Here is a 57,671-nt window from a genome sequence, read left to right on the forward strand (position 1 = left end):
GCAGGGGCCGCACCACGCGGCGTACACCTTGCCACCCGACGCGGCGACGGCCGTCGCGGTGCGCCCGGCACCGAAGTCGTGGACGCTCGTCCACTCGTCGCCGCTGCGGATGGCGTAGCCGTGGGTCTGCACCCAGACGTGACGGCCGCCCGCGATCCAGGTCGAGCTGTTCTTCATGTCCGTCGCGAGCGGGGCGATGAAGCGGGCCTCGCTCGTGGCGTTGTCGGCCGGGGCGACGTTGTACGACGTGACCTTGCTGGGGTCGGTGACCCAACCGCCGTCGTTGACCGCGCAGTTCTGGGTGACCTGGACGGAGAGGTAGACGTACTCCTCGGCGATGTTGCAGCCGTCGACCGGGTCGGTGAGGGTGTCACCGCCGTCACCGCCGAAGTTGGAGCCCATCACCTTGTCGTTGCTGCGCAGAATCGACTGCCCGTTGTCCTGCAGGCCGCCGGTGACGGAGACTCCCCCGTTCGTCCGGTCCTTGCCGATGCCCACCGAGTAGTACTGGAGGGTGTCGATGGTGCCGTCGTTGAGGGACGTCCAGTCGGTGGCGTGGCCGGAGGAGTCCTGGGAACCGCTGACCGGGCGTTTGTAGGCGCCGCCGTCGTTGCCGACGTAGACGTAACTCTTGCCGTGGTAGATGCCGATGGCCACGCCGTGCTGGTCGGAGTGGGTGGTCTGGTTGCAGTCGCCGGTCTGCTTCGCCGGGTCGATGCTCCAGCAGGAGAAGCCGAAGTTCCAGTACGGGCCGACGGTCGACCAGTTGCTGCCGCCGTCCTTGGTCTCGTAGACCTCTTCGAGCCCGGCGTACACGTGCTCCGCGTTCGCCGGGTCGACCGTCAGGAACTGGTTGTACCAGGCCTGCACGCCCGGCATGTAACCGCTGGAGGTCAGCGCCGACCCGTCGGCCGCCAGTTGCTGGTAGTCGGCGATCTTCGTCCAAGGTCCGGCGGGAGAGCCGGACTTGGAGACGTAGAAGCCCTCCAGACCGCTGTCCGGGTTGGTGTTGAGCTGCTCCGGCGACTGGTCGATGGCGTAGTAGCGGGAGCCGTCGGCGGACCGGGCGAAGGTGACGTCGCCGATGTTGTCCGCGTCGGACGGCAGGTCGCCCAGGCCGCTGGTGATCCGCGTCCAGGTGCCGTCCGAGCCTTTGGAGTAGAAACCGTTGTAGTCGTCACCGCTGCGCCAGCCGACCGCGAGGACCACCTTGGCGGGGTTCTTCGGGTCGATCGCGATGTCGTTGGTGATGTTCTTGTACGGGGCCGAGGGGTCGTCGGCCAGCAAACCGCCCGGCAGGTAGTCGGGGTTGGGCGCGTATTCCAGCTTCCAGGCGCCGCCGAGGGTCTTCGTGGAGTGGCTCCAGACACCCTCGCTGGTCGCCGCCCACACCTTGCCGCCACCGAACCGCAGTTGGTGGATGGTGGTGCTCTCCAGCTCGTCACCGCCGACCCTGCTGCGGGAGGAGAACGTGCCGTGGTGCGGGTCGCTCAGCACGTACACCCCGCTGCCGAGGTAGGCGTCCGCGTTGGTGTTCGCCTCGCCGGTGCCCAGCCACAGCCGCCCGGACCCGTCCAGCGCGAGCGCGCCGGTCGACTGGGAGGACAGCTTGTCGCTGATGGGCTGCCAGTGCCCTCCGCCGGACCGGGACCGCCATACGCCACCGCCCGCGCTGCCGGCGTAGACATACCCCTGACCGTCGGCGGCCATCGCGGCCATCCGCCCGGTGACATTGCCCGAACCGCCGCTGGAGTTGGAGTCGTAGTCGCGGTAGCGCGCGTCGTCGGAGTTGTACGGCAGATCGGTGACGTTCCGCCAACTTCCTCCGGTCGACGACAGGTTGGCAAGACTCGTCCAGGCGGCGCCGTACGCGCCGGGGGCGACGACACCGGGCGAGGTGCGGGCCTCGGCGTACTGGTCGGCGCCCTCCGCTATCTCGTCGGCTTCGTTGCCGTCGTCGCCGCCGTCGTCGTCCGCCGTCACCTTGGGGGTGACAGCGCCCACCGACTGCGTGCGCTCGGCGGCGAGTTGCTTGAGGGTACGGGCCCCGAAGGGGCTGCTGCCGCCCCGACCGGGCGCCGCACCCGCGGGTATCGCGACCAGAGCGGCGGAAGCGGTGATGGCACAGATCGTGAGCCATCGTCTCTTGCGGGTTGTTGCGGACACCAGTTCCTCCCGAACGAGCTTCGACAAAGCCGTCGCGGGAGACCCGACCACGCACACGGGACGACGTCCGGCGCTTGGCCAATCTTTGAGGAGAACCTGTCATTCATTGCTTGCGTGCGGGGTGCGGGGTGCGGGCCGTGCGGCACCCGAGGTCGCGCCAAGAGCTGCGCGCGTCCGGCGTCATCATCGAAGAGGGTTTGGCCGCCACTCTGACCACGGCGCGTCGGGAACCACCCGCCCAAGCCAACTCCCACGGAGCAGCCCAAGTCCGCGTCGCATCTGTGCCCGTGGGCATCGCACGGACCGATACACAAGGGCAACTCGTTCTTGTACTAGAGTTACTCCCCGCTGCGCACCTTCCCGGAGGGTACGTCGGCGGCGTTCAGGTGCCGATCCTCGACCGTGATTGACGAATGGTTTCCGCTGCGTATTGCACGCGGTGTGACTGCGGATGCCCGGTAGGGCTGTCCCTGCCATTCCCAGCTCACGCTCAGGAGTGGATACCGTGAACCCCGTTGAGTACAAAACTGCACGTCGTGACCGGCTTCGCGAGATTCTGGTCAACGTCGCAATGGGAGTCGTCATCAATCTCATGGTGGCGGCTCTGACCGCGGCAGCGCACCTGGTCTTCTGACACAGGTAGGTGGCGGGCCCGGAGAGCCCGCCACTCCACATCCCATGACAGCCCGTCAGAACAGACGCAGCTCATTCGGATCCGAGCCCGTGTCCTGGCGCCTCTTCCGGGGGCGCCTCCCTCGTCGAGGCCGAGGCAGATGGGGTATGCGCGCCACTTCAGGCAAGTTCTCCCACGTAGGGCGCAACCCGTGGATCTGAGCCTGGCCGACGAGTTCCTTCAGGTAGACCCGGGTCTCCTCGTCCGTCGAGTAGAGCACTGTCGCACGGCTCGCTCGGGTGGCCAACACGTGGTAGGCATGCCGGATAAGCCGGGCGAATTGCTGGTCGTCGACGCTGCCGGACTTCACCTTGGGGTCGAACGACCCGGGTACGGCAACACGCTTGACGCCCGCTTCCTTATCTTCCCGCTCCTTGCCCCGGCGAAATGTCCATCGGCCGTCCCGGCGCACCATGTCGTCGCCCATGATCACGCCACACCAGTCCCACTCGAGCCCCTGCGCCGTATACACACAGCCGATCTGGTCGAGGCCGTTCTCGTGGACGGACCAGATCTTGGAAGGTGGCGCCTCGTTCTCGCAGAAGGAGTCGCTGTACGCGTTCCACGGCCTGTGCCAGTCACCGATCCGTACGTCGGCCTCAAGGCGTCTCTCCTTGCCCAGCGGCTTGGTCCAAGGCCAGCAGTAGCCGGCGACCATCCGAGCAGACGCACCCGCCCGAGCCTCGCTTCGAATGATCTGTTCGAGTTCCTCAGGACTGTCCGCGACCTCGACGTGCATGAGTCCATCCGGCGTCCATCGCTCCGGCTCCTCGTCCGAGACCCCGAGCATGGCGCGTACCCAGCGGATGTAGGCGTCGCTACCGCCACAGCGAAACTGCTCTCGAAGCGGGTACTCGACAAGAGCTGCGCCGTACCGCCGTGCGGCATCTTTCAGCAGACCGACAGAGCCGACCTCGTGGGGTCGTACGGACTGCCCTTCGTCGAGGAAGAACACCGTAAGCCGGGACGCGTCGAGAAGCTCGTCCACCTGGGCTTTCGTACCCTGGTTTTCGGGCTTCCAGAAGCGATTGGTCGACCGTGCCCGCAGACGGTGGGCTTCGTCGCAGATCAACACGTCCAGGGGCGGATCCGGCGGGGTGACGAAGTTGCTGAAGTAGGTGAAAGTCTCTCTGAACTCCCGGTCGCCGTAACCGACATGCTCCTGAATGGCACCATTGAATGCTCTGCTGCCGCTCGCGTACTTGACCACCCGCCCTTCGGCTTCCAGTTCCGCCTTGATCTGAAGACCGATGGCGCTCTTCCCGGTGCCGGCACCGCCCGTGACCAGAAAGATCGCACGCCGCTCGTCAGGTACGAGCGCGGGCCGCTGAGGATCCGGAAGGATCTTGGAAGCCCTGTCCAAAATATGGTCGGCGACCGTCCTCTGCTGGCCACGCAAGGTGAAGACCGTGTCTTCTCCGCGAGAGCGGATCATGGCGTCGAGGAGAGGTGTGTTGCGCAGCCCCAGGTTCCGCAGCAATATCTCAGCCGCCGAGGCAGCACCGTCGTGCGCGAAATGCGCCCGGAGGTCCGACATCAGCTGCTCGCGCCGGTCATTCGTATAGACGTGGGCGTAGGCACCGGTCGGCGCATCCACATCGAGCAACGGTCGCACCGAGGCGTCAGTGGCGTTGTGCAGGTAGGCGAAGCCGCCGCATTCGAATTTCAGTCCGTGCAGCGGTCCCTTGTCACTCGTGAACGCCTGGTAGTACTCCCGCAGTTGCAGAGCCGGGTGCTTCTTCCTTCCCAGGCCCGGTACGTGAACCAGTTCCGCAGTGGCTCGCTCCACCCTGGTCACCATCGACCAGCGTTTCAACTCGACAAGTTGGACGGACAGCCCTCTCCCTTCTGGATGATTACCGACAAGAACCACATCGATGAGCCGGGGTTCACCAGGGCGGTCGGTCTCATCGAGCGTGGCAGCGCACTCGACGATCATCTCCACGTTTCCCCGGTCTGCGGCGACCAGGTCTTCGGCAAGGCTCACGAGGCTCTCAGCCCAAGCGGAACGTTCCGTCAGCGACGCTTCGGCCCCACGGAAGTGCCGCCACCTGGCGGCCAGATGCGGAACCATACGGCGTCTTGAGTTCAGGGTCAGCAGATCCTGCGCTGCCAATTTCAGCAGGAGCATGGACACGAGGTGGTTCCCCCAGGGCACGAGTGATTCGTGCGGGTGGGGGCATGTCCTCGCAGGAAGCCCGTCGAGCCGCAATCGGTGACTGTGATCTTAAGGAAGCGGCCGTCCACCGCGGACCGCGGCGCCACTCTCGGCGCAAAGCACAGCCAAGATGGCCGGATCATGTGTTCGATGACGGAGGACTGGCCCGGCCGCCATCACGACTGCCCGCCCGAACGGGCCCCACGAGTCTTCACCGCTTGTTGCCTGACTTCGGATCCGTGCAACGTGACCGTTCCGACCATGTCGCTGGCCGGCGGCACTGCCTTCGTGAATGCCAGCGAGCTGGGCACCCCGTTTCGCCGGACCCGCGCGCCACGGTGCGTGGCGACCGGGCAGGACATCAGCGACCGGTGTAGAGAAACCGCATGTAGCGCGTGTACGACAGCCCACGGTGCCGGAGCTTGGCGGCTTCCCTCGATGCGCTCAACGTTCCATGCAGCATACTGTTCTGTTGGAGCGCGACCGTACGTCGGCCGAACTCCTGACGCTGTTGCCGGGCCCGGTCTCCGGCAAGCGTGTTCTCCCGGGAGAGCCGTTCCTGGCCGTCCTCCAAATTCTTCCGCGCCAATTTGCGCGAGGCCTCGGTCCCGGACTCCACAGCCTTTCGCTGGTCGGCTAGTTGGGCCCGACGGCGGGTGCTGTCCCTCTCGATCGGCTGTCGTTCCGCGGCGCTGAGGAGGGCGGGTTGCTGGGCCACGGCGGACGCGTGCAGGTCTCTACGCCAGGTGTCGAGGGCGATGGCCTTGGCCTCGCCGATCCCCTGAACGTTGACGTGGCGGCCGTTGCTCAGCACCAGTACGGCGCCGATGCTGTTGTACGAGCTGTTCTGGACAGACTGGTAGCCGGTGAAATCGGCTGCTGTCCGGATGCCCTCCGCGGCGAGACGGGCGGCAAGCTTCGCGCCGATGCCGGACGGTGGGGACTGCGCGATCAGTCGACGGCTGAGCCGGTCCCGGACATAGGCGGACTGCTTGTCGGCGAGCGCTTTGGCCAAGCCCTTGCGGAGTTCCTCCGCAAGTCCGTTGATCTTCTTGTCGATCTCGCGCTGCTTACGGACCTTGCGCTGCTCGGCCTCCTTGAGTTCGGCGTGGTACTGCGCCGTGAGCTTGTCCTGAGCCTGTGGATAGGCGTTGGTCCGCTTCAGCTCCGCCGCGTCGAACTTCGCCTTGTCCTTGCGTAGCTTCTCGGCTGCCTTGGCAGGGTCCTCAAGCTTGGCCAATTCGTCCGTCAGCCCTGCCAGGACGGCCCGTGACCGAGCCCTCTCCACGCGGCGGCTCCAAGCGAAGGTGACTGCCACAGCGGCGACAATGACGGGCGCCACGGCTGCGATGAGGGGCTGTGGGAATCCGACCACAATCATCAAGGCGGTCGCGGCCAACAACAGCGGCCAGAGCACGGCTGTGGCGACGTCCAACGGCGTCCGGCCGCTGAAGCTGTCCGGTGAAGTGGTGGAGGGCGTGGACGATGCCGGGGCGGTCTGCGGGGGAACGTGCCCTGTCATCCAGCCGGGCAGTCCGCCCGTGCCCGGAGCAACTGCCGTGGGGGTAGCCGACGCTGAAGCGCTCGTCGTCGCAGCGGTCCGCTGCTTGGGGATCGCGTTGGCGAGCGGGGGAAGCAGATCCAGCGGCTGGAAGGCCAAGGACCTCACCTGGTCGGCAAGGCCACTCACCGTCGGGTCGGGATGGGCGAGCAGCGTCTGGAGCCCGGTGGAGCCGCCCGGATTCTTGAAGTCTTCCTCGGTGAGCAGCAAGAACTCACCACTGGGCTCGTGCAGGCGATGCCACAGCGCCGGGTCGGCGGCGGTCGCCTTGAGCGACATGAAGATGACCCAGGCGGAGAACCGGTCGAGCGCCGCCCCGAAGTCATCGTTTCCGCGCAGGGGCGACTGGTAGTTGCGGTGGCCGCGCTCGGTGCCGCCTAGGCCCGACAGCGCCGGCACGTACATGCCGTCGTAGTCGACCAGGCGCAGGGTGTCATCGCTCGCGACAAGCAGGTTGCCGTGCTGGAGGTCACCGTGGGCGATCTCGTGCTGCGACAGATCGCGGGTCAGCGCCTCGAAACGGTCGGCCAGGCGGTCGACGGCGAACCGGTCGGTGTGGTTGTCGTCGAGCCAGGAGGACAGAGTGACAGCGTCGATCCACTCCATCTTCAGGACCGGGTAGCGCTCCCGGCCGACGCCGATCGCGTCAGGAAGGTACTCGAAGCCGACCTTCCAGGGCTGGGAGAGCTCGGCCGCGTCCAGTTGCCTAAGTCGGCTGCTGATGGCCTGGTAACGGCGTTCCTGGTCAGGGACGTGGCGGGTGAAGCATTTGACCGCGTACCGCCGACCCGACGCGGCCGAGGTGAGCGAGAACACGCTCGCGAAGGCGCCGGAGATGGCGCGGGGCAGGCCGAGCTTGGTCAGTTCCGGCCGTGCGCCCTTGAGTTCGGGATGCTCGAAGCACAACTGCGTGTGCTGCAAGGCCTCCGCGTAGTCGGCACCGCTGGGGAACTGCCTCTGCTGACCGGTGGGCGAACCCACGTTCACCGTCCTTCGAAATCGATCCGTACGACGGCCACGTCGTCGTTGCGCAGTTGCCGGCTGTCCCGGAGCCCGTTCAGCCAGTCCACGAACCCGCTCAGGTCGTCGGGCCCGGAGAACTCCAGCAACTGGCTGACCGCGACGTCTTGGTCAGGGGCCCTGAGGAGAACGGCCAGAGCAGTACCGCCGACTCACCTGGTGCGGAGGATCCGGCACCCGACCCGGACATCGACTCCGCGACCGCATCGACGGTCATAGCGGAGGTGCTTCCAGGGGTCGCCATGGTCTTCGGTGAGGTCCCGGCGGAACTCAAGCCAGATCTGCTCGACTTCGGGTTCGTGTCGGCCGCCGACCGCAAGCAGATCTCCACGGTCCTCGCCTCGATCGGAAACACGGCGACCGTCGTCGGCAACCTCGGAACCGCCTTCGCCAGCGCGCAGGGGCTCTACAGGATCAGCAGCGCAACACAGGCCCTCCTGAAGGCTGGCGCAACACTCGCGGTCAAGGACGGCGCGAACCTCGGAACAGTGATGCTTCGGGGCCGCATCATCGCTCAGTCCCGTTTCATCCCCGTGAATGCGGTGAGCGCGGCGCGGAACTCGGCCTCGATCGGACCGGCGCTGGCCATGGTCGCCCTTCAGATGCAACTGAGTGAGGTCGAGGGCCTTGTCAGAACCAACATCGCGCTGACCAGTCAGGTACTCGCGACTCTCCGCCACGGACAGTGGGCAGAGCTGACGGCGCTCGTCGCCACCGTCGATCACGTAGTCGTCCAGGCGCGAGAGGTCGGCTCGGTCCCGACGTCCCTGTGGGACACCGTCGCAGGCAAGAAAGCGGACCTGCGTACGCAGCGTGACCTGTACCGACTGAACGTCGGCAATCACATCCGGCAGATCCATCAGCTCGCCGGACATGCCCGCCGTGAATATCTCGAGACGAACGCCGAGGCGATCCTCTTTGACGCGAACGCCCTCCTGTCCTCCGTCAAGGCATGGACCGGATATCAGGCGCTCCACGCCGCGCGAGCGAGAGCCGCCGGCCCCGAGGACGCGGGCGAGGCCCGGCTCGTCGACTCCATCGCACGCGACACCCGCACGGAGCTCGACGCCGCTCTGGCCGAAACGACGAGCCTCGTCGACGCGTTGACGCGGGAACTGCGGATCATCGCCGAGCTCCCCGGACCCGATGTATGGCCCCTGCTGGGGAAACGGAAGGACGTGAAGGCAGCCCGCGGAATCTCCGCCCGCCTTCTGGAGGCGATCGAGCCTCTTGCCGATGCTCTCCATCCGCCGGCCCTTCCGCTCGAGGCTCCGGGCGTCGTCTGCGCACCCACATCGCTGGATCTCGAGCCGTACCTTCGCATCCTGCGATGGTTCCTCGAGGGCGGGGAGACCCTACGTGTCCTCGGCTTCCCCGAGCAGCTCGATGCCCCCGATCCAATTTCTGCGATTCTCGGCGGAGCGAAGGAGATGTTGGCGGCAGCGATGGACAAGGCTGCGGCAAAAACACTGGTCGCCGTCACGGATCGCCGCATCATCATGGCCAAGACGAACGCATTCCTCGAGCAAGGCGAGATCTTTCAAGACATCCCGATCGACCAGGTGCGATACGTCCGAGCGGCGACCACACCGGACGAGAGCACGCGCTTGGCGATCGACCTCATCACACGCGACGAGAACATCCGGTGGCTCTTCCACACCGACATCGACAACACTCACGTGGACGCGCTCGCCGCCGTGCTCGCCGAGTCGATGACGATCCCGGACCTTGAACGCGACGACCTTCGAAGGCGGCACCACGCCCCCATCGAGGCGGACAGGAACAGCGAGATCACCGACACGACGCAGTCTGCGAAACCGGATGGATCCGAGGTCACGACCGGCGATGCCGAGTAGGCCTCGAGCCGATCGGCGCGAATCACGAAGGCCCGGGCCAGGGACCGCCGTCACCTGTGGCAGCCACCGCACCTGCGGCCCGAGGTTCGTACGCGGCGCGTTCGGGGCACGCTAACGGCGTGTACGGCCCGGCGACCGATCAGGAGCAGCCGCCGCTCGGTTCAGACATTCGGCCACCACCCGAGAGTTCAGCCCGCTCACCTGGCGAAGGCGAGGTTGTGCATCCGAGCGATGCCGAGCATGGCGTGGTGAACGCCATCGCCTTTGAGCCGGCAGTCTCGGAGGATCTTCCAGGTCTTCATTCGCGCGAAGACGTGCTCGACGCGGGCGCGGACCTGCTTGTGGGACTTGTTGTGTGCTTCCTTCGATTCCGGAAGATCTTGGCCCTTCCGTCGGCGGTGGGGCATGACGAGCCCGGTGCCGGGATAGCCGCCGTCGGCGATCGTCGTGGTCCTGCCGACGGCGGCTTTGGCGCCGGATTCCGCCCATGCCTTGCCGTCGTTGCGGTTCCCGGCGAGAGGTCGGCCCACCACGACGACCAGGCAGGTGTCGGCGTCGATGACGACCCGGTGGTTGGTCGAGTACCGGTAGTTCTTGGACTGTTCCGCCACTGTCTGGTCCCGGGTCGGAACCGCCGACTTGGACACGCCGAAGAGCGGGGTGATCTGATGCATCGTCACGTTTGTTCGCCAGTAGGCCGCGACCAGCAGGGCCCAGTCCTCCAGCGGAAGCCTCCAGGGACGGCCCCTGCGGATCGCATCCGCTCCCTCACGCCGCAGTACAGTCACCAGCCGGCCGAACAGGCGAGGACTCAGCCCGGAGAACGGGGCTATCCAAGACGGCGCCGACGCCGTGATCACACCTGCCACGGAAAAGATCATCCCTCGACAACGCTGCCGCGGGGTAAGCGTCAGTCGCTCAGCAGCTCGTCCAGGCGCTGGACAGACCTCGGGGTGTCCATTTCGTCTGCCAGTGCCACCAGTCGAGCGTGGTACTGCCGGGTGATGGGCAAGGCGTCTTCATAGATCCACGAGCACATCGTGTCGAAGGCCAAGACCTCCTCACCATGCGAGAGCAGGTGGCGAACGTCCGTGATGACAGCCTCCGCGGTGAGCGGCGACTCCTCCAGAAGCTCAACCACACGTGCTCGATGCAACAGGCTCACGAGCTCTCCCCCTTGCCAGAACTCAACGGACCGATGAGATTCGGCATCCTCGCCTCCAGCCAGGGAGTTGTCGACTCACCCGCCCATAGCGGGACAACGCTTAGCCGTAATGCACTTCAACGTCGAGAGGCCCCTGTTGCCTGTCCTGCGGGCTCTGGCCGGACGGCGACAGAACTTCCTCCGACTACCCTCTGACCGGACCGTTCGACCCGGCCGGGCTTCTCGTCGGCATAGCTGACGTATTCGGCTCCGGCACACCATTCGCCATCGCCCGGCCTACTCCATCGCCTTCATGGCGCCGACCGCGTGATTCTCGGCCTGCCGCTCGGCACCGCCCTCGGCGTCCTTCAGGTCCTCGACGACCACTCCGCGGCGCATCTGCTCCTCGCCATCGGACTTTCCGCCGTCGCCACGGCGGCAGTCCTCACCACGCGGTACGGGCGACTGGTCGTGTCGTCGTTGCGGGGCGTCACCAGAAGGGCGTAACCGTCCGGCCCCAGGCCCAAGGAACGATCTCCACGAAGCCGGCACTCGACATTGACATCGACCGGCTGATCCGCAACACCTACAATGTGCTGCTCACGCGGGGCATGGTCGGTCCAGCGCCTGGACGACCTCCGGTCTCCCCAGCGTCTCGCCCTTCTCCATCTCGCCGAACAACGACCAGTCCCAGCACAGTCGTTCACCGAGCGCCCTCAGGTCGCCTCGCTCCCGGCGCGTAGCGTCCGCAACTCCTCGGCGAACCGCCGGCGTGGCTCCTGGCTGCGGCCGGTGACGACACGTCGCTGCGACACACGACCGCCTCCCCTCCAAGCGGCTGGCCCGTGGTCGACGCGAAGAAGGCATGGGGTCGGCTCCGTACGACGGGAAGCGCAGCTCCTCCACAACTCGGTGGGGCGACCATCCTGGCCGCATTCTCGTAACATTCGCACCTAGCAGACGAATTCACCCCGTATGGCCGGGGTGTGAAATCAGGCAGGTCCGCACGGACCAGCACCCCGACGCCTCCCACCGCGCGAGCTGTGACCCACACACATCGGGAGTGTCGTCGATCACTTGAAGCACGGCAGCGGGACGCAACAGGGCATGAGGCGGCAGGGTTGGAGCGTCCCAAGCGATCCCAAGTGAGCACCAGATGTCTGTTCCTGACGGGATCTCAACTGGTGTCACCACATGTCCCACGGATAGCGTTGCTTTACTCGCGCAACCCCCACCTCAACAGGAGTCCCAAGTGAACCGCCCCGCCCGGCTCGCCGTAGTCGCGCTCACCGCATCCACGGCCCTGCTGCTGACCGCCTGCAGCTCGGGAGGGGGCGACGGCTCCTCCTCGGACAAGATCAAGGGTGCTGACACCGGTGGTGAGAAGACCTCAGCGAGCGCGAGTGCTTCCGCTCGGGCGGGGCAGGACGGAGCCGGGCGACCGAAGATCACACTCTCCAAGGGCTTCCAGGCGAACTTCGAAGGCTGGACGAACAGCGATCCGAAGCTCCAGGCGATCCTGAACGACGGCCGGGAGGAACTGAGGTCGAAGTACGCGGCGATCATCAAGTCGAACCCGGACTCGGACGCAGTGGCGTTCTACAACTCTGGGACTTCCCTTGCCTCCGCCCGCGAGTGGATCAAAAGCTTCACCGACACCGACGACGGTCTGATCGGCAAGGTCACGGTCTACAACCCGCAGGTCCACATCAACGACAGCGGTTCGGGCGTGCTCTTCTACTGCGTCGACGAACGCAAGGCGTCCACGAAGAACCGCAAGACCGGCAAGGTCACGACCACCCCCGACAAGCCCGAGTCCGTGCTCCAGTACCGCGCGAGGCTGGACAAGACCTCACAGGGCGTCTGGAAGAACGTATCCCTGACGACCGTCGCCGGGGGCTGCAACTGATGCCGTCCACAGCGAGGGCCTGCGGCCTCGTCGTCGTATCCGTTTCCGCTCTGCTCCTCGCCTCCCCGTCGGCCTTCGCGATCGGCGACAAGAAGGGTCAGGCTCCCCCGCCTTCGGGTCCGACCGGCGATTCGTCCGGCAGCACACTGACGGCCAAGGCCACCCACACCGGCATCAAGGTCACGCAGGTGAGCGGTGGCGCCTCGGGGACCTCGCCCAAGGCCCTCGCCCCCGTGGACCCCAACTGGAAGCCCCCGGCGTGCTGGTACGAACCGGTGGCCACGCCGCAGGCACTCAAGGCGGCGGTGGCCCGCCTCAAGAAGAACCCCAACACGGACCTGGTGCCAGTCACGCCCACGCTGAGTTGGGGCGAGGACCTGATGGTGGACCACTACGAGAAGGGCAAGGCGGAGAACGGCAGCGGGGACGGCTACGAGAACTACAACCTCGGCAAGGACGGCATGTTCTGGCGTGGGGTGATCAATCAGGACAGGGCGAACGACCCGGAGTCGTACGACTGCGAGGACACCCTGTTCTGGCAGAACGCCAGGACACTCCCCGCCAACAAGCACGCCCCCACCCCTGACATCCTCGCCGCCTACGCCTACAACAAGATCAAGGTTCCGGAGACGGAGATCGAGGCGAAGCCGGCCACCAAGTCCACGGTCAACGTGCCGACTTGGGTATGGCTGGACAAGGGCACCTTCAAGCCGGTCAAGGTCCGCGCCGAGCTGGCGGCCGCGGGAGTGTGGGCGGAGACGACGGCGAAGCCGATCGCCCTCCACCTGAACGCGGGCACGGGCGACTCCGAGACCTACCCCGCCTCCGGTGACTGCGCGATCAACGACGACGGCTCCATCGGCACCCCGTACACCAAGGGCGACGCCGGCAGGACCCCGCCGTGCGGCATCACCTACCTGCGGGCCACGGACGGCAAGCCGTACCGGCTGAGCGCGTCCATCACCTGGCAGATCTCCTGGCGGGGCAGCGGCGGCGCCGCGGGCGACCTGCCGGACGGCACGTTCGGGACCACCCAGGACATGAACGTCCAGGAGATCCAGTCCGTCAACCGCTAGACGATCACACGGGGGAACAATGAGTGACATTCGCATCGACTTCGATGTGCTTGATCGGGTCCGCCGGGACATCAAGCACATCGGCGAGCTCATGGAGGGTCCTGGCAAGGAGATGGACGAGGTGGACGGCGACTCCATGGGCGTGAGCATGCTGGCCGCGCGCATGAACGACTTCGGGGACGAGTGGTCGTACGGGATCAAGCAGATCAAGAAGTTCTCCGGTGCGGCGGTCAAAGAACTCGACAAGATAAAGAGGGCTTTCGAGCAACTCGACGACAAGCTGGACGAAGAACTGCGGAAGTCACGGGAGAAGCACGCGTGAGCGACCTGTTCTCGTGGACGTCTCCGACGCAGACCTCACCGCTGAAAGACCGGTTCCCTGCCGTGGGATTCGTCCCCTGCCCGGGTGAACCCAACACCGCCAAGCACGTGGCGGGCATCGTGCAGCGCACCGCCAAGGCGCTGACCGAGATATCCGACGTCCTGCGCGGCACAGGCGAGGGGGACTGGGAAGGTCGCCACGCCGAGGCGTTCCGGGCGCAGTTCGACGACGACTTCCTGCCCAAGGTCGACAGGGCGAAACGATCATTCAGCAAGGCCGCCACGGCGCTGGACGACTGGGCCGACGCGATGCCGGGGTGGCAGCGCAAGGCAGAGGTCCTGGAGACACGGGCACAGGACGCCCAGGACGCGCTGCACGCCGCGAAAGAGAAGCTCGCCGGACTGCCGCCCAAGCCGCTGCTCGACCTGCCGCCGAAGGACGACACCGAGGCGCGCAAGCAGGACAAGACCGAGAAGGACAGATCCGCGGCGGAGTTGGCGGCGACCACGGCCGAGTCGGATCTCGATCGGATACGCGCCGAGGCGCGCAAGCTGGCCGACGACTACGACGTGGACGGCCGGGCCGTCGCAAGACGTCTCGACAAGGCGATGAACATCGCGCCGAACGAGCCCGGCGCCCTCCACAGACTGGGCGATGCCCTCCTCGATATCGGCAAGGCGATGAACGGGCTCGACGAGATCGTCGCCCGGACCGTGGACGCGGCCGTGGCCGACGCCGTCAAATGGCTCGCACAACACGCCAACTCCATCGCGGCTCTCGGCGACGTCCTCGCGACCGTGAGCGCAGTTCTGGGCGCGATATCGCTCGCCATCCTCCTCGTCGCGCCGGTCACCGGCCCGCTGGCCCCCGCGTTCGCGGCGGCGGCCGCGACCGTCGGGGTCACGTCAGGTGCCTTCGCACTCGGCGCACTGGGATTGCACGCCACCGCACGAGCTGTCGGCGGCGACTCCGTGGTCTCCAACCGGACACTGGCCGAGGACGCCCTCGGCGTGCTGCCGTTCGGGGGCGCGTTCAAGGGCATCTCGAAGGTCGTCGCAGCCAGTCGCGCGGCGGATGCGGCGGCCAACTTCGGCCTGGTGGACACGGTCGCCGCCTTCATCGCCGACCCGACCGCACTGGGATACTTCGCTCCCAAGGACGACCGGCAGACCATCGAGGCAGCTCTGCCAGGCGGCGATCTGCTCGTAGCATTCGAGAACGCCTGGAAGACCGGCAGCGACAAGGACAGAGCAGCCAGGCAGGAGAAGTGAGCCGCACGATGAAAGACCCGGAAATACTGTCCCGATTCGACGGGCGAGGCCACGTCGAGTTCCTCCTCGGCGGCTTCGAAGGCAGCCAATCCAACAAGATCACGGCGATCGGCTTCGAGTTCGGCTACGACCTCCAGGTAACCGAGATGCCCAGCAAGAGCACCATCCGCCTGGTCTTCGTGCGAAACGATTCCCCGACAGCTCGACAGCGTGCCCAGCAGACTCAGGACCGACTCGGCGCGGGAGGCCCACTCCTGCCGACGTGGGACGCTCCCGCCGCACGGCCGGGCACGACCCGGCCCGTCACGGCCGAAGAGATGACGTCGGCGCGCCGGGGTGTGACCGCCTACGAAGCCAACGGGACAAAGAGATTTGCCCTCGTCGTCGCACTGCTCAGTCTCGGGTGCTTCGTCGTCGCAGGAATGCTGCGGGACCGGCCGGGCGCGGCGCTCGCTGTGCTGGTGGTGTTCGCCATCCCGTTGGCCGTGACCGCGGCATTGATCCCTCGATGGATGAAGCGCTGGTACGAGAAGAACCGGCGGCTGGTGGATCTCTACGACCAGCAGCGGATCGGCCAGGTCGGGCCCCCGCCGCCACCGCCCGGCCCCTCCGACCGGCATCCTGGCACAGGGAACGGACAGTGATGCGGATCGACTTCTCGGTACCGGCCGAGTTCGAGGAAGTGCCGCTGGGCATGGACTTCGACGCGGCTTGGGCCGAGGTGAACGCCCGAAGCGCGTACGGATCCCTGACAGCCGCGAGGGACGAGCAGCGGCTGACGGAGATGGCGCGGGCACTGCAGCGGATATCGCGTTTCCTCGACGACAGCGGGGTGGTGTATGCCGCCAACTGCCTGCACTCCTTCGAGGGCGAGCTCTCCTTGGGCTCGCTCGCTGTCGCGCTCGTGGACTATCCCTACGGCGACGACGCCGCCACAGCAGCCCGAGGGAGTCTGCGAGGCGTCCTGGCAACGCGGGGGGAAGGCTGGACCGGAACGGTGATCGACGCTCCGTGCGGCAAGGCCGCCGTCTTCACCGGTGGCCAGAGCCATGTCCTTCCTCCGACGTTCTCGCCTACCGGTGAGGAGATCGAGGTACTCACCGCCGAGTTCCACGCGATGATCCCGGTCGTCTCCGAGGGCGGAGGCGAACAGCGCATGTGCCTGATCGCCTTCTCCACACCCCAGATCACTCACTGGGAGCGGTGCTACGCACCGGTCATGGCCGACGTGCTGCGAAGCCTCCGCTTCATCGAGTTCGAGCAGTACAGCGCCGGCACCGACGCCGCCCCACCCACGAAGTCCGCGGAGGCTTCAGGGCAGTCGGTTCGCTCGTGATGGCAGCTGTGGAGCCGGGCGCCGAAGCAGGCATGAGCGGTGCCGCCGAGGATGAGTCGTTGAAGAGGCGTACGCGTCACCCCGTCCCGCTCGCGGTCAGCATCGGCTGCTACGTGCTCGCGGCGATCGCGGGGCTGTTCCTCCTGGCGGACGACTTCGGTCCTGCCCTGTTGGTGCCCCTGTGGATCGTGCACGGCGTGCTGCTCATCCTGCTGATCCGGAAGCTGGGCGCCAAGGAGTCCAGCACGTGCACGGCGCTGTTCGTCGTGATCACCTCGCTGATGTCCGTGTACGTTGCCACCATGGCACGCGACGATCTCACGCTGCAGCAGCGCGGGGAGAAGGTCACGGCCACCGTCGTGAAGAAGTGGCGCGACCCGGCCCAAGGGCGCAAGGGCCGCGACTACAACTACACACTGGAACATCAGGACCGCACCAAGGTACCGGGACCAGCCATGAAGACGACGTCCGACCGCTACGACATCGGCCAGAAACTGACCGTGCTCGAGGACCCGCGGGGCGAACTCCGCCCCCAGACACCGGGCCAGGTGGACGCAACGGGCGAGTCGCTCGGATCAGGTGCGCTCGCGCTTGCCGCACTCGGCGCCGTCGGCTGGATGACCTGGCGGGGGTCGGACACCGCGAGACGGCGGGACCATGGAATGCCGTCGGCCGGCATGCGCAAGGCGTACAAGGCCGTCACCGGCAACCACACCACGGGGGAAGAGCAGGAGGAGAAGCTCCGCGAAGCCCTATGCACGTACCCCGCCGACCGCCGTGGCTACATCAAGGTCCAGCCCGAGGACTACCCCGACCTGCCGCAGCAACGAGCCGCCCGGATCGCCTGGGAGATGGGCCTGCGCGCGGAGGCCATAGGCAACCGGGGTTCGTGGCGCTTCAAGGAAACCGTGATCGAGGAAGTCCCGCACGACTGAGCCGGGCACACGACGCTCCGTGCGGCGAGGCCACTCACGAAGTCCACGGAGGCTTCCGAGCAGTCGCTCCACTCGTAAAGGCAGTCGTGGGATCGGGCGCGGATGCCGCACCGTGTTCGAAAGGCTCGCCGCCGGTGTGGAAGGTGTGGAACGACCTCCGTGCCACGGGGAAGCACAGCCCCATCCACAGCTTGGCCGTCCGCATCCGAGCTCATTCTCGTAACACCCGGACTACGCGGCGCAGTTCGTCCAGCGCACCCAGGTGACGGATTCCGCAGGACCGAACGGACGAGGATGCAGATGCCCCCCACGCCCCGACACCCGGACCACGTGACGACGCCTCACCCCGCAACCGCCCAGTACCCCCCGCCGACCCCCGCCCCGAAGATCCAGGAAGCCCTCGATGCCCGCGACGCCCTCGCCGACCCCCTTTCCCAGGCCGGCATCCAGCTTTCCGCGATGGACATCCGCACCCCCTGGGCGGACGACCGCAAGGCCGAAGCCCGGTACGCACTCGTCCACCTCGGCGTGTGCTCGGCCCCCATCGCCCTCCTGCTCGCGGACGTGATCACGAAGGGGATCGCCGGGTGACAGAGGACGCCGACGGGATCCCCTCCGTCGGTGCGACCGTCCACGACACCGCCCGCGACCGCGTCGGACGAGTCATGGGCCATATCGGCCCGTACGTCCAACTCCGCCCCCTCGCAGGTGGCATCGAATGGGACGCCGACCCGAACCACCTCCGCCCTCTCACCCCGGCCGAATTGCTGAGCGCCCGGGTCGCCGAAGCGAACGCCCGCAGCAGACAGCACAGATGACCGGACAGTGAGGCGACAGGGGCCAGCGCCCCAGCCATCCGAAGCCGGTCCCCTGGCACCCGCCCACCGCCGACCAGCCCGACTCCGTACCGATCCCCGCCCGTGATCGACACCCTCACCTAGGATGGCGAGAACCATCTCAGCGGCCCGACGGGCTTCCTGATCCGCCTCGCGAAAGGCGTTCGGCGGACATCGAAGGACATGCCCCCACCCGCACGAGTCTTCTTCGTGCTGTCTGGGGGCATTTCCTTGCTGTTCCGTGAGTCCGCGGCGTCCGTGGCCGCCCGCATCCTCGAAGGGTCGCTGGCACTGCATCTGACCGAGAACTTCCGTCACCAGCACGGCCGAGGCGCCGGGCAGGCGGAGGTCCGGTCCTGGGAACGCAGCCTCCCGGCTCTCGTCAACGCCCTCATGGAGGCTGGGCTCGGCGACGTCGAGGTCCTCATCGAGTACAGCCTGCCCCTCACCAGCAAGCGCGCGGACGCGGTCCTCGCGGGCGTACACCCCACCACGGGTGAACCGTCGTACGTCGTGGTCGAACTGAAGCAGTGGAGTGAGGCACATCCGGAGGAGGACGAGCCGCTGCTGTGTCGGATCCCCTCGTACCGGGATGCCGTCCTCAACCCGATCGAGCAGGTCCGCGGCTACTGCGAATACCTGCTGTCGTTCAACGGAGCGCTGGAGCGAATGCCGAAGTCACTGACCGGGGTGGCGTTCCTGCACAACGCGACCGAGTTCGGCGTCGCGGGGTTGCGGAGTGTCAAGGAGGACCAGCACGGGCGGATGTACACCGGCCAAGAGCGCGGCGCCTTCCTTGACTTCCTGCGCTCGCGGCTCGCGGCGAAGCCCGGCGCAGAGGTGGCCGATGTACTGCTCGGAGGCAGGATCCGGCCGTCCAAGCAACTGATGGCCGTCGCGGCGGCCGAGATCCGCGACCGCGAGCAGTTCGTCCTCCTCGCCGAACAGCGGGTGGCCTACGAGCAGGTGATGTCCGCCGTCCGCAAGGCGAAACGGTCCAACGACAAGCAGGTCGTCGTGGTGACCGGTGGTCCCGGCTCCGGCAAGAGCGTCGTCGCCCTGTCGCTTCTCGGTGAGCTGTACCGGCGCGGGGTGACCGCCCTGCACGCGACCGGCTCCGCCTCGTTCACCAAGACCATGCGCAAGGTCGCAGGGGCGCAGAAGCCGGCCGTGCAGAAGCTGTTCATGTACTTCAACAGCTTCATGGACGCCGAGCCGAACGACCTCGACGTACTGATCTGCGATGAGGCCCACCGGCTCCGCAAGACCTCCGCCAACCGCTACACCAAGGCGGAACTGCGCACCGGCCGTCCCCAGGTGGCCGAGCTGATCGACGCGGCCCGGGTGCCGGTGTTCCTCCTCGACCAGCACCAGGTGGTGCGCCCCGGCGAGATGGGGACGAAGGAGGAGATCAAGCGGGCCGCCGCCGAACAGGGCCTCGACTGCACGGTCGTGGAGCTCGACGGCCAGTTCCGGTGCGGCGGGAGTGACGCGTACGAGAAGTGGGTCGTCGACCTGCTCGGTCTTGAGGGCGGTACGCCTGGTGTGTGGGAGCCGGACGGCAAGCTGGAACTGAGGACGGCCGGGAGCCCGCAGGAACTCGAGGACTTCCTCGCGGCGCGGCGGGGGGCCGGCTACGGTGCGCGCATGTCGGCCGGCTACTGCTGGAAGTGGACCACCAAGGTCACGCCGAACATGACAGCGCTTCCCACCGACGTCGTCATCGGCGACTGGGAGCGGCCCTGGAACGTGTACGGCGACCGGTCCGTGCTCGGCGCACCGCCCGCACCCCTGTGGGCCACCGACCCGGCCGGTTTCGGGCAGGTCGGCTGCGTCTACACGGCACAGGGATTCGAGTACGACTGGTCGGGCGTGATCATCGGCCCCGACCTGGTGTGGCGTACGGACCGCTGGGTCGTGGACCGGTCGGCGTCGAAGGACCCGATCTTCACCAAAGCGACGCCGGACAGCGACATCGACCGGCTGATCCGCAACACCTACAAGGTGCTGCTGACGCGGGGCATGGTCGGCACGATCATCTACTCGACGGACCCGGAGACGCGTGAGAAGCTGCGCTCGCTGGTGCATCCGACATCGGGGGTGGAGGCACCGGTTCTCGTGTAGTCGGGCATGTACGACAAGCGGTCATCCGTTGTCAGTGGTACGCCATACGATCGGATGAACCCGCGCAGCCGCCCCTGCTCCGCGATGTCATCGACATCAAGGAGTCCATCTCCACGTCGGACTTCGTCCTCCAGCTCTCGGAGGCGACGACTCCGGAGGGTGCCGAGCGCGCGCTGCGGGACTACGTAGTCACGGAACGGCTGCTGGAGAACGTCGACGAGGCACTCGGCCTGATCCGGGCCGCGCTCGACGGGCACACGTCGAAGGCGGCCTATCTGCACGGGTCGTTCGGTTCCGGTAAGTCGCACTTCATGGCGGTGCTGCACGCCCTGCTCAGCGGGGCTCCGGCGGCCCGCGCGCGGACGGACCTGGACCCGGTCCTGACCAAGCACGAGTGGCTCGGCGCGGAGGGCAAGCGGTTTCTGCTCGTGCCGTACCACATGCGCGGGGCGAAGGCCTGGAGCAGCGGGTCCTCGGCGGGTACGTCAGCCACGTCAAGAAGCTGCACCCCGACGCGCCGACGCCGCAGGTGTACCGGACGGACGCCCTGTTCGAGGACATCCGGTCGATGCGGTCCCGCATGGGTGACCATGCTGTCATCGGCGGCCTCACCGCGATGGACAGCGGCGCCGGCACGGCGGACGAGGAGGACGAGTGGGGCGAGGCGTTCGGCTGGACGCCTCAACTGCTCGACACCGCCCTCGCCGCCGAGGAGGTCCACGAGGGCGGTCAGGCCCTCAACCTGGTCAGCCCGTCGACGCCGGCCGAACTGCGGGCGCGGCTGGTCCAGGACGCGAGCACACACCTGCTGCCCGGCTTCGCGAAGAACGCCGCCGAGGACGAGCACGGGTTCGTCTCGCTCGATGCCGGCCTGTCCGTGATCGCCGAGCACGCCAAGTCGCTCGGCTACGACGGCCTGATCCTCTTCATGGACGAGCTGATCCTGTGGCTCGCCACCCTCATCCACGACCCGAAGTTCGTGGCTCGGGAAGCCGGCAAGATCACCAACTTCGTGGAGGGCGGCGACGCCCGCCGTGCCGTGCCGGTGATCTCGTTCATCGCCCGCCAACGTGACCTGCGCGAGCTGGTCGGCGCGGAGGTGTCGGGGGCGGCCGAGTCGTCCATCCAGGACACCCTCAGCCTGGCCTCCGGCCGGTTGTCGCGGCTGGGTCGAACCGGTCGTCCCACCACCCGAACCGCGCCACCTCGTCGCGCAGCAACTACTGGCCGCCACGCTTCAAGAACACAAACTGGGCGACCAGATGTGGCCCGAGCAGTGGAACGGACTGGCGCCCTTTGACCGGTCAGCCGCTCCGATCCTGCGTCATCTGACCGACCAGGGCTTCCTGGACACCGACGGAGGCATGCTGTTCATCGGACCTGAGGCGGAACACCGTTTCGGGCGAAGGCACTTCATCGAGCTGACCGCGTCGTTCACCGCACCGCCCCAGTTCACCGTCCTGTCCGGGCGCACCGAGATCGGTCGGATGGACCCGTCCGTACTCACCGAGGAACGCCCGGGCCCACGACGCCTGTTGCTGGCCGGCCGCAGTTGGCAGGTGACCTTCATCGACTGGGGGCGGAAAAGGGTCTTCGTCGAACCGGTCGACAGCGGCGGGGTCGCCAAATGGTCCGGGGGACACTCATCGGCCTGTCGTACGCCCTGACCCGTGCGATGCGGGAAATCCTCCTCGGCGCCGATCCGCCAGTGTCTCTCACCCGGCGAGCCGAGGTCTCCCTCCGGGAATGGCGTGACGAGGAGGCGCCGCACCTGGTCGACCCCGGAGGGGCGCTAGTAGCACGGCTGGGCAACGACGTGCGCTGGTGGACATGGGCGGGCTATCGTGCCAACGCGACGCTCGGCGCGACCCTGTCGTCGATCGCCGACCCGGTGCAGCGCCCGACGGACTGCTACCTGCGGCTGCGGGAGGATCTGACCCAGGACATGTGGCGCGGCGCCCACGATGCCGCCCGGGCAGCACCATCCCTGGTCCTCCCCGATGTCGACCCTCGGGCGGTGCGCGGACTGAAGTTCTCGGTGGCACTCCCCCAGCGACTGGCCGTAGCCACGGTGTCGGCGAGGCTCGCCGACTTCGACGGCGCACGCGCTGCTCTCTCGGAGCCGAAGCGCTTCGTCACCGAGTCTGCGACCTGAACGGCTCACTCCGCAGCATCGTTCCGGAAAGATCGGGTGTTGCCCGCCGGGTGAGGCAGGTCCTATGGACCTCGCTGGCGGCGACGCCGAGGACCTCGCCCTGTACCAGGAATGGTTCCGGCGGCGCCTGACCGAGTCGCCGAACGATCTGCACAGCCCCATCCAGGGGATTGGCCACCCGTCGACGACGCCTGAAGATCCGCGTCACCGGCCGACTGCGTCAACGGGCCGGCGAGTGGGCCGGCACCGTCGAACGGCTCCTCGTACCGCCCGGAACGGCCACACCGCACAGGCCCCCGAACCTGCAGGTCAGGCGCTCTTCTTCACCGGTTCCAGGATCACAACGCACTCCACGTGATGCGTCATCGGGAAAAGATCGAACGCCCGCAGCGTCCGCACCTTGTAGCCGCCGTCGCGGAAGTACGCGATGTCCCGTGCCAGTGCCGCCGGGTCGCAGGCCACGTAGGCGATCTTTCGTGCGCCCAGCGACGACAGGTGCTCGACCGTCTTCTTGCCGGCGCCCGCGCGGGGCGGGTCCAGGACGATCAGGTCGACGCCGGTGATCCCGGTGCGCGGGAGGACCGCCTCGACCTTGCCCTGTTCGATGCGGACGCGGTCGAAGCCCGCGAGGTTGTGCCGGGCGTCCTCCACCGCGCGCTTGCCCGACTCGATGCCGAGGACCGCGCCCTGGTCGCCGATCCGGTCCGCGAGCGCGCCCGCGAAGAGGCCGACGCCGCAGTACAGGTCGAGCGCCATGTCGCCCTTGCGCGGCAGCAGACCCTGCATGACCGCCTTGACGAGGGTGTCGGCGGCCATCGGGTGGACCTGCCAGAAGCCGCCGCTGCCGACCCGGTAGGTGCGGCCGTCGGCGCGCTCGCGCACGAACGCGCGGCCGTGGACGCGGTGGATGCCGCCGTCCTGTTCGGCGACCCGCATCACCGAGACCGGCTTGTCGAGCTCGACGAGCGGCAGGCGGGCGCCCGGCCGGGGTTCCAGGATCACCATGCGGTCCTGGGAGCCCGTCGCCGCGATCGCCTCAACCGCCTCCATGCCGGACCAGTCGCGCTCCTCGATGCCGAGTTCGGTGACACCCGGGGCGGCGATCATGCAGCGCTCGACGGGCTCGACGTCGTGCGAGCGGTGGCGGCGCAGTCCGGCGTTGCCGTCCGGGTCGACCGCGTACTGCACGCGGGTGCGCCAGGCCGGAACCTCGCCGGCGGGCAGCTTGTCGCCCTCGGCGGGCATCACCGTGCCGTCCCAGCCGGCCTCCTCGGGCGTGAGGCCCGCGAGGCGCTGCAACTGCTCCGCGATGACCTCGCCCTTGAGACGGCGCTGCGCTCCGGGCTTGGCGTGCTGCCAGTCGCAGCCGCCGCAGCGGCCGGGGCCCGCGTACGGGCAGGGCGCCTCGACACGGTCCTTGGACGCGTCGATGATCCGTACGGCGTCGGCGCGCAGGAATCGCGCGCCCTCCTCGCCCTCCGTGACCCGGGCGACGACGCGCTCACCGGGCAGCGCGTGCCGGACGAAGAGGACCTGGCCCTCGTCCGTCCGGGCGATGCAGTGCCCGCCGTGCGCCACAGGGCCGATCTCGACCTCGTACTCGTCCCCCACCAGCGACTTCTTCGGTTCTGCCTGCATGGTGGGGTGACTCCAGATGAGAAGGGGGAAACGGCGGGACAACAGCCCACCAGTCTACGTGCTTCCGGCGTGCTTCCCGCGCCCGTCGATTCCCCGGGCCGAGTCCGTCGGCCACGGATCCCCCGGGCCGGCCCGGCTCCTTCGACGGCCGGTCCTCCGGGCTCAGACCCTTCGGCCGCCGACTCGCGGCGCCCACGTACGTGTAGGACCGTGTCCCCTTCGGCCCCGGTTCCCCGGGCCCGGCGGTGTCGACCTCCGGTCCCGGCTCCTCGGCGGCCGGTTCCCCGGACCCGGCTGCGCCGTCCGCTGGTGCTTCTCGTTCTTCGGGTTCTTCTAGTTCTTCGGCGTGGGCTCCTTCGGCCGCTCGTGGGCCGGTCCGCGGCGCACCGCACCCGGCGCGCTCCAGTCCTGCCGCTTGCGGGCCCGGAGCTTGGCGGCCTCGGAGGACTCCAGCTGGTAGGGCACGGAGGTCACCATGACGCCCGGCGTGAACAGCAGCCGGCCCTTGAGGCGCAGGGCACTCTGGTTGTGCAGCAGGTGCTCGTACCAGTGGCCGACCACGTACTCGGGGATGATCACGGAGACCGCGTCGCGCGGCGACTCCTTGCGCAGGCCCTTCACGTACTCGATGACCGGCCGGGTGATCTCGCGGTAGGGCGAGTCGAGGACCTTCAGCGGTACGTCGATGCCGCGCCGCTCCCATTCGTCGCGCAGGGTCTTGGTCTCGGCCGGGTCCACGTTGACGCTGAGCGCTTCGAGGGTGTCGGAGCGCAGCAGCTTGGCGTACGCGAGGGCGCGCAGCGCGGGGCGGTGGATCTTGGAGACCAGTACGACGGAGTGGACGCGGGAGGGGCGCACGCTGTCGTCGGACGGTCCCTCGGGAGCGGCCAGCTCCTCGGAGACCCGGTCGTAGTGCTTACGGATCGCGGTCATCGTCGCGTAGAAGATCACCATGCCGAGCAGCGCGACCCAGGCGCCGTGCGTGAACTTGGTGACGAGGACGACGACCAGGACCAGCCCGGTGAAGAAGGCGCCGAAGGTGTTGATCGCCCGGGAGCGGACCATGTGGCGCCGCTTGTTCTGGTCGGTCTCGGTGGCCAGGTGGCGGTTCCAGTGGCGGACCATGCCGGTCTGGCTGAGAGTGAAGGAGACGAAGACGCCGACGATGTAGAGCTGGATCAGACGCGTCGAGTCGGCCCCGTAGATGATGACGAGCATGCTCGCGGCGCCGGCCAGGAGGACGATGCCGTTCGAGAAGGCCAGGCGGTCGCCGCGGGTGTGGAGCTGGCGCGGCAGGTAGCGGTCCTGGGCGAGGATCGAGCCGAGCAGCGGGAAGCCGTTGTACGCGGTGTTCGCGGCCAGGAAGAGGACGAGCGCGGTGGCGGCGGCCAGCACGATGAACAGGAAGCTGTCCTTGCCGAACACGGCCTCGGCCACCTGGGAGATCACCGGGTTCTGGACGTAGCCGGAGCCGACCGCCACGCCGTTGTGGATCAGGTCCGTGGCGGGGTTCTCCGCCATGCGCACCTTGGTGGTCATGGCCAGGACGATGATGCCGCAGAACATGGTGACGGCGAGCAGGCCCATCGCCGCCAGCGTGGTCGCGGCGTTCTTCGACTTCGGCTTGCGGAACGCGGGGACGCCGTTGGAGATCGCCTCGACGCCGGTGAGCGCCGCACAGCCGGACGAGAAGGCGCGCAGCAGCAGGAAGACGAGGGCGAAGCCCGCGAGGCCCTGGTGCTCGGCCTTGATGTGGTACTCGGCGGTCGGCGCGTGCATGGTGTCGCCGAGTACGAGTCCGCGGAAGGCGCCCCAGGCGATCATGATGAAGACGCCCGCGACGAAGACGTACGTCGGGATCGCGAAGAGCTTTCCGGACTCCTTGACTCCGCGCAGGTTCATCAGCGTGAGGAGCACGATGACGGCGACCGCGCAGGCCACCTTGTGCTCCACCACGAAGGGAACCGCCGAGCCGAGGTTCTCGATGCCGGAGGCGATGGAGACGGCGACGGTGAGGACGTAGTCGACGAGCAGCGCGCTGGCGACGGTGAGGCCGGCCCGCGGACCGAGGTTGGTGGTGGCGACCTCGTAGTCGCCGCCGCCGCTCGGGTACGCGTGCACGTTCTGGCGGTAGGACGCGACCACCGTGAACATCAGCACGACGACCGCGAGCGCGATCCAGGGGCTGAAGTGGTAGGCCGACACGCCCGCGATGGAAAGGACCAGCAGAACTTCGCCGGGCGCGTACGCCACGGAGGAGAGCGGGTCGGACGCGAAGACGGGAAGGGCGATGCGCTTCGGCAGAAGCGTTTCGCCCAGCCGGTCGCTGCGCAGCGCGCGTCCGATGAGGATCCGCTTGGGCACGTCGGTCAGTTTGGACACAACAGGGAATCGTAAGGGTTCGAACTGGCAGTCGCCCACCCGCCGTCCCCCTTCGGCCCGTCATCTGCTCTCCGGGTGAAAACGGGACGGGTTCCGGCTGCGGATTCCGTGGGCCCGGAGGTCCCCGTGTCTCCATGGCAGAACCCGGACCCCGACCGCCCTGGAGGACCCATGCACCTGACCGCGGAGCTCATCGGCGCGGCTCTCGGACTGACCGGCCTCGGAATCCTGACCCTCGTGAGTGTTCGCAGCATCACACGGCGCTGAGGCCTGCGTTCACCGCCGTTCCCGGCCCGTTCCGCGAAAAACCGCAGACGAACCTGCGCAAGGGTGCCCCCGGCCGACCGTGCGTGTGTAGCTTGGGCGGCGGTCTGAGACCCTGTTTAGCCTGAGCCGTAACCATTCACATGCGGAAGGACGGTCGTGCACATCGTCATCATGGGCTGCGGAAGAGTGGGTTCCGCGCTTGCCCAGAACCTGGAGCAACAGGGGCACACGGTCGCCGTGATCGACCAGGACCCCACCGCCTTCCGGCGGCTGGGCTCCGGGTTCGGCGGCCGTCGTGTCACCGGGGTCGGCTTCGACCAGGACACCCTGCGTGAGGCGGGGATCGAGGAGGCGGGCGCGTTCGCGGCGGTCTCCAGCGGTGACAACTCGAACATCATCGCCGCCCGGGTGGCCCGCGAGATGTTCGGCATCGAGAACGTGGCGGCACGCATCTACGATCCGCGCCGGGCCGAGGTCTACCAGCGTCTCGGCATTCCGACCGTCGCCACCGTCCGCTGGACAGCCGACCAGATGCTCCGCCGGCTGCTGCCCTCGGGCGCCGAGCCGCTGTGGCGCGACCCCACGGGCGGTGTGCAGCTCGCCGAGGTGCACACCTCCGTCGCATGGGTGGGCCACAAGATCAGCCGCCTCCAGGACGAGACGGGCGTGCGTGTCGCCTTCCTCACCCGGCTGGGTGAGGCGGTTCTGCCCACCTCTCAGACGGTGCTGCAGGAGGGCGACCTGGTGCACGTCATGATGCGCACCGACGAGGTGGACAAGGTCGAGGCGGCGTTCGCCAAGGGCCCTGAGGAAGAGGCGGGTCACTGATGAGAGTCGCCATTGCCGGTGCCGGTGCCGTGGGCCGCTCGATCGCGGGCGAACTGCTGGAGAACGGCCACGAGATCCTGCTGATCGACAAGGCGCCGACCGCGATCTCGGTCGAGCGCGTGCCGCAGGCGGAGTGGCTGCTGGCCGACGCCTGCGAGATCACCTCCCTGGACGAGGCCGCGTTGCAGCGCTGCAACGTGGTCATCGCGGCCACGGGGGACGACAAGGTCAACCTCGTGGTCTCGCTGCTCGCGAAGACCGAGTACGGAGTCCCGCGCGTCGTCGCCCGCGTGAACAACCCGAAGAACGAGTGGCTGTTCAACGAGTCCTGGGGCGTGGACGTCGCCGTCTCCACCCCGCGCCTGATGTCGGCCCTCGTCGAGGAGGCCGTGAGCGTCGGCGACCTGGTGCGCCTGCTCCGCTTCAGCCACGGTGACGCCAACCTGGTCGAGCTGACCCTGCCGCCGGAGTCCGCCCTGGCCGGCACCACCGTCGGCGACGTCGCGTGGCCGGAGGACACCTCGCTGGTGACCATCATCCGCGGCACCCGCGTCCTGACCCCCTCCCGGGAGGATTCCCTGGAGGCGGGCGACGAGCTCCTCTTCGTGGCCGCCCAGGCCCGTGAGGAGCAGCTGGAGGACCTGCTGTCGGTGCGCCGCGACACGAACGCGACGAGCTAGCCGTTCCCCTGCCCGTCGGCGGTACGACGTCCCGCCGACGGGAGGACGCCCCACGCGGTGGTACGACGATGGGGGCGCCCGGAGATTCTCCGGGCGCCCCCATCGTCGTACCGAAAGCCTTGTGCCTCCCGGCGGTGCCGGTTACGCCTCGCGGCGGTGCCGGGCCGGGGCGGCGGTCTCGCCGCGTTCCTGTGCGAGAGCGGCCTTGCGCTCCTTCTCCGCCTGCTCCTCGGCCTCCATCTCCGCGAACACGTCGATGGGCGGCGGCGCCTTGGCCAGGAAGACCCAGGTGAGCCAGACGGCGAGCAGGAACGGCGGGATCTTCAGGGCGATCAGGACCCAGCCGAACTGAGTGGTGCCGCCCCACCAGTAGAGCGGGAAGAGCACCGCGCACTTGGCGAGCAGGATCAGGCCCCAGGCCCAACTGGCCTTCGTGTACGCCTTCTTCCGGCCGGGGTTGCGGGTGCGCCAGGAGAGGTTCTCCTTGAAGACCGGGCCGAGCATCAGGCCGATCAGCGGCACGCCCACGAGGGTCGTGACGATGTAGGCGACGGCGAGCCCGAGCGTGTAGAGCATGCCGGGCAGGTAGAAGTCCTTCGCGTTGCCCGTCATCATCGCGAAGACCACGCCGAAGGCGACGCCGAAGACACCGCTGAAGGCGTGCTTCACGGTGTCGCGCCGCACCAGGCGGACCGCGACGAGCAGCAGGGACACGGCGAGGGCCGCGATCGCCGACCAGTGCAGGTCCTTGTTGATCGTGAAGATGGTGACGAAGAGCAGGCCAGGCACCACCGTTTCGACCATGCCCCGCACGCCGCCGAACGCCTCGAAGAGTGCGGCCTCGGTCACCGCCCGCGCATCCCGCTGGGCGTCCTGGGCGTCTTCGGTCGGCTTGTCGAGCGACGTCACCGGCTACTCCCGTCCGAGGGGTCTGAGTTCGTACTTCGGATTGAACAACACCCTACGGCCCCGGCTCATCGAGATACGGCCGGAGGCGATCAGCTTGCGTCCGGGCTCGATGCCGACGATGGAGCGGCGGCCGAGCCAGACCACGTCCAGGGCTGCCGAGCCGTCGAACAGCTCGGCCTCCAGGGCCGGAACACCGGCCCTCGGCCGCAGAGTGACCGTGCGCAAGGTACCAGTAACCGTGACTATCTGCCGGTCGTGGCAGTCACCGATACGGGTGCAGCCCGCGGTCGCGGCGTCCTCCCGCAGCTCCTCGGACTCCAGGTCCTCCTGGGACGAGGAGAGCCGGTCCATCATGCGCCGGAAGCGGCCCGCCGGCTTTTCGGAACGAGGAACAGCGCTCATACCGAAAGCGTACCGGGGGGCGCTGACAGCTACGTACCCGCGGCACCACCGGCCGAACCGGCCGCGGATCTCACTCGATCCGGCGACCGCGCCACCGCCCTCGGACCGGCGTACGCCATCACTCGTACCGGTGCACAGCGTCACTGGTACCGGTGCCCAGCGTCACTCGTACCGACGAACACGGTCACCCGCCCCGGGGACACCTCACCGCTCGAACCGGTACCCCATCCCCGGCTCGGTGATGAAGTGCTTCGGGTGCGAGGGGTCCGCCTCCAGCTTGCGGCGCAACTGGGCCATGTAGACGCGCAGGTAGTTCGCCTCCGTCCCGTACGACGGCCCCCAGACCTCCTGGAGAAGCTGCTTCTGGCTGACCAGCCGACCCGTGTTGCGGACCAGGACCTCCAGCAGGTGCCACTCCGTGGGCGTGAGCCGGACGTCCCGCCCGTCGCGGTGCACCTTCTTCGCCGCCAGGTCGACGGTGAACCCGGCGGTCTCCACGATCACGTCGTCCTCACCGCCCCCGGTGGGCTCGGCCCGGCGGACGGCCGCCCGGAGCCGGGCCAGCAGCTCGTCCATGCCGAAGGGCTTGGTGACGTAGTCGTCGGCGCCGGCGTCGAGCGCCTCGACCTTCTCGTCGGAGGAGTGCCGGGCGGACAGCACCAGGATCGGCACCCGGGTCCAGCCGCGCAGCCCCTTGATCACCTCGACGCCGTCCATGTCGGGAAGGCCGAGGTCGAGCACGACGACGTCGGGGTGACGGGCGGCAGCGAGCTGGAGCGCGGTGGCTCCGTCGGGGGCCGCGTCCACCTCGTACTTGCGTGCCTTCAGGTTGATCACGAGGGCTCGGGTGATCTGCGGCTCGTCGTCGACCACGAGGACCCGGGTCATGAGGCCTGCCTTTCTGCGACTGCTGATCGGGCGGCCAGGTCGGGCCGGCGGTCCACCGCCCGCACCGTGAGCACCATGGTGAGTCCGCCGCCGGGGGTGTCCTCGGCGGTGAGGGTGCCGCCCATCGCCTCGGCGAAGCCGCGGGCGACGGCGAGGCCGAGGCCCACTCCGGTGCCGCGCGGGGCGTCTCCGTAGCGCTGGAAGGGCGCGAAGATACGATCCTTGGCCTCATCCGGGACGCCGGGGCCGCGGTCGACCACGCGCACCTCCACACGGTCGGCGATGCCGCTCGCGGCGACCAGGACCCGTTCGTCGACGTGGCTGTACTTGACGGCGTTCTCGACGAGGTTGGCGACGGCGCGCTCCAGGAGCCCGGCGTCGACGGCGACCATCGGCAGGCTCTCCGGGATCTCCAGCTCCACGCTGTCCTCGGGGACACCGCCGAGCGCCATCGGGACGACCTCGTCGAGGTCGATCTCGCGGATCAGCGGGGCGACGGTGCCGGTCTGTAGGCGGGACATGTCGAGCAGGTTGCCCACCAGGTGGTCGAGGCGGTCGGCGCCGTCCTCGATTCCTTCGAGGAGCTCGGCCCGGTCCTCGTCGGACCAGGCCACGTCGTCGGAGCGCAGGGAGGACACCGCGGCCTTGATCCCGGCGAGCGGGGTGCGCAGATCGTGGCTCACGGCGGCCAGCAGGGCGGTGCGGATGCGGTTGCCCTCGGCCAGTTCCTTGGCCTGGTCGGCCTCGAACTGGAGGCGCTGGCGGTCCAGGACCACCGCGGCCTGGGCGGCGAACGCGGCCAGCACCCTGCGGTCGGAGGCGGGCAGCACCCGTCCGGACAGGGCGAGTGCCATGTGGTCGCCGACCGGCATGTCGACGTCGGCGTCCTCCGGGCGGGCCGAGGGCGCCGGTCCGACGCTGCCCGCGCAGGTCCACGGGTCGACGTCGCCCGCCCGCTCCAGCAGCGCGACCGACTCCATCCCGAAGGTCTCCCGGACCCGTTCCAGCAGCGCCTCCAGGCTGGTCTCGCCGCGCAGCACGCTGCCCGCCAGGAAGGAGAGGATCTCCGACTCCGCGCGCAGCCGCGCGGCCTGGTGGGTGCGACGGGCCGCGAGATCGACCACCGACGCCACTGAGACGGCGACGCCCACGAAGATCACGATGGCGACGATGTTCTTCGGGTCGGCGACGGTGAGCCGGTGCAGGGGTGGCGTGTAGAAGTAGTTCAGCAGCAGGGAGCCGAAGGCGGCGGAGGCGAGGGCCGGCAGGAGACCGCCCAGGAGGGCGGCGGCGACCGTCACCGACAGGAACAGCAGCATGTCGTTGGCGAGCCCGAGGTCGATGGTGTTCAGCAGCAGCGCCATGGCCACCGGGCCGCCGATTCCGATCACCCAGCCCCAGATGATCCGGGAACGCCCGAGCCTGGCCCCTCGCGCCACAGGCAGGCCGCGCCCCTTGGCGACCTCTTCGTGGGTGACGATGTGGACGTCCAGGTCGGGGCCCGACTCGCGGGCGACCGTGGCGCCGACGCCCGGCCCGAAGACGTACTGCCAGGTCTTGCGGCGGGAGGAGCCGAGCACGATCTGGGTGGCGTTGACTCCGCGCGCGAAGTCCAGGAGGGAGACGGGTATGTCGTCGCCGATCACGTGGTGGAAGGTGCCGCCGAGGTCCTCCACGAGGGTGCGCTGGACGGCCAGCTCCTTCGGGGAGGCGGCGGTCAGGCCGTCGCTGCGGGCGATGTAGACGGCCATGACCTCGCCGCCCGCTCCCTTCTCGGCGAGCCGCGCGGCGCGCCGGATCAGCGTCCGCCCCTCCGGACCACCGGTCAGTCCGACGACGATCCGCTCCCGGGAACCCCAGATCGCGGAGACCCGGTGCTCGCTGCGGTACTCGGTCAGGTACTCGTCGACCCGGTCGGCGACCCACAGCAGGGCGAGCTCGCGCAGGGCCGTGAGATTGCCGGGCCGGAAGTAGTTGGACAGGGCGGCGTCGACCTTGTCGGGCTTGTAGATGTTGCCGTGCGCCATCCGGCGGCGCAGCGCGGGCGGCGACATGTCGACCAGCTCGATCTGGTCCGCCCGCCGCACCACCTCGTCCGGCACGGTCTCGCGCTGCCGTACACCCGTTATCGACTCGACGACATCGCCCAGTGACTCCAGGTGCTGGATGTTGACGGTGGAGACGACGTCGATGCCGGCGGCCAGCAGCTCCTCCACGTCCTGCCACCGCTTGTCGTTGCGGGAGCCGGGGACATTGGTGTGCGCCAGTTCGTCCACCAGGGCGACGGCCGGGGCGCGCCGGAGCACGGCGTCGACATCCATCTCCGTGAAGACCCCGCCCCGGTACTCCAGCTCCTTGCGCGGCACCTGCTCCAGACCGTGCAGCATCACTTCGGTACGCGGACGGTGGTGGTGCTCGACGAACGCCACCACGCAGTCCGTCCCGCGTTCGACGCGGCGATGCGCCTCGGAGAGCATCGCGTACGTCTTGCCGACGCCCGGTGCCGCACCGAGGTAGATCCGAAGCTTGCCGCGTCCCATGAGCCCTATTGTCTTCCTGTCACCGCCGTGTACGCAGCGTCGACCTTACGGCCAATAATCCCGGCGAAAGGGACGCGTGTCCGGCCGGAGAACGTCTTTGACGCAACCCTGACGCCCCGCGCGGCGCCGCGCGGCTCAACGCGGCCTCGCCCTCTCTCACACGTCCCGCGCGACCGCTCATGCTTCCTCCCCGTGATCCCCGTGATCCCGTGATCCCGTGATCCCGTGATCCCCGTGATCCCCGTGGACCGGGCGTCGGTGTCGCCACCGGACGCCCGGTCCCTCGATGGTTCATCGGATGGGACCCCGGTTTCGGTTCACGCGGGATTGTCGCCGTGTGTCAGCGTCTCCCACGCCACGAAGAGGTTGTTGCTGCCGGCCGGACGGTTCTGCTGGGTGAGGGTCTGGGTGTTGGTCATCGCGATGCCCAGACGGTTGTGCAGCGCGTTGTAGCCGACCTCGGTGACCGGGCCGAGCCCGAGGTTCAGCGAGCCGCCGCACAGCCAGCTCGGCACCGCCGTGCCCAGCTGGTACTTCGCCTGGAAGCCGAGCGCCTGGCGCAGCCGCTCGCCGACGTCGGTGCCGTACAGGTCCTGGCCCTGGATGCGGCTGGTCTCGGCGATGTGCGAGATGGCCGAGATGCCGTACCCGGTGTGGGTGAGGTCGCGGCAGGTCTCCTGGGTGAGCCCGGTGACGAAGGTGGACTGTCCCTGCCAGTAGCTGACGATCTTCGCGGTGGTGTCGAGGTTCTGGCTCGGCACGGTCTTCGGCACGGCGCCGTCGGTGGAGAGATAGACGTACGCCGCCGTACGCGTCCGGAACTTCGCCATGGCCTTGTCGTACGACGTCCTGTCGTCCAGGAAGACGGAGATGCCGACCGCGGCCTCCATCATCGACAGCTCCCAGTTGCCGTTGGAGTTCGAGCCGTTGATGATCTCGGGCAGGTAGACGTCGCGCAGCATGGTCGCGAAGCGGCCGGAGTTCGCCCAGGAGCCGGTGTACGTGTACTTGATGATCTCGGCGGCCTTGGGCCAGGAGGAGCCGGCCCAGCCGGTCTGCAGGGGCGCGTTGCTGTTGGTGTGCGCCTTGATCACCGCCGACCAGGCGTCCATCAGCTCGATGGCCTTCTTGGCGTAGCGGTCGTCGCGGGTGACGTACCAGGCGAGGGCGTCGGTGTACGCGGCTATAGCGTCCTCGCGTTCGTCGGTGCAGCCGTAGTTCGGGTTGGAGTACGAGCCGCATTCGACGGTCGCGCGGGGCGTGGGGGTGCGCGTGAGCGAGGCGTACTGGCTCGCCATCATCTGGTCGTAGGCACCCTTCCAGGGTTGGGCGCCGGCCAGGACCTCGGTGCGGGCGAAGTCCAGCTGCCCCCTGGAGACGGTGACTCCGGGGTGGACGAAGGTGGCGGGCGCCGCCTCGGCCCGGTGCGCGCCGGGCCAGGACAGGAGGGTGGCCACGAGTGCGGCGGTCGCGGCGGCGACGGTGGCGAGGAGAGCGGGGCGCCGTCTGCGGCGATGCCGAGTGGGGGTGTCGGACATGCAGAGCCATCCGTTCTTGTATGTGAACTACGCATGGAATGCTGAACAGGTGCGCTGGCCGGTGACCATAGGTACGGACCAGGCTTCCGTCAAGACCTGAAGAAAGATCTGCGGCTCAGTCCCTTGTTCACATACGAGAACCCGATAGGCGGGAGACACGAGCGTGCAACGGGGCCCGCTGGAGGGTGCCGGAGCGCCGGAACGCGCCTGAACGCGCGCACGAGAAAGGGCCGCATCCCTGGGGATGCGGCCCTCCTGTTGTCTGTCTCTCTGCCTGACCAGCCCTTTGTCCGCCTAGCGGACTTCGGTGATCTCCGGTCCGCGCTGCAGCTGCCCCATGCCGCCGGAGAAGCGGGAGCCGCCCTGCTCGTCCTGCTGAACGCCCTCGGGGACCATCTGCGCGTCGTTCGGCAGCTTCAGGACGATCGGGTCACGCGGGGCCATCGGGCCCTCACCGCGGACGACGACCGTGTCCCGGAAGATCTGCTCCAGCAGACCCGCGGCCTGCGGCTGCACCGCGCCCTGCCCGGAGATCACTCCGCGCAGGAACCAGCGGGGACCGTCCACGCCGACGAATCGCACGACCTGGAAACCACCCGTGCCGTCCGGAAGCTGGACCGGTACCTGCGCCCGCAGCTCCCAGCCCAGCGGGCCCTCGACCTCGTCGATGACACCGCCCTGCTGGGTGATCCCGGACGCGATCTCCTCGCGCACCTCGCCCCAGATGCCCTCACGCTTGGGGGCCGCGAAGGCCTGGAGCTGCACGGCGCTGTCGTTGACGACGACGGTCGCCGCGACGATCGCGTCACCCGCGACCTCGACCCGCAGCTCCATGCCGTCGACTCCGGGCACGAGGAGACCGCCCAGGTCCACCCGGCCCTCGGCCGGGTCGCGGACCTCTTCGCTGTCCCAGGGCCCGTCGGGGCGCGGCTCGGGTTCGAGCCTCACGCGCTCGCGCTCCTCGTCCTCGTCCGCCTCAGTGTCGACGCCGTCGACGACCTGCTCGGCCTCGCCCGCCGCGTCCTCGGCGGCACTGCCCTTCTTGCGACGTCCGAACACGTCACTGTCCTTCCCGGTCTGATACGACCGATGCGTATCGATTCCCACCCGTTGTGCTGTCCACGGCGGCATGACCGCCGGTGGACCCGAAGCCCCCTGCGGCCCGCACAGAATCGGGAAGTTCCGCGACCTCCTGGAAGCGAACCTTCTCGACCTGCTGGACGACCAGTTGAGCAATCCGGTCGAAGCGCTCGAACCGCACCGACTCGCGCGGATCGAGATTCACCACGATCACCTTGATCTCCCCACGGTACCCGGCATCAACCGTCCCCGGGGCATTCACGAGGGCGACGCCGCAGCGGGCGGCGAGGCCGGACCGAGGGTGCACGAAGGCCGCGTACCCCTCGGGCAGTGCGATGGACACGCCGGTCGGCAGCACCGCCCGTTCACCGGGCTTCAGCTCGCGGCTCTCGGTGGTGCGCAGATCGGCTCCCGCGTCACCGGGTTGCGCGTACTCGGGGAGCGGGACCTCCGGATCGACGCGCCTGATCAGCACGGAGACTTCTTGACGGGGCTCAGGGGCCCCCGGAGTACGGGTCACGGGTTCACCTCGAAGGCGCGGGCTCGCCGGATCTGGTCCGGGTCGTTCATGGCCGCTCGGATCTCCTCCGGGCGGCCGTTGTCGATGAAGTGGTCGACCTTCACCTCGACGAAGAGGGCGTCCGCGCGGACGGCGACGGGCCCCTCGGGGGAGCCGATCCGCCCGGTGGCGGTGCAGTAGATCTTGCGGCCGGCCACCGCGGTGACCTCGGCCTCCAGATACAGCACGGTGCCGACGGGTACGGGACGGCGGAAGTCGGTCTCCAGGCGTCCGGTCACGGCGACCGTCCGCAGCAGCCAGTTCAGCGAGCCGAGCGTCTCGTCGAGCGCGGTGGCGAGGACGCCGCCGTGCGCGAGACCGGGGGCGCCCTGATGGACGGGCCGCACGGTGAACTCGGCCGTGATCCGGACGCCGTCACCGGCGCGCGCCTCCAGATGGAGTCCGTGGGGCTGCCCGCCACCGCACCCGAAACAGTGTTCGTAGTGCGCTCCGAGGAGCTCTCCGGGGGCGGGCGCGTCGGGGTGCCGCACCGGCGCGACGGCGTCGGCGGGAGGCGTCAGAGCTGCGGAAGTACCACTCACAGGCGCAGACCTTACCCGCGCGTCCACCAAGTCTTCGCACCGTGCCAAGCTTGGCCTCATGCAGCTCTCCGCCTCCCCGTACGAAGAACGCCTCACCGCACCCCGGTCGTGGTGGCTGATCAGCTTCCTGGTCGGGCTCGCGCTGGCCCTCGTCTTCCTCCCGTTCGGCACGCTGCCGATGCTCGGAGCACTGGTCGGCGGTACCGCGGTCGCGGCGGTCGCGGCCAGTTCGTACGGCTCGGTCCGCATCCGCGTGGTCGGTGACTCGCTGATCGCCGGGGACGCCCGCATCCCGGTCTCGGCCCTCGGTGACACGGAGATCCTGGACCAGGAGGAGGCGCGTGCCTGGCGCACGTACAAGGCGGACACCCGCGCCTTCCTGCTCCTGCGCTCGTACATCCCCGGAGCCCTGCGCGTCCAGGTCACGGACCCGGCGGACCCGACGCCCTACCTCTATCTGTCGACGCGGGAGCCGGAGCGGCTGGTGGCCGCCCTGGAGGCGGCACGGGCATCCTCCCGGCCCACAGCGAACTAGGGCTACGGGCTACGGGCTACGGGCTACGGGCTACGGGCTACGGGCTACGGGCTACGGGCTACGGGCTACGGGCTACGGGCTACGGGCTACGGGCTACGGGCTACGGGCCAACGCCTGGATCGCGCCGCGGGCACGGGCTGGCGGGCGCGACTGGGGGACCGCTCGCGCCGCACGCCCGTCGGGCGGTGACCGCTCGGCCCCCTCATGCCGCGGACGGACGGTCGCGTGCCGCCCGCCCGGCGCAGCCTCAGTGCCCCGGATCTCCGGGGATCTCTCCGAAGTCCAGGGGGATCTCCCCGATCTGGACCGGGTCCGTCGGCTTCTCCAGCGCCGGCAGCTCCGGGAGCGCGTCCCACGGCACCTGCATCTTGCGCAGGTCCTTGCGGATGTGGCCCGCCACGCGTTTGGTGTCGCGGCGGTTCATCACCGCTCCCACGGCCGCGCCGACCATGAACGGCATCAGGTTGGGCAGGTCCCGCACCGTCCGCTTCATGATCTGCTGGCGCAGCTCGCGCTTCATCTGGCCGCCCAGCGCGGCATTGATCGTCACGGGTTTGGCCACGTCGATGCCGCGCTCACCCGACCAGGAGTGCAGATACGCGGTGCTCCGCTGCTTGAGACTGCCCGGTGGACGCAGGCCGTAGACCTCGTGGAGTTCGGCGATCAGCTTCAGCTCGATCGCGGCGACGGCGGTGATCTCGGCCGCCAGCTCCGTGGGCATGGCGGGCGGCACCGGCAGCATCGCGGCGGCGCCGATACCGGCGCCGACGGTGGACGTCGCGGCGGCGGCGCCCGCGACGAGCTTGTCCGCGAGTTCCTCGGGGCCGAGGCCGGGGAACTGTCTGCGGAGGGTGGCGAGGTCCCGTACGGGAACCCGCGGGGCGATGTCGATGATGCGGTCGGTGACGTACGCCAGGCCCGCCCTGGCCCGGACACCGCTCTTCGTGACGCCCCTCATGACCCCGTCGCGGACAGCCGCCGCGCGACGCCTTGCGGCGGGCGCGGGAGTGTCCGTGGGGGCCGTCAGGCCGTCTGTGGCGCCCGCTCGGTCGAGCGAGGCTGATCCCTGTTCGGAAGAGCCCCGCTCGTCGTCACGCACGCCTTCAGGGCCCGTGAAGGGCCCTTCGTCCGCCGCCCCGGAGGGGAGGCGGCGCTTCCAGGGTGGGGTCGAGCCAGTCACGGCCGACCCTGCCTCAGTCGCAGTCGCGGCAGATCGGCTGACCGTTCTTCTCGCGGGCCAGCTGGCTGCGGTGGTGCACCAGGAAGCAGCTCATGCAAGTGAACTCGTCCTGCTGCTTGGGCAGCACCCGGACGGCCAGCTCTTCGTTCGAGAGGTCCGCACCGGGCAGCTCCAGGCCTTCTGCGGCCTCGAACTCATCTACGTCGACAGACGAAGTCGACTTGTCGTTCCGGCGAGCCTTCAGTTCTTCAAGGCTGTCCGAGTCGACGTCGTCGTCGGTCTTGCGCGGGGTGTCGTAATCCGTTGCCATTTGTCGCTCTCCCCCTCTGGGTGTCTTCGGTGTCTCCAGCGCACGTAACGCGTGAGAGGCCGGACTTGTGCCCGACCCGAGGCGGAGATTTTGCCTCACATCAAGGTCTGTTACTCAATCGACACCCAACCGGACTCATCGAGAGTGATCGGCTTGGATGGCGATGCGGACCGTACACGGTCCTGAGGCCGCACTTCAAAGGCGCCCCACCGTGTACTTCCCGTGATCAAGACCCCCGAAAACCCGGATTTTCCCGGCTTTCCGACAGCCTGCATGATCACGGAGAGTAGATGGACCGAAAATCGCCCTTGTGATCGATCACACACGGGTCACCCGGGAGGGTGACTAGAAAATTCAGCGCAAAGCGAACATCGCCGCGTGTCGGCGACATGGTCTCAGATGGGAAGGGTGACGCGCATCACGAGCCCACCCCCTTCACGAGGCTGAGCGACGATGTGACCGCCGTGCGCGCGGGCCACCGACCGGGCGATGGACAGGCCGAGGCCCACACCCTTGTCACTGCCTGTGCGCTCCGTACGCAGCCGCCGGAAGGGCTCGAAAAGATTGTCGACCTCGTACGCGGGAACCACCGGCCCCGTGTTCGACACTTCCAGGACCGCTCTGCCGTGCTCCGTACCGGTCGTGACCTCGACCCAGCCGTCCTTCGGCACGTTGTACCGAACGGCGTTCTGGACGAGGTTCAGGGCGATCCGCTCCAGGAGCACGCCGTTGCCCTGGACAACCACCGGAGCGCGGTGCCCGCGGATCTCCACACCCTTGGCCTCGGCCTCCGCGTGCACCTGGTCGACGGCCTGCGTGGCGACCTCGGCGAGGTCCACCGGCTTGCGCTCGACGATCTGGTTGTCGCTGCGGGCGAGCAGCAGCAGGCCCTCGACGAGCTGTTCACTGCGCTCGTTCGTGGCGAGCAGCGTCTTGCCGAGCTGCTGCATCTCCGTCGGCACCCCGGGTCCCGAGAGGTGCACCTCCAGGAGCGTGCGATTGATCGCGAGCGGGGTGCGCAGCTCGTGCGAGGCGTTCCCGACGAACCGCTGTTGTGCCGTGAAGGCCCGCTGCAGCCGCTCCAGCATGTCGTCGAAGGTGTCCGCGAGCTCCTTCAGTTCGTCGTCCGGGCCGTCCAGCTCGATCCGCCGGGACAGGTCGGAGCCGGCCACCGCGCGCGCGGTGCGGGTGATGTGCCCGAGCGGGGACAGGACGCGGCCCGCCATCGCGTAACCGAACGCGAAGGCGATGACCGCGAGGCCCAGCAGGGCCAGCAGCGAGCGGCTGAGCAGGTCGTCCAAGGCGTGCTGGCGCTGCTGGTTCACGCAGTCGTAGATCGCCTTGTTGATCTCGTCCGACGAGGGACGCGGCGGAAGGTTGCAGGTGTTGCTGCCGACCTGACCCGAAATGATCTTGAAGGGGAGTTCGCTGCCGACGTTCAGCGCCTGCGCCGCGAGCAGGTAGATGATCGACAGCAGCATGATGCCGGCGATCAGGAACATGCCGCCGTACAGGAGCGTGAGCCGTATGCGGATCGTGGGGCGCAGCCAGGGGAACGGCGGCTCCGCCCTTCTGGGGTCCCAGGTGGGCTTCGGAGGCGCCGCGGGCGGCGCGGGTGCGGTGGCCACGGTGGATCAGATCCTGTAGCCGGAGCCGGGCACGGTGACGATCACAGCGGGCTCGCCGAGCTTGCGGCGCAAGGTCATGACGGTCACCCGCACGACGTTGGTGAACGGGTCCGTGTTCTCGTCCCAGGCCTTCTCCAGGAGCTGCTCCGCGGACACGACGGCGCCCTCGCTGCGCAGCAGCACTTCCAGGACGGCGAACTCCTTGGGAGCGAGCTGGACCTCCTTGCCGTCGCGGAAGACCTCGCGCCGGTTGGGGTCGAGCTTGATCCCGGCCCGCTCCAGGACCGGCGGCAGCGGCACGCTCGTACGACGCCCGAGGGCACGCACGCGTGCGGTGAGCTCGCTGAACGCGAACGGCTTCGGGAGGTAGTCGTCGGCACCGATCTCCAGGCCCTCGACACGGTCGCTGACGTCGCCGGAAGCGGTCAGCATCAGCACGCGCGTGGGCATGCCGAGCTCGACGATCTTGCGGCAGACGTCGTCGCCGTGCACGAGCGGGAGGTCGCGGTCGAGGACGACCACGTCGTAGTCGTTGACCCCGATGCGCTCCAGCGCGGCCGCCCCGTCGTACACGACGTCGACGGCCATGGCCTCCCGGCGCAGTCCGGTGGCCACCGCATCGGCGAGCAGCTGCTCGTCCTCGACGACGAGTACACGCACGTCGCTTGTCCTTCCTCTGTCCACCGGCGGGGCACGTCTGAGGGCACCACGCGGGCAGGGTCCGTCACGAATGAGAGCTCCATCCTGCCCGTTTCGGCCATAAACCGGCTGTAAGACGGGGGAGAGACGGCAGGGAAGCCCGTCCGGCGGACCGGGAATGCGGGATTTTCTCGCCGGGTTGAGGTTTCCACGGAAGAGAGCGGGGGGAGGACGGCTTTACACCCCGCGATCACGCTCTGCATGTGGCAAGCCACATTGTGGTACGTCCAACCGCTTCCGCAGAGCGGGCGTGGGTGTCCGGCACCGTCGCCGCCCAGACCGGGCAGCGCTGGGCACCCCATCAGAGACGTGATCGCCCCTTCCCATCGGCACACCCCCGTGCCACCCGACCCACGACCCAGGACGAGGGGGCGCAGCATGGACGCATTCACCGCAGGACTTCTGCAGCGCATAAGGGCGACCGAGTCCGACCTGACGCGGGCTCGCGAAACAGGCGACGACTTCCTCGCGGAGGTCGAGCAGGCCGAGCTGGACGACCTGCACCGCCTTGCCGCAGAGCACGGTGTGGAGGTCGGCGCCGCGCGCGTCTGATCAGTACGTACGAGAGCGGGGCCCCGGTGTCGATCCAGCACCGGGGTCCCGCTCCGTTTTGCGCCTTTCCCGGCCGTCAGTCGTGCCAGGCCCCGAAGTCCTCCAGGAGCCGCTGGAGGGGCTCGAAGACCCCGGGGGAGGCAGCCACCGCGAGATCGCCCGCGGGGCGCTCTCCGGGGCGTCCACCGGTCACGGCGCCCGCTTCCCGGGCGATCAGGTCCCCCGCCGCGAGGTCCCAGGGGTGCAGGCCGCGTTCGTAGTAGCCGTCGAGCCGGCCGGCCGCGACGTCGCACAGGTCGACCGCCGCCGAGCCGGAGCGCCGGATGTCGCGCACCAGCGGGATCAGCCGCTGGGCCACGTCGGCCTGGTGGGTCTTGACCTCGGTCACGTAGTTGAAGCCGGTCGAGACGAGGGCCTGGTCGAGCGGCGGCGAAGGTCGGCAGGCCAGCCGGCGTTCCCCCACCCAGGCGCCGGAGGCCCGGGCGCCCCGGCCGCGCACCGCGTGGTAGGTCTCGCCGCGCATCGGTGCGGCCACGACGCCGACGACGGTCTCGCCGTCCTGTTCGGCCGCGATCGACACGGCCCAGGTCGGCAGCCCGTACAGGTAGTTGACCGTGCCGTCGAGCGGGTCGACGATCCAGCGGATGCCGCTGGTGCCCTCGGTGGCGGCGCCCTCCTCGCCCAGGAAGCCGTCCTGGGGGCGGTGTTCGGCGATCAGCGTGGTGATCAGCTTCTCGGCGGCGATGTCCATCTCGGTGACGACGTCGATCGGGCTGGACTTGGTGGCGGCGACCGCGAGGTCCGCCGGGCGGCCGTCGCGCAGCAGCGCTCCCGCGCGGCGGGCGGCCTCGTGCGCGAGCTGGAGGAGTTCGGTGTGCAGAGGCTCGGTCACGGGGCTCCTCATGCGTAGGGACTGTCGGCGCCCGCGGCGGCGGACTTGGGCGTGCGGGCAGGACAGCAGCCCACCGGGCACAGGTCGTGGCTCGCGCCCAGCGCGCCCAGGGCACACCGTGTCACCCGTCGGCCGCTCTCGGCCGCGGCGCGCTCCAGCACCAGGTCACGGACCCCGGCGGCGAACCGGGGGTCGGAGCCCACCGTGGCCGAACGGCGCACCGGCAGCCCCAGCGCCTCCGCCTTCGCCCGTGCCTCGGTGTCCAGGTCGTACAGGACCTCCATGTGATCCGAGACGAACCCGATCGGCACCATCACCGACGCCGTCACCCCGGCCCCGTGCAGCGCCTCCAGGTGGTCGCAGATGTCCGGCTCCAGCCACGGAATGTGCGGTGCCCCGGAGCGCGACTGGTAGACCAGTTCCCAGGGGTGGTCGATCCCGGTCTCCTCGCGCACCGCCTCCGCGATCAGCCGGGCCACGTCCAGATGCTGCCGGACGTACGCGCCACCGTCGCCGTGCCCCTCGGCCGGGCCGGAGGTGTCCGCGGCGGCGACCGGGATCGAGTGCGTGGTGAACGCCAGGTGCGCGCCCGCCCGGACCTCCTCGGGCAGCTCGGCCAGGGACCTGAGGACGCCCTCGGTCATCGGCTCCACGAACCCGGGGTGGTTGAAGTAGTGCCGCAGCTTGTCGATCCTCGGCGGCTCCAGGCCCTCGGCCTCCAGGGTGGCCAGTGCCCCGGCGAGGTCCTCGCGGTACTGCCGGCAGCCCGAGTACGAGGCGTACGCGCTGGTGGCCAGCACCAGGATCCGGCGCCGCCCGTCCGCGACCATCTCGCGCAGGGTGTCGGTCAGGTACGGCGCCCAGTTCCGGTTGCCCCAGTAGACCGGCAGGTCCAGGGCGTGCTCGGCGAAGTCCGTGCGCAGTGCGTCGAGCAGGGCACGGTTCTGGTCGTTGATGGGGCTGATCCCGTCGAACAGGAAGTAGTGCTGCCCGACCTCCTTGAGCCGTTCCTTCGGGATACCCCTGCCCCGCGTCACGTTCTCCAGGAACGGGACCACTTCGTCCGGGCCCTCGGGGCCGCCGAACGAGAGCAGGAGCAGGGCGTCGTAGGGGTTGGCATCGAGCACTTCTGGCATGTGTCCGATCCTGCCACCCGCCGCTGACAGGCGATGACCGGCGGGGTGGCGAAGGAGTCGGAGCCGGTGGGGCGCGCGGTCGGGCGCCCGGACCGGAGTCCGCAAGGGAGGCGGTGAGGAGGTGCGAAGGGTGCGTTAGGGTCACCTAACCAGTAAGCTGTATCGGCCAGCTTCACGCCTTACCGAAGTTCGGGCCGCCCACGGTGACGGGGAGGGGCCGAGCCGAGCCGACGGAGACCCCCGTGCCCAGCCCGTACCGCGCCCTGTTCGCCGCGCCCGGCTCCAAAGGCTTCTCCACCGCGGGCCTGCTCGGCAGGATGCCGCTGTCCATGATGGGGATCGGCATCGTCACGATGATCTCCCAGCTGACCGGGCGGTACGGCCTCGCCGGTGCCTTGTCGGCGACCATCGCGCTGGCGGCCGCGGCGGTGGGCCCCCAGGTCTCGCGCCTGGTGGACCGGCACGGTCAGCGGCGGATCCTGCGCCCGGTGACGCTCTTCGCCCTCACGGCGTCCGCGGGACTGCTGCTCGCCGCGCACTTCGAGTGGCCGGACTGGGTGCTGTTCGTGTGCGCGGCCGGCATCGGCTGCGTGCCGAGCATCGGCGCGATGATCCGGGCCCGCTGGGCGGCCCTCTACGGAGGCACCCCGCAACTGCACACCGCGTACTCCCTGGAGTCCGTGGTGGACGAGATCTGCTTCATCTTCGGGCCGATCATCTCCATCGGCCTGTCCACGGTGTGGTTCCCGGAGGCCGGGCCGCTGCTCGCCGCCTGTTTCCTGGCGGCCGGCGTCTTCTGGCTCACCTCGCAGCGCGCCACGGAGCCCGCGCCTCATCCGCGCGGCCAGCACGGCGGCGGCTCGGCCCTGCGTTCGGCCGGTCTCCAGGTCCTGGTGGCCACGTTCGTGGCGACCGGGACGATCTTCGGAGCCGTCGACGTGGTCACCGTGGCCTTCGCCGAGGAGCAGGGCCACAAGGGCGCCGCGAGCATCGTGCTGGCCCTCTACGCGGCGGGCTCCTGCCTCGCCGGGGCCGTCTTCGGACTGCTGCACTTCAAGGGGGCCGCCGAAGGAAGGTGGCTGCTGGGCATATGCGCGATGGCCGTGAGTATGATCCCCCTCCTACTGGTCGGAAACTTGCCGTTCCTGGCCGTGGCGCTGTTCGTTGCGGGCCTCTCCATCGCTCCCACGATGATCACGACGATGTCCCTCATCGAGCAGCACGTACCTCGCGCCAAACTGACCGAAGGCATGACCTGGGTGAGCACAGGACTCGCGGTCGGGGTCGCGCTCGGTTCCTCCGTGGCCGGCTGGGTGATCGACTCCGCCGGCGCGAAGGCGGGGTACGGGGTTCCGGCGGTTTCCGGGGCCGTCGCGGTCGCGGTCGGTTTCCTCGGGTATCGCCGGCTCAGCAGGCCGGTTCCGCAGCGGGGAGGGTCTCATGAGCACCACAGTGAGCGGGAAGAGCGGCACGTGGCGTAACTGGGCGGGGAACGTCACCGCCCGTCCCGTACGGGAGGTCACCCCTGCCTCGGTCGACGAACTCGCCGCCGCCGTACGCAGGGCGGCCGAGGACGGCCTGACGGTGAAGGCCGTCGGCACCGGACACTCCTTCACGGCAGCCGCGGCGACGGACGGCGTGTTGATCCGCCCTCAACTGTTGACCGGAATACGCAGGATCGACCGTGCGGCCATGACCGTCACGGTCGAGGCCGGCACCCCGCTCAAGAGGCTCAACATGGCCCTCGCCCGCGAGGGCCTGTCGCTCACGAACATGGGCGACATCATGGAGCAGACGGTTTCGGGGGCGACCAGCACCGGAACACACGGCACCGGGCGGGACTCGGCCTCGATCGCCGCGCAGATCAAGGGCCTCGAACTGGTGACGGCGGACGGCTCGGTGCTGTCCTGCTCCGAGAAGGAGAACCCCGAGGTCTTCGCCGCGGCCCGCATCGGGATCGGCGCCCTGGGAATCGTCACCGCGATCACCTTCTCCGTGGAGCCCGTCTTCCTTCTCACGGCCCGCGAGGAGCCGATGACCTTCGACAAGGTCACCGCCGACTTCGAGGAACTCTTCACCGAGAACGAGCACTTCGAGTTCTACTGGTTCCCGCACACCGGCAACTGCAACACCAAGCGCAACAACCGCAGCGCGGGCCCCGAGAACCCGGTGGGACCGATCCGCGGCTGGATCGAGGACGAGTTCCTCTCCAACGGCGCCTTCCAGGTGGCCAATCTGCTCGGCCGCGCCGTGCCCTCCGCCATTCCCTCGATCGCCCGACTCTCCAGCCGCGCGCTGTCCGCACGGACCTACACCGACATCCCGTACAAGGTGTTCACCTCTCCGCGCCGCGTGCGGTTCGTGGAGATGGAGTACGCCGTACCGCGCGAGGCCCTCGTGGAGACGCTGCGCGAGCTGAAGTCGATGGTCGACAGTTCGACCCTGCGGGTCAGTTTCCCCGTGGAGGTCCGGACCGCGCCCGCCGACGACATCACCCTCTCCACGGCGTCCGGGCGGGACAGCGCGTACATCGCCGTCCATATGTTCAGAGGCACCCCCTATCAGGCGTACTTCACCGCCGCCGAGCGGATCTTCACCGCGCACGAGGGACGGCCGCACTGGGGCAAGGTGAACACCCGCGACGCGGAGTACTTCTCGAAGGTCTATCCGCGCTTCGGCGAGTTCACCGCGCTGCGGGACCGGCTGGATCCGGACCGGCGCTTTGCGAACGACTACTTGCGGAGGGTTCTGGGGTCGTAGCGGTCGCGCTGGGAGCGGGTGCCGGGGTGCCGTCCCCGGCCGCCGGTCCCGAGGACGCGCCGTCGCCCGGCGTCGGTACGGAGGCCGCTCCCCCGCCGTCGCCGCCCGGGTCGGCCGAGCCCCCCGTGCCGGTGGACGGCCCCGGTGTCTCCGGAGCGGCCGGGGCCGAGGACGGCGAAGACCCGCTCGTCGGTGCCGTACCGGGCTCCGTGCTCCCCGAGCCGGCCCGGTGCCCCTTGAAGGCGTCGCCGACCGTCGTACTCGTGCCGTCGCCGCTGAAGCTCTGCCCCGAGACCATCTCGTACGAGGTGATTCCGGCCATCGTGACGCCGAAGACGAGGGCGGTCGCGACCAGCGGCCTCCGCCAGCTCCTGACCCGCGCGCGGTAGACCGTTCCCTCGGTGAAACCGGTGAACGGGCCGGGGGGACCGGCCTGCTGTCGGGGCTTCGGTTTCGGTTGCACCGTCACATCGCGGATCTGCTCGCCGGTGCGTCTGAAGAAGTGCTGGAAGACCGTTCCTCCGCAGGTGGCGATGGCGCTGACCAGTCCGGCGCCCAGGATCGTCCCGTAGACACCGAAGTAGGACGCCAGTTTCGCGGCGACCACCGCGGCGACCGCGCTCCCCGCCACTTGGGGGACGCTCAGGTCCAGCCGCCTCTTCCTCGGTTCCACGTCGGCACCCGGCTTCTCGCCGCCGACATCCGGCTTCTCACGCATTCCCGGACCTTGCCTTCCTTTCCCGTACTTGATCGACCGACCGCACGAGAAAGGGACGTACGGGCGAAACGATAAGTTCCGTTTCTGCCGATTAGGTGAAGTGCGCCACGTTCCACGAGCGCCGAAAGGGCGCCGAGAACGGCCAACTAGCACCCCCCGCCCGAAGTTGGGCGGCGTGCCGATCCACGCATGTGGCCCGAATGGAGTACTGTTGCGAGCCCTGGGTCCGGACTCCCGCCAGGGTGTCCGGGGCCTTGCAGGACCGCCGGGAGGGGGCTCGTTGCACAGGGTGATGGAGTTCGTCACTTAGCGTTGCGAACAGGTAACCGTGCCATAACGGCGACCCCGGGCCCGTGCCCGACACGCCGGGCAACTCGGCAAGGTTGTGGCAGGCTGCACCCGGGCAGGCCACACTCGACTAGCGGAAGCAGCGACGCACGTGACGTCGGCAGGCACCACCCGGGAGGTCCCCATGCCCGAACTGCGTGTCGTGGCCGTCTCTAACGACGGCACACGGCTGGTGCTGAAGGCTGCGGACAGTACGGAGTACACGCTTCCGATTGACGAGCGTCTGCGCGCCGCCGTACGCGGCGACCGTCCCCGCCTCGGCCAGATCGAGATCGAGGTGGAGAGCCATCTCCGCCCCCGAGACATCCAGGCGCGGATACGTGCCGGCGCTTCCGCGGAGGAAGTGGCTCAGCTCGCCGGAATTCCCGTCGACCGCGTTCGCCGCTTCGAGGGGCCCGTGCTGGCCGAGCGCGCCTTCATGGCCGAGCGCGCCAGGAAGACTCCCGTCCGCCGTCCCGGAGAGAACGCCGGACCCCAGCTCGGCGAGGCCGTGCAGGAGCGGCTGCTGATCCGGGGTGCCGAGAAGGACACCGTCCAGTGGGACTCCTGGCGCCGGGACGACGGCACCTGGGAAGTCATGCTCGTCTACCGCGTCGCGGGCGAACCGCACGCCGCGAGCTGGACCTACGACCCGCCCCGGCGGCTCGTCCAGGCCGTCGACGACGAGGCGCGCTCGCTGATCGGCGAGTCCGACGACCTCGCGGCGCCCGAGCCGAGCTTCCCGTTCGTGCCGCGGATCGCCAGGCTGCCCCGCGACCGTCCGCTGGACCGTGCCCTGGACCGGCAGATGGAGCGGCCGAGCCTGCCTCCGTCCCCTCCGGAACCGGTCGAGGAGGCCGAGGACCGGGACTCCCTGACCAGCCTCCTGGAGGCGGTGCCCAGCTTCCGGGGCGACATGGTGGTGCCCGAGCGGACCTCCGGCTCCGAGCGGCCCGTGGCCGAGGAGCCCGACCCCGAGCCCGAGGAGGAGGAGCCCCCGGCTCCAGCCGCCTCGGCGGGTGCCGGTTCCGCTTACGCGGACGTGCTCATGCCCCGTTCGGTCGGCAGCCATCGCGACCGGCTCGTCGGCGCGACCGACCGCCAGGCCGAGGCGGACGGCGTCCGTCCGGGCCGCAGAGCGGCGGTGCCGAGCTGGGACGAGATCGTCTTCGGCACGCGGCGGAAGAAGCAGGACTAGTCAGGCCTACGACGAGGGGGCTCGCACCGGACCGGTGCGGGCCCCCTCGTCGTGCACCGACCGCGTAGGCCGGCGCCCACGCCCGCCTACGCGCCCTGGCCCGCTTCCACGCCCAGGTCCGGCGCGTCGGACCACCAGGCGCGCGCCCCGCCGCCCCCGCCCGTCACACCGGCGACGCTCCCGCCGGTCACACCTGCGGGTGCTGTCGCCGTCGACACCCGCAGGCGGCGCCGTGGGCCGCGCCATCGGTGCCGGCGCGGATGTCTGCCGCGGGCTACTGCCCGCAGCGTCGCGGTGTCACCGCGGGTCGGGGCCCACAGCGACAGGGCGGTTGCCGTCCTGGGACCACTCCGACCACGAACCCACGTACAGCGCCGCCGGAATGCCGGCCACCGCCAGGGCCAGAACCTCGTGAGCGCCCGAGACCCCGGAACCGCAGTAGACGCCGACCTCGGAGGCGGGCGTGACGCCGAAGGACTTGAAACGGTCGGCGAGTTCGGCCGCGGGCAGGAACCGTCCGTCCTCGGTCACGTTCTCGGCGGTCGGCGCCGAGACGGCACCCGGGATGTGCCCGCCGACCGGATCGATCGGCTCGACCTCACCCCGGTACCGCTCACCGGCGCGGGCGTCGAGCAGCAGCCCGGTGCGGGCGAGCTCGGCCGCCCCGTCCGCGTCGAGCAACGGCCGGGCGCCGAGCACCGGTACGAACGTTCCGGACGCCGGCGAGGGGACGTCCGAGGACACCGGTCCGCTCCACGCGGCGAACCCGCCGTCAAGCACGCGTACCGACGGATGACCCGAATAGCCCAGCAGCCACCAGGCGCGCGCCGCAGCCCAGCCCTGCCCGCCGTCGTACACAACGACGTCGCGGTCCTCGGACACACCCGCGGCCCGCATCGCCGCGCCGAAGACCTCGGGGTCGGGGAGCGGGTGCCGGCCCGCCGCACCGGCCGGACCAGCGAGTTCGGAATCCAGATCGACGAAGACGGCACCGGCGATGTGCGCGTTCTCGTACTCGGAGCGCAGGTTGGGGCCGCCCAACTGCCAGCGGATGTCGAGGAGGACCGGGGGGTTCGGCCCAGCCAGGTCACTCGCGAGTTCGGGTGACGTGATGATGGCGTTCATGGCCACCATCCTCGCGCACGGGGTGGCCGCTTCGTCCATGTCCGGCTACTGTGCTCCGCCGGACACGTCCGATCACGAGGCGTATGGGATCGGGCACATGCTGTACAACCGATGGACACCACGCGGCAATCGCTCCGAAACGGATGAGAAACGGCGGAGCGGGCGTCTTCCGGCCACGGGCCGCTGAACGGCGGCGCGGCCGGAACGCACGGCACGACCGGTGGTGCGAACATCGGCACGGGGCGTGCACGCACGCGACTGAGTACGCGTGTTCGCAGGCTGAAGGTGACCGGCCACCGCGAGGGGCCGAGAAGAGAGTGACGATGACCGAGGCACGGGAATCGGCCGGCCCGAACGGCACCACGCACGCTCGGCACGCGCCCGGCACGCCCTGCTGGGTGAGTCTGATGGTGCATGAGATGGCCGCGACCCAGGATTTCTACGGAGCCCTGTTCGGCTGGGAGTTCCAGCCCGGCCCCCCTCAGCTCGGCCCGTACGCGCGGGCCCTGCTCGACGGCCATGAGGTCGCCGGGATCGGCCAGTTGCCCCCCGACCGGCACCTCCCGATCGCCTGGACGCCCTACTTCGCCTCGGCCGACGTCGACCAGACCGCCGAGACCGTACGGCACAGCGGCGGCACCGTGGGGGTGGGCCCGCTGGACGCCGGCGAGGCCGGCCGGCTGGCGATCGCCTCCGACCCGTCGGGCGCCGTCTTCGGCATCTGGCAGGTGGCGGCCCATCTGGGCACGGGGATCACCGGCGTGCCGGGCACCCCGGCGTGGGACGAGCTCGTGACGCGCGACACCGAGAGCGTCGTCAAGTTCTACCAGGGGGTCTTCGGCTACGAACTGGAGCCGACCGTGTCGGCCGACTTCGACTACGTGACCCTGCACATCGACGGCCGGCCGGTGGCGGGCGTCCACGGCGTCGGGAACGCCCTGCCGCGCGACCGGGGCCCGCACTGGCTGACGTACTTCGAGGCCGCAGAACTGGACGACACCGTCCGCCGCGTCACGGAACTCGGCGGACACCTCCTGCGGGCGGCCCACGACTCCCCGTACGGCCGCGTGGCGACGGTGGCGGATCCGGAGGGCGCGATGTTCTCCCTGATCCATGCCGTCACCTGACGACGTCCCGTGCCGTCGTCCGACGCCTTTCCATGCCTTCACATGAAGCCTTGAGTCACCGGGCCGGCCCCGAGGACGAGGACGGGAGACCGGGAAATCGGGCCGGACCGGGACGGAGGCTCAGACCGAGGCGATCGGCAGGACGTCGGGCGACAGGGCGCCCGCGTGGGCCGTGGCGGCTGTCATACGGCGGCGGTGGTGCCGACGGCACAGGACCTCGTAGCCGATGTTCTCCGGCTGGTTGACGTCGCCGACGACGACCTGGGCGCCCTCGACGACCATCTCGCCACCGACGGTGCGGGCGTTGTGCGTGGCGCGGGCGCCGCACCAGCACAGGGCCTCGACCTGGAGTACCTCGACCCGGTCGGCCAGTTCGACCAGGCGCTGGGAGCCCGGGAAGAGCTTGGAGCGGAAGTCGGTGGTGATCCCGAAGGCGAAGACGTCGACGCCCAGGTCGTCCACCACGCGGGCCAGTTGGTCGATCTGCGCGGGGGCCAGGAACTGCGCCTCGTCCGCGATCACGTAGTCCGCCCGGCCACCCTGCGAGAGGTGGTCGACCAGATAGGCGTACAGGTCCTGGTCGTCCGCCACCTCGACCGCGTCGGTGACCAGGCCGAGGCGCGAGGAGAGCTTGCCCTCGCCCGCGCGGTCGTCGCGCGTGAAGATCATGCCCTGCAGACCCCGTGCCGAGCGGTTGTGCTCGATCTGGAGAGCCAGCGTGGACTTCCCGCAGTCCATCGTTCCGGAGAAGAACACCAGCTCGGGCATGGGGAGTTGAGCACCTTTCGGCAACGGGGGCAGGGGGAAGGTCGTCAGGAGCGTACTTGGAGGAGGGGCACCAGTTGCTCGGCCGGGGTCATCGAACCGTGGTTTCCGACCATCAGCGACTCCTTCGGCTCCCGCTCGGAGGCGGTGATCAGGACGTCGTCCCGGGCCGCCGCGATCACGTCACCCAGCCGGGCGTAGACCCGATCGTCGATCCGCGGGCCGAACCATCCCGCGTCGATCGCCTCGTCACGGGAAGCGACCCAGAACTGCTCGCCCAGCACCTCGCGCCAGCAGGTCAGCACGTCCGCCTCGGCGCCCTGGACCGCGTACACATGCCGGGCGCGGCCCTCGCCGCCCAGCAGGGCGACCCCGGCGCGCAGCTCCCAGTCCTCGTCGAAGTCGATGCGGTGCTGCTCGTCGAAGGGGATGTCGATCATGCCGTGGTCGGCGGTGACGTACAACGACGAGCGCGGCGGCAACTGCTCCGCGAGACGCTGGACCAACCGGTCGACGTACATCAGCTGGCCGCGCCAGGGGTCCGAGTCGACGCCGAAGCGGTGGCCCTTGCCGTCCACCTCCGCGTAGTACGTGTAGACCAAGGAGCGGTCCCCGGCGGCCAGTTGCTCGGCCGCGAGGTCCATGCGCTCCTCGCCGGACAGCCGGCCGTGGAACGTGCCGCCGCTCAGCGCGATCTTCGTCAGCGGGGTGTTCTGGAAGGTCGGCGAGGAGACCTGGGCGGTGTGCACGCCCGCCGCCTCGGCAAGCTGGAAGATCGTGGGGTACGGCTGCCAGACGCGCGGCTCGGTCCACGGGTTCCAGCGGAGCTGGTTCATCAGCGCGCCGGTGGCCGGGTTGCGCGCGGTGTACCCGGGCAGGCCGTGCGCGCCCGGGGGCAGGCCCGTACCGACGGAGGCCAGGGAGGTCGCGGTGGTGGCCGGGTAACCCGCGGTGATCGGACGCCCCGTGCCGCCGCGCGAGGACGCGAGGAGCGAGGTCATGAAGGGTGCCTCGTCCGGGTGAGCCCGAAGCTGCTCCCAGCCGAGCCCGTCGATCAGGAACACGCAGTTCCGGTCGGCTTCGGTCAGCTCGGGTATGGCGGCGGTCACGCCGGGAACGGACATGCCGGCGGCGAGTGTGGGCAGCAGGTCGGCCAGCGAACCGGCGCCGTACTCGGGGACGGGGGCGGAGTCGATCGCCAGCGGTTCCGGGTGGTCCCAGGTGGGCAGGGCCATCAGCGGGCGACGTCCGCGGTCGCCTCGGAGAGGGACTGCGCGAAGGCGAGGGCCTGACGAACGGTCTCCGGACCGTCCCCCGCCTCGCTGACCCGCAGGCTCAGGTCGTCCGCCGTCGAGTTGCCGGTGTAGCCGTGATCCGCCTCGCAGTTGGGGTCGCCGCAGGCGGCCGGCTCCAGGTCGATGCGGGAGACGGCGCCCCAGCCGATGGTCAGGACCACTTCGCGGGGCAGCGTGCCCGGCGTGTACGACTCCGGGTTCGCGACGACGCGGCTGACGACGACCGAGGAGATCCGGCCGAGCTTGACCGATTCCGTCGAGGTCGTGGCGTACGGCGTCGGCGACGTGGTGTCCGCGTTCTGTTCGTCGGTGTGGCTCACGATGAAACGGTTGCCGGTGAGGACGAGCACGGTGACGTGCCGCCGTACCTCGTTCGCGTCGAACGTCGTCTCCTGGTGGACCAGGTACGACCGGATGGTCTCGCCGCCGATCGCGGCCTCCACCGCCTCGGCCACGAGGGCCGGGTAGTAGCCGCTGCGCTCGATCGCCGCTCGCAGCCCCTGGGTCGTCGTACTGGTCTTGGCCATGCCGTCCATCCTACGGGGGCCCACTGACTGCGAGGCACCGCTCGCGGCGGTCTGTCGTGGACGGATCAGATCGAACAGGGGACCGCGACCAGGACAGGAGCGGCCGGGGCTGCGGCCGGACGGCCGGGAAGCCGTACGGGGACGGTGTCCGGGCCGCGCCGGGTCGGCCGGTTCCTGATCGACAGCGGACGGTTCGGACAGCTCAGACGACGGGCAGTGTCCGGGGGCCGAGGTCGTCCCGGAGCGGGGCGCGGGCCAGCCGTACCGTGGCTCCCAGCACGCTCAGGCCGGCCGGGGCCACCACCACCGGCTCCAGCGAGACCGCGACGACCTCCGGGTGGTCGTCGACCAGCCGGGACACCCGCAGCATGAGCTCTTCGAGAGCCGCGGTGTCGACCGGTGCCGAACCCCGCCAGCCGAACAGCAGGGGTGCCGTCCGGATCGAGCGGACCAGGGAGGCCGCGTCCCGGCCGGTGACCGGAATCAGCCGGTGCGCCGTGTCCCCGAGCAGTTCGGAGGCGGCTCCGGAGAGCCCGAAGGAGAGCACCGCCCCGGCCGCCGGGTCGATCACCGCGCGGACGACCGTGTCGACACCGCGCGGCGCCATGCCCTGCACGACCGGGCGCAGCACCGTCGGCGGCCCGAACAACTCGGTGAGTTCCGCGTACGCCCGGCGCAGCTGTTCCTCGTCCGCCACGTCCAGCCTGACGCCTCCGAGGTCGGCGCGATGGCGCAGGTGCGGGGCGGTGGTCTTGAGGGCCACGGGGTAGCCGATGGCCCGCGCGGCCGTCACGGCGTCGTCCGCGGTGGGGGCGGGCAGAGCACGGTGCACGTCGATGCCGTACCGCCCGAGCAGTGCCGCCGTGTCATCCCCTCCCAGGGTCAGCCCCTCCCCGCGCGCGAGGAGGTCGTCGATCAGCCGCGCCGCGCCCTTCTCGTCGATGTCCTCGTATTCGGGCACCTTGCCGGGCTCGGCGGCGTCGAGGCGCCACTGGGCGTAGTTGACGGCTTCGGCGAGGGCGCGGACGGCGCGTTCGGCGGCGGGGTAGGCGGGGATCAGCCGGGCATCGCGCGCGGTGGCGGCGGGCACCGCGGCGGGCGACCGGTCCGAGGGGTGGAAGCGGGCGCCCGGCGCCGTACCGGCTGCCGCCTCGGGGGCCTGGGGAGCGGTGCTCACGGCGGCGGACAGCGCCTCGGCGAGGCCGCCCAGTTCGACGTGCACCACGAGCACGGGTTTCGCCGGAGCGGCCGCGGCGGAGGACCGGAGCGCCTCGGCGAGGGCCGCGTCGGCCGCCGAGGTCTCCCCCACCGCCGGTATGGCCGTAACGACGACGGCGTCACAGCCGTCGTCGGCGAGGGCCTGCGACAGCGCCCGGTGGAAGTCCTCCGCCGAGGCCGCCGTCGTCAGGTCCAGGGGCGGCAGCGGCCTGAGCCCTTCGGCGAGACACGCGTCGTACGTCAGCAGCCCCAGGGACTCGGAGTTGCCGAGGATCGCCACCCGGGGTCCTCTGGGGAGCGGCTGGCGGGCCAGCAGGAGGCCGGCGTCGACGAGTTCGGTGATGGTGTCCACTCGGATCACTCCGGCCTGGCGCAGCAGTGCGGACACGGTGGCGTGCGGCAACCGGGTGGCCCGTACGGCATGGCCCTGGGGAGCGGCGCCGCCGTGCCGCGCGCCCTGGACGACGACCAGCGGTTTCGCCGCCGCCGTCCGCCGTGCGAGACGGGTGAACTTGCGCGGGTTGCCGATGGATTCGAGGTACATCAGGGCGACGTCGGTGTCCGGGTCGTCGTACCAGTACTGGAGGACGTCGTTACCGGACACGTCCGCCCGGTTCCCGGAGGAGACGAAGGTCGACACACCGGTGACGCCCGTGACGCCGCCGCCGCGCCGGTGCAGCCGGGACAGCAGGGCGATGCCGATGGCGCCGGACTGCGCGAAGAGACCGATCCGTCCGGGGCGTGGCATCTGCGGGGCGAGCGAGGCGTTCAGCCGCACCTCCGGGGAGGTGTTGATGACGCCGAAGGCATTGGGTCCGATGATGCGCATCCCGTACGTGCGCGCGTGCCGTACGAGTTCACGCTGGCGTTCGCGTCCTTCGGGACCGCTCTCCGCGTATCCGGCGGAGACCACCACGAGCCCCTGGACACCGTGTTCGCCGCATTCCGTGACGACCTCGGGGACGTGTTCGGCGGGCACGGCGACGACCGCGAGGTCGACGGGCTCGGCGATGTCGCGGATGGAGCGGTGGGCCGGGACTCCGTCGAGTTCCTTCTCCTGAAGAGCCGCGTTCACGGCGTACAGACGTCCGGTGAATCCGGCGTCCCGCAGGTTGTCGAGGACGCTGCGGCCCACTCCGCCGGGGTTGCGCCCGGCGCCGATGACGGCGACCGAGCCGGGGGCGAGCAGCCGCTGCACGGACCGGGCCTCGGCGCGCTGCTCCCGCGCGCGCTGCACGGCCAGGGACCGGTCGGTGGGTTCGAGGTCGAACTCCAGGCGTACGACGCCGTCCTCGAAGCTGCGCTTCTGGGTGTATCCGGCGTCCGTGAACACCTTGATCATCTTGTTGTTCGCGGGCAGCACCTCGGCGGCGAAGCGCCGGATGTCCCGCTCGCGGGCCACGGCCGCGATGTGTTCGAGCAGCGCCGAGGCGACGCCGCGGCCCTGATGGGCGTCCTGTACGAGGAAGGCGACCTCGGCCTCGTCGGCGGGCGCGGAGGCGGGCCTTCCTTCGGCGTCGATGCGGTCGTAGCGCACGGTGGCGATGAACTCGCCGCCCACCGTGGCGGCGAGGCCCACCCGGTCCACGAAGTCGTGGTGCGTGAAGCGGTGGACGTCCTTGGCGGACAGCCTCGGATACGGCGCGAAGAAGCGGTAGTACTTCGACTCGTCGGAGACCTGCTCGTAGAAGCTGACCAGGCGCTCGGCGTCATCGACGGTGATGGGCCTGATGCGCGCGGTGCCGCCGTCGCGCAGCACCACGTCGGCCTCCCAGTGGGCTGGGTACTCGTGCCGGTCAGACGAGGTCTGCATGGGGCCCAGAGTACGGCTCGCGTACGACAACGGCGCGAGGCAGTCTGAGGTGGACGGACGCCGGACCGGGGCCGCGGACCGGCGCCGCGGCGGGCGGAACGGGGGACCGTCCGGGCACGCCTCACGATATGGAACACTGGTCTAGACAACCCTGAAAACCTGAAGGGCAGCATCACATGGCTGAGCGCCGCGTCAACGTCGGCTGGACCGAGGGCCTCCACGCCCGCCCCGCCTCCATCTTCGTCCGGGCCACCACGGCCTCCGGCATCCCCGTGACGATCGCCAAGTCCGACGGCAACCCCGTCAACGCGGCCTCCATGCTCGCGGTCCTCGGCCTGGGCGCCCAGGGCGGCGAGGAGATCGTCCTCGCGTCGGACTCCGAGGGCGCGGACGCCGCCCTGGACCGTCTGGCGAAGCTGGTCGCCGAGGGGCTCGACGAGCTCCCCGAGACCGTCTGAGCCCACAGGGCCCCCAGGACCCATACGGCCGGGCCGCGCCACCCTTCCCGGAGGGCGCGACCCGGCCGTTTTCCGTACCTTGCCCGGGAATTCATCGGTGCCGCGCGCAACCCTCGCGCGGCGGTCACAGGAATAGCGCGCACGGAAATTCCGGACACGCGAATAAAAGGGCGTCAGAAATGAGCCCCTGCCGAATATCCCTCTTTGTATACGGCGCCCGTGTTAATGACGCGGGCCCAACATGTTTACGGGATGTTGCGAACTTCTCACACGGTCCGGCCGATCACCGCCGCCGGGAAACCGGAGCCGGTGCACGGCCGTCGCCCGCTCGGTGTGCAGGGCCGTGATCGCGCGGGCCCGCTCGCTGTCACCGCGGGCGACCGCGTCCACGATGCCGCCGTGCTCCGCCCAGGACTCCACGGGATCGGCGGGCGCGTCCACCGAGTACATCCAGGCGATCTTGTGGCGCAGCTGGGCGAGGGTGGAGGTCAGGGCGGGGCTTCCGGAGGCCTGTGCGAGCGTCTCGTGGAACCAGCCGCCCAGCGAGCGCAGATCCTCGCTGTGGCCCCTCCTGGAACGCTCCTGGCCCAGTCTGACCAGGCCTCGGAGCACC

50 protein-coding genes and 3 pseudogenes (2 of these 53 running past the window's edge) are annotated in these 57,671 nt (G+C 69.4%); 23 read left to right on the plus strand and 30 right to left on the minus strand.

Going from position 1 to position 57,671, the window contains the following annotated elements; translation table 11 throughout:
- On the minus strand, positions 1-2,166 hold the 5' portion of the coding sequence (locus OHT01_RS10895; RefSeq protein ID WP_328552942.1) for a glycosyl hydrolase. Its footprint begins 498 nt before the window's first position; the window shows 2,166 of its 2,664 coding nt (coding positions 1-2,166); the start codon lies at positions 2,164-2,166; its stop codon lies beyond the left edge, outside the window.
- Between the two features lie 505 nt (positions 2,167-2,671).
- On the opposite strand from OHT01_RS10895, the gene OHT01_RS10900 reads away from it, so the two are divergent.
- Complete coding sequence (locus tag OHT01_RS10900) at positions 2,672-2,800, plus strand: DUF6408 family protein (RefSeq protein ID WP_328552943.1); 129 nt, start codon at positions 2,672-2,674, stop codon at positions 2,798-2,800.
- A gap of 55 nt (positions 2,801-2,855) precedes the next feature.
- On the opposite strand, the gene OHT01_RS10905 is transcribed toward OHT01_RS10900, so the two are convergent.
- The 3 genes from OHT01_RS10905 to OHT01_RS10915 all read right to left on the minus strand — a co-directional run bounded on the left by OHT01_RS10905 (position 2,856) and on the right by OHT01_RS10915 (position 7,667).
- Positions 2,856-4,970, minus strand: coding sequence for a DUF2075 domain-containing protein (locus OHT01_RS10905; protein WP_328558084.1), 2,115 nt, complete (start codon positions 4,968-4,970; stop codon positions 2,856-2,858).
- A gap of 388 nt (positions 4,971-5,358) precedes the next feature.
- Entirely contained in the window at positions 5,359-7,539 is a 2,181-nt protein-coding gene (locus OHT01_RS10910) for a hypothetical protein (RefSeq protein WP_328552944.1), read from the minus strand.
- Between the two features lie 2 nt (positions 7,540-7,541).
- The gene (locus OHT01_RS10915) at positions 7,542-7,667 is read right to left on the minus strand and encodes a hypothetical protein (protein WP_328552945.1); all 126 of its coding nucleotides are present in this window, start codon (positions 7,665-7,667) and stop codon (positions 7,542-7,544) included.
- Positions 7,668-7,820: 153 nt separating this feature from the next.
- On the opposite strand from OHT01_RS10915, the gene OHT01_RS10920 reads away from it, so the two are divergent.
- The gene (locus OHT01_RS10920; protein WP_328552946.1) at positions 7,821-9,434 is read left to right on the plus strand and encodes a hypothetical protein; all 1,614 of its coding nucleotides are present in this window, start codon (positions 7,821-7,823) and stop codon (positions 9,432-9,434) included.
- 197 nt (positions 9,435-9,631) lie between these two features.
- On the opposite strand, the gene OHT01_RS10925 is transcribed toward OHT01_RS10920, so the two are convergent.
- The 3 genes and pseudogenes from OHT01_RS10925 to OHT01_RS10935 all read right to left on the minus strand — a co-directional run.
- Entirely contained in the window at positions 9,632-10,303 is a 672-nt protein-coding gene (locus tag OHT01_RS10925) for a transposase family protein (RefSeq protein WP_328552947.1), read from the minus strand.
- Positions 10,304-10,344: 41 nt separating this feature from the next.
- Positions 10,345-10,575 carry a MafI family immunity protein gene (locus OHT01_RS10930; RefSeq protein WP_328552948.1) on the minus strand — a complete coding sequence of 77 codons (231 nt, stop codon included), beginning with the start codon at positions 10,573-10,575 and terminating at the stop codon, positions 10,345-10,347.
- 618 nt (positions 10,576-11,193) lie between these two features.
- Positions 11,194-11,393: pseudogene (locus tag OHT01_RS10935) on the minus strand (XRE family transcriptional regulator); the annotation flags it as partial.
- 437 nt (positions 11,394-11,830) lie between these two features.
- On the opposite strand from OHT01_RS10935, the gene OHT01_RS10940 reads away from it, so the two are divergent.
- From OHT01_RS10940 to OHT01_RS10995, 12 genes and pseudogenes are all read left to right on the plus strand, one after another.
- Positions 11,831-12,487, plus strand: a complete 657-nt coding sequence (locus OHT01_RS10940) for a hypothetical protein (RefSeq protein WP_328552949.1) — start codon at positions 11,831-11,833, stop codon at positions 12,485-12,487.
- Positions 12,487-13,563: a hypothetical protein gene (locus OHT01_RS10945; protein WP_328552950.1), complete on the plus strand. Its 1,077-nt coding sequence runs from the start codon at positions 12,487-12,489 to the stop codon at positions 13,561-13,563. Before OHT01_RS10940 ends, OHT01_RS10945 begins: the two co-directional genes overlap by 1 nt.
- A gap of 19 nt (positions 13,564-13,582) precedes the next feature.
- Positions 13,583-13,885 carry a hypothetical protein gene (locus OHT01_RS10950; protein WP_328552951.1) on the plus strand — a complete coding sequence of 101 codons (303 nt, stop codon included), beginning with the start codon at positions 13,583-13,585 and terminating at the stop codon, positions 13,883-13,885.
- Positions 13,882-15,156 (plus strand): hypothetical protein, encoded by a 1,275-nt coding sequence (locus OHT01_RS10955; protein ID WP_328552952.1) that lies wholly within the window; start codon positions 13,882-13,884, stop codon positions 15,154-15,156. The genes OHT01_RS10950 and OHT01_RS10955 overlap by 4 nt, the downstream gene beginning before the upstream one ends.
- On the plus strand, positions 15,153-15,800 hold the full coding sequence (locus OHT01_RS10960) for a hypothetical protein (RefSeq protein ID WP_328552953.1): 648 nt from the start codon (positions 15,153-15,155) through the stop codon (positions 15,798-15,800). Before OHT01_RS10955 ends, OHT01_RS10960 begins: the two co-directional genes overlap by 4 nt.
- Positions 15,800-16,492: a hypothetical protein gene (locus OHT01_RS10965; protein ID WP_328552954.1), complete on the plus strand. Its 693-nt coding sequence runs from the start codon at positions 15,800-15,802 to the stop codon at positions 16,490-16,492. The genes OHT01_RS10960 and OHT01_RS10965 overlap by 1 nt, the downstream gene beginning before the upstream one ends.
- Before the next feature lie 59 nt (positions 16,493-16,551).
- Positions 16,552-17,427 (plus strand): hypothetical protein, encoded by an 876-nt coding sequence (locus OHT01_RS10970; RefSeq protein WP_328552955.1) that lies wholly within the window; start codon positions 16,552-16,554, stop codon positions 17,425-17,427.
- 294 nt (positions 17,428-17,721) lie between these two features.
- A complete protein-coding gene (locus OHT01_RS10975; RefSeq protein ID WP_405915899.1) occupies positions 17,722-18,018 on the plus strand; it encodes a hypothetical protein in 297 nt (98 codons plus the stop codon).
- Entirely contained in the window at positions 18,015-18,245 is a 231-nt protein-coding gene (locus OHT01_RS10980) for a hypothetical protein (RefSeq protein ID WP_328552957.1), read from the plus strand. The genes OHT01_RS10975 and OHT01_RS10980 overlap by 4 nt, the downstream gene beginning before the upstream one ends.
- Before the next feature lie 249 nt (positions 18,246-18,494).
- Positions 18,495-20,387, plus strand: coding sequence for a DUF2075 domain-containing protein (locus OHT01_RS10985; protein WP_328552958.1), 1,893 nt, complete (start codon positions 18,495-18,497; stop codon positions 20,385-20,387).
- Positions 20,388-20,431: 44 nt separating this feature from the next.
- Positions 20,432-21,547 (plus strand): annotated as a pseudogene (locus tag OHT01_RS10990) (DUF6079 family protein); the annotation flags it as partial.
- Positions 21,548-22,542 (plus strand): annotated as a pseudogene (locus OHT01_RS10995) (DEAD/DEAH box helicase); the annotation flags it as partial.
- Between the two features lie 309 nt (positions 22,543-22,851).
- On the opposite strand, the gene OHT01_RS11000 reads toward OHT01_RS10995, so the two are convergent.
- Positions 22,852-24,180, minus strand: coding sequence for a class I SAM-dependent RNA methyltransferase (locus tag OHT01_RS11000; protein ID WP_328552959.1), 1,329 nt, complete (start codon positions 24,178-24,180; stop codon positions 22,852-22,854).
- Positions 24,181-24,513: 333 nt separating this feature from the next.
- Positions 24,514-26,562: an APC family permease gene (locus tag OHT01_RS11005; protein WP_328552960.1), complete on the minus strand. Its 2,049-nt coding sequence runs from the start codon at positions 26,560-26,562 to the stop codon at positions 24,514-24,516.
- A gap of 423 nt (positions 26,563-26,985) precedes the next feature.
- Between OHT01_RS11005 and OHT01_RS11010 the strand changes: the two genes are divergently transcribed.
- Positions 26,986-27,657 (plus strand): potassium channel family protein, encoded by a 672-nt coding sequence (locus tag OHT01_RS11010; protein ID WP_328552961.1) that lies wholly within the window; start codon positions 26,986-26,988, stop codon positions 27,655-27,657.
- Positions 27,657-28,337, plus strand: a complete 681-nt coding sequence (locus OHT01_RS11015; protein ID WP_261707696.1) for a potassium channel family protein — start codon at positions 27,657-27,659, stop codon at positions 28,335-28,337. Before OHT01_RS11010 ends, OHT01_RS11015 begins: the two co-directional genes overlap by 1 nt.
- Positions 28,338-28,478: 141 nt before the next feature.
- Here OHT01_RS11015 and OHT01_RS11020 read toward each other — a convergent pair whose 3' ends face one another.
- From OHT01_RS11020 to OHT01_RS11055, 8 genes are all read right to left on the minus strand, one after another.
- Positions 28,479-29,246 (minus strand): DUF3159 domain-containing protein, encoded by a 768-nt coding sequence (locus OHT01_RS11020; protein ID WP_328552962.1) that lies wholly within the window; start codon positions 29,244-29,246, stop codon positions 28,479-28,481.
- 3 nt (positions 29,247-29,249) lie between these two features.
- Positions 29,250-29,648, minus strand: a complete 399-nt coding sequence (locus tag OHT01_RS11025; RefSeq protein ID WP_261707694.1) for an OB-fold nucleic acid binding domain-containing protein — start codon at positions 29,646-29,648, stop codon at positions 29,250-29,252.
- Positions 29,649-29,852: 204 nt separating this feature from the next.
- Positions 29,853-30,536: a response regulator gene (locus OHT01_RS11030; protein ID WP_328552963.1), complete on the minus strand. Its 684-nt coding sequence runs from the start codon at positions 30,534-30,536 to the stop codon at positions 29,853-29,855.
- On the minus strand, positions 30,533-33,076 hold the full coding sequence (locus OHT01_RS11035; RefSeq protein ID WP_328552964.1) for an ATP-binding protein: 2,544 nt from the start codon (positions 33,074-33,076) through the stop codon (positions 30,533-30,535). Before OHT01_RS11035 ends, OHT01_RS11030 begins: the two co-directional genes overlap by 4 nt.
- 317 nt (positions 33,077-33,393) lie before the next feature.
- Positions 33,394-34,614 carry an alginate lyase family protein gene (locus OHT01_RS11040; protein ID WP_328552965.1) on the minus strand — a complete coding sequence of 407 codons (1,221 nt, stop codon included), beginning with the start codon at positions 34,612-34,614 and terminating at the stop codon, positions 33,394-33,396.
- Between the two features lie 294 nt (positions 34,615-34,908).
- Complete coding sequence (locus OHT01_RS11045) at positions 34,909-35,673, minus strand: DUF3710 domain-containing protein (RefSeq protein WP_328552966.1); 765 nt, start codon at positions 35,671-35,673, stop codon at positions 34,909-34,911.
- Between the two features lies 1 nt (position 35,674).
- Positions 35,675-36,214 (minus strand): dUTP diphosphatase, encoded by a 540-nt coding sequence (dut, locus tag OHT01_RS11050; RefSeq protein ID WP_405915904.1) that lies wholly within the window; start codon positions 36,212-36,214, stop codon positions 35,675-35,677.
- Positions 36,211-36,795 carry a PaaI family thioesterase gene (locus OHT01_RS11055; RefSeq protein ID WP_328552968.1) on the minus strand — a complete coding sequence of 195 codons (585 nt, stop codon included), beginning with the start codon at positions 36,793-36,795 and terminating at the stop codon, positions 36,211-36,213. The genes dut and OHT01_RS11055 overlap by 4 nt, the downstream gene beginning before the upstream one ends.
- A gap of 58 nt (positions 36,796-36,853) precedes the next feature.
- On the opposite strand from OHT01_RS11055, the gene OHT01_RS11060 reads away from it, so the two are divergent.
- Positions 36,854-37,330 carry a DUF3093 domain-containing protein gene (locus OHT01_RS11060; protein ID WP_328552969.1) on the plus strand — a complete coding sequence of 159 codons (477 nt, stop codon included), beginning with the start codon at positions 36,854-36,856 and terminating at the stop codon, positions 37,328-37,330.
- A gap of 247 nt (positions 37,331-37,577) precedes the next feature.
- On the opposite strand, the gene OHT01_RS11065 is transcribed toward OHT01_RS11060, so the two are convergent.
- The 4 genes from OHT01_RS11065 to OHT01_RS11080 form a co-directional block, all read right to left on the minus strand.
- Positions 37,578-38,510, minus strand: a complete 933-nt coding sequence (locus OHT01_RS11065; RefSeq protein ID WP_328552970.1) for a hypothetical protein — start codon at positions 38,508-38,510, stop codon at positions 37,578-37,580.
- A 13-nt stretch (positions 38,511-38,523) separates the two neighbouring features.
- Positions 38,524-38,820: a DUF4193 domain-containing protein gene (locus tag OHT01_RS11070; protein WP_003997302.1), complete on the minus strand. Its 297-nt coding sequence runs from the start codon at positions 38,818-38,820 to the stop codon at positions 38,524-38,526.
- Positions 38,821-39,215: 395 nt separating this feature from the next.
- Positions 39,216-40,448: a sensor histidine kinase gene (locus OHT01_RS11075; protein ID WP_328552971.1), complete on the minus strand. Its 1,233-nt coding sequence runs from the start codon at positions 40,446-40,448 to the stop codon at positions 39,216-39,218.
- A gap of 6 nt (positions 40,449-40,454) precedes the next feature.
- Positions 40,455-41,108: a response regulator transcription factor gene (locus tag OHT01_RS11080; RefSeq protein ID WP_103549594.1), complete on the minus strand. Its 654-nt coding sequence runs from the start codon at positions 41,106-41,108 to the stop codon at positions 40,455-40,457.
- A 417-nt stretch (positions 41,109-41,525) separates the two neighbouring features.
- Between OHT01_RS11080 and OHT01_RS11085 the strand changes: the two genes are divergently transcribed.
- Entirely contained in the window at positions 41,526-41,699 is a 174-nt protein-coding gene (locus OHT01_RS11085; protein WP_328552972.1) for a hypothetical protein, read from the plus strand.
- A 76-nt stretch (positions 41,700-41,775) separates the two neighbouring features.
- Here the strand turns inward: OHT01_RS11085 and OHT01_RS11090 are convergent, their stop codons facing one another.
- Positions 41,776-42,591, minus strand: coding sequence for an inositol monophosphatase family protein (locus tag OHT01_RS11090; protein WP_328552973.1), 816 nt, complete (start codon positions 42,589-42,591; stop codon positions 41,776-41,778).
- An 8-nt stretch (positions 42,592-42,599) separates the two neighbouring features.
- A complete protein-coding gene (locus OHT01_RS11095) occupies positions 42,600-43,727 on the minus strand; it encodes a ferrochelatase (RefSeq protein WP_328552974.1) in 1,128 nt (375 codons plus the stop codon).
- Between the two features lie 242 nt (positions 43,728-43,969).
- Between OHT01_RS11095 and OHT01_RS11100 the strand changes: the two genes are divergently transcribed.
- Positions 43,970-45,208, plus strand: a complete 1,239-nt coding sequence (locus OHT01_RS11100; protein WP_328552975.1) for an MFS transporter — start codon at positions 43,970-43,972, stop codon at positions 45,206-45,208.
- Positions 45,168-46,487, plus strand: coding sequence for a D-arabinono-1,4-lactone oxidase (locus OHT01_RS11105; protein WP_328552976.1), 1,320 nt, complete (start codon positions 45,168-45,170; stop codon positions 46,485-46,487). The genes OHT01_RS11100 and OHT01_RS11105 overlap by 41 nt, the downstream gene beginning before the upstream one ends.
- On the opposite strand, the gene OHT01_RS11110 is transcribed toward OHT01_RS11105, so the two are convergent.
- A complete protein-coding gene (locus OHT01_RS11110; protein WP_328552977.1) occupies positions 46,411-47,205 on the minus strand; it encodes a hypothetical protein in 795 nt (264 codons plus the stop codon). The two genes, OHT01_RS11105 and OHT01_RS11110, sit on opposite strands and share 77 nt — an antisense overlap.
- 472 nt (positions 47,206-47,677) lie before the next feature.
- Here OHT01_RS11110 and sepH point away from each other — a divergent pair, with 472 nt between their 5' ends.
- Positions 47,678-48,730 (plus strand): septation protein SepH, encoded by a 1,053-nt coding sequence (gene sepH / locus OHT01_RS11115; RefSeq protein WP_328552978.1) that lies wholly within the window; start codon positions 47,678-47,680, stop codon positions 48,728-48,730.
- Between the two features lie 297 nt (positions 48,731-49,027).
- Here sepH and OHT01_RS11120 read toward each other — a convergent pair whose 3' ends face one another.
- Complete coding sequence (locus tag OHT01_RS11120; protein ID WP_328552979.1) at positions 49,028-49,855, minus strand: sulfurtransferase; 828 nt, start codon at positions 49,853-49,855, stop codon at positions 49,028-49,030.
- Positions 49,856-50,178: 323 nt separating this feature from the next.
- Here OHT01_RS11120 and OHT01_RS11125 point away from each other — a divergent pair, with 323 nt between their 5' ends.
- Positions 50,179-50,982 carry a VOC family protein gene (locus OHT01_RS11125; RefSeq protein WP_328552980.1) on the plus strand — a complete coding sequence of 268 codons (804 nt, stop codon included), beginning with the start codon at positions 50,179-50,181 and terminating at the stop codon, positions 50,980-50,982.
- Between the two features lie 120 nt (positions 50,983-51,102).
- Here OHT01_RS11125 and OHT01_RS11130 read toward each other — a convergent pair whose 3' ends face one another.
- From OHT01_RS11130 to OHT01_RS11145, 4 genes are all read right to left on the minus strand, one after another.
- Positions 51,103-51,750 (minus strand): thymidine kinase, encoded by a 648-nt coding sequence (locus OHT01_RS11130; RefSeq protein WP_328552981.1) that lies wholly within the window; start codon positions 51,748-51,750, stop codon positions 51,103-51,105.
- 44 nt (positions 51,751-51,794) lie between these two features.
- On the minus strand, positions 51,795-52,982 hold the full coding sequence (locus OHT01_RS11135) for an alkaline phosphatase family protein (protein WP_328552982.1): 1,188 nt from the start codon (positions 52,980-52,982) through the stop codon (positions 51,795-51,797).
- Positions 52,982-53,569 (minus strand): DUF5998 family protein, encoded by a 588-nt coding sequence (locus OHT01_RS11140; RefSeq protein ID WP_192582336.1) that lies wholly within the window; start codon positions 53,567-53,569, stop codon positions 52,982-52,984. The genes OHT01_RS11135 and OHT01_RS11140 overlap by 1 nt, the downstream gene beginning before the upstream one ends.
- A gap of 202 nt (positions 53,570-53,771) precedes the next feature.
- Positions 53,772-56,600 (minus strand): bifunctional acetate--CoA ligase family protein/GNAT family N-acetyltransferase, encoded by a 2,829-nt coding sequence (locus tag OHT01_RS11145; protein ID WP_328552983.1) that lies wholly within the window; start codon positions 56,598-56,600, stop codon positions 53,772-53,774.
- Between the two features lie 176 nt (positions 56,601-56,776).
- Between OHT01_RS11145 and OHT01_RS11150 the strand changes: the two genes are divergently transcribed.
- Positions 56,777-57,058, plus strand: a complete 282-nt coding sequence (locus OHT01_RS11150; RefSeq protein WP_328552984.1) for an HPr family phosphocarrier protein — start codon at positions 56,777-56,779, stop codon at positions 57,056-57,058.
- Positions 57,059-57,280: 222 nt separating this feature from the next.
- Here OHT01_RS11150 and OHT01_RS11155 read toward each other — a convergent pair whose 3' ends face one another.
- Positions 57,281-57,671, minus strand: partial view of a GntR family transcriptional regulator gene (locus OHT01_RS11155; protein WP_328552985.1) — the 3' portion only. 305 nt of this gene lie beyond the right edge of the window; 391 of the gene's 696 nt are visible here — the last part of the coding sequence; its start codon lies off the right edge, out of view; it ends in the stop codon at positions 57,281-57,283.

Origin of the sequence: Streptomyces sp. NBC_00358 (assembly GCF_036099295.1) — a bacterium.
GTDB lineage: Bacteria > Actinomycetota > Actinomycetes > Streptomycetales > Streptomycetaceae > Streptomyces.

Bases quoted from the DNA above. Each gene is read 5' to 3' on its own strand.
- OHT01_RS10905 (WP_328558084.1), bottom strand. From the start codon at position 4,970: ATGCTCCTGCTGAAATTGGCAGCGCAGGATCTGCTGACCCTGAACTCA.
- OHT01_RS10920 (WP_328552946.1), top strand. From the start codon at position 7,821: ATGGTCTTCGGTGAGGTCCCGGCGGAACTCAAGCCAGATCTGCTCGAC.
- OHT01_RS10945 (WP_328552950.1), top strand. From the start codon at position 12,487: ATGCCGTCCACAGCGAGGGCCTGCGGCCTCGTCGTCGTATCCGTTTCC.
- OHT01_RS10950 (WP_328552951.1), top strand. From the start codon at position 13,583: ATGAGTGACATTCGCATCGACTTCGATGTGCTTGATCGGGTCCGCCGG.
- OHT01_RS10965 (WP_328552954.1), top strand. From the start codon at position 15,800: ATGCGGATCGACTTCTCGGTACCGGCCGAGTTCGAGGAAGTGCCGCTG.
- OHT01_RS10975 (WP_405915899.1), top strand. From the start codon at position 17,722: ATGCAGATGCCCCCCACGCCCCGACACCCGGACCACGTGACGACGCCT.
- OHT01_RS11000 (WP_328552959.1), bottom strand. From the start codon at position 24,180: ATGCAGGCAGAACCGAAGAAGTCGCTGGTGGGGGACGAGTACGAGGTC.
- OHT01_RS11015 (WP_261707696.1), top strand. From the start codon at position 27,657: ATGAGAGTCGCCATTGCCGGTGCCGGTGCCGTGGGCCGCTCGATCGCG.
- OHT01_RS11025 (WP_261707694.1), bottom strand. From the start codon at position 29,648: ATGAGCGCTGTTCCTCGTTCCGAAAAGCCGGCGGGCCGCTTCCGGCGC.
- OHT01_RS11030 (WP_328552963.1), bottom strand. From the start codon at position 30,536: ATGACCCGGGTCCTCGTGGTCGACGACGAGCCGCAGATCACCCGAGCC.
- OHT01_RS11035 (WP_328552964.1), bottom strand. From the start codon at position 33,076: ATGGGACGCGGCAAGCTTCGGATCTACCTCGGTGCGGCACCGGGCGTC.
- OHT01_RS11040 (WP_328552965.1), bottom strand. From the start codon at position 34,614: ATGTCCGACACCCCCACTCGGCATCGCCGCAGACGGCGCCCCGCTCTC.
- OHT01_RS11060 (WP_328552969.1), top strand. From the start codon at position 36,854: ATGCAGCTCTCCGCCTCCCCGTACGAAGAACGCCTCACCGCACCCCGG.
- OHT01_RS11070 (WP_003997302.1), bottom strand. From the start codon at position 38,820: ATGGCAACGGATTACGACACCCCGCGCAAGACCGACGACGACGTCGAC.
- OHT01_RS11085 (WP_328552972.1), top strand. From the start codon at position 41,526: ATGGACGCATTCACCGCAGGACTTCTGCAGCGCATAAGGGCGACCGAG.
- OHT01_RS11095 (WP_328552974.1), bottom strand. From the start codon at position 43,727: ATGCCAGAAGTGCTCGATGCCAACCCCTACGACGCCCTGCTCCTGCTC.
- OHT01_RS11105 (WP_328552976.1), top strand. From the start codon at position 45,168: ATGAGCACCACAGTGAGCGGGAAGAGCGGCACGTGGCGTAACTGGGCG.
- OHT01_RS11110 (WP_328552977.1), bottom strand. From the start codon at position 47,205: ATGCGTGAGAAGCCGGATGTCGGCGGCGAGAAGCCGGGTGCCGACGTG.
- sepH (WP_328552978.1), top strand. From the start codon at position 47,678: ATGCCCGAACTGCGTGTCGTGGCCGTCTCTAACGACGGCACACGGCTG.
- OHT01_RS11120 (WP_328552979.1), bottom strand. From the start codon at position 49,855: ATGAACGCCATCATCACGTCACCCGAACTCGCGAGTGACCTGGCTGGG.
- OHT01_RS11125 (WP_328552980.1), top strand. From the start codon at position 50,179: ATGACCGAGGCACGGGAATCGGCCGGCCCGAACGGCACCACGCACGCT.
- OHT01_RS11130 (WP_328552981.1), bottom strand. From the start codon at position 51,750: ATGCCCGAGCTGGTGTTCTTCTCCGGAACGATGGACTGCGGGAAGTCC.
- OHT01_RS11135 (WP_328552982.1), bottom strand. From the start codon at position 52,982: ATGGCCCTGCCCACCTGGGACCACCCGGAACCGCTGGCGATCGACTCC.
- OHT01_RS11140 (WP_192582336.1), bottom strand. From the start codon at position 53,569: ATGGCCAAGACCAGTACGACGACCCAGGGGCTGCGAGCGGCGATCGAG.
- OHT01_RS11145 (WP_328552983.1), bottom strand. From the start codon at position 56,600: ATGCAGACCTCGTCTGACCGGCACGAGTACCCAGCCCACTGGGAGGCC.
- OHT01_RS11150 (WP_328552984.1), top strand. From the start codon at position 56,777: ATGGCTGAGCGCCGCGTCAACGTCGGCTGGACCGAGGGCCTCCACGCC.